Genomic DNA, 57,671 nt, shown 5'->3' with positions numbered 1-57,671 from the left:
GTTTTAAAGGAAAGAAAGGAGCATATTATGACAATAAGACAAATGGTAAAGCCGGTAATTATAGGCATATCCGGTCCTGAATTAACCGATGCTGAAAGAGACTTATTTAAAGAGCATAATCCTTTAGGTGTAATTTTATTCCGTCGTAATATTAGAAAGAATGATAACGGCGAGCAGGATAAAGAAACTCTTATTAAGCTTATTACAGATATAAAAGAAGTATTAGGAGAAAATACTATCATCTCTATAGATCAAGAGGGCGGTAGGGTAAAAAGGCTCATAGCACCGACTTTTTATGATGCTCCGGCTGCCCAAACTTTCGTTGATGTGCAAGAGTGCAAACAAAACTATAGCAATATAGGCAAAGAGCTAAGAGAAGTAGGTATTAATCTAGATTTTGCTCCGGTAGCGGATTTGATTCACGAAAGAGCAGACAAGATAGTCGGAGATAGAAGTTTTGGTTCAGAGCTAGAAATAGTCGTGCCTTTATGTTTAGCTGCTATAGATGGATTACAAGAAGAGAAAGTCGGGGCTTGCATCAAGCACATTCCAGGGCATGGTAGAGCTACGGTGGATAGTCATATAGGGTTACCTATTATTGATACTAGCTTAAAAGAACTAGAGGATACAGATTTTAAAGTATTTAAGGAGCTAGCGAAGCACGATAATATTAAGCTTGCTATGACGGCACATATAATTTACAAAGCTCTTGATTCTGAGAATCCTGCCACCCTATCAAAAAAAGTTATAGACTATATTAAAAATAATATCGGCTTTAAAGGGCTTATTATTTCCGATGCAATAGATATGAAAGCTTTAAGCGGTAGTATGGCAGATATTACCAAAGGAGTTTTAGATGCAGGCGTAGATATAGTACTTGAATGTACCGGAGAATTTAACGAAATGTCTGAAGTTCTACGTAGTGTTTCGGAAAATTCTATAGATAAATTTTCTGACCTGTTAATTGTTTAATGCTATTCGTCATTGCGAGCGACTGAAAGCATCGTTGCATGGCTCGGTTTATACGTCATTGCGAGAAGAATTACATAGTAATTCGACAAAGCAATCTCAGGAATTTGTTATTATTTCATGAGATTGCCACGCGGTCATCGACCGCTCGCAAAGACGGAAAACAGATCTATCCAATTAATCTAAGTTAAAATTAATTAAACAATTTTATTGAAAAAATTTATTTTTACTATTAATCTGTTTTTTAATTTTTAGTTAAAGAATTAATTTTATAAATTACTTGAATAGTATTATGAACAGTCTTGGGGATTTAAGTTCTAAAAACTATAGGTAATATTTACTAAGAATAGAGATATATAGAATTTTAGGTAGCAGGAGGGGATTTGATTTGTGATATTATTAATCTGCTTAAAGAAGATTTAAATAAAGCAGATATAGAAAATGAGATATATATGCGTCTTAAAGAACCTTATTCTGTTTTTAAAAAGATGAAAAGGAAAGAAGTGCCGATTGATGCGTTGAAAGATTTAATTGCATGTAGGATTATAGTTAAATCTAAAGCTCTATGCTATAATGCTTTGGACGTAGTTAAGAGTTCTCCACATTTAGATTGGTTATACACCAAAGATTATATCAATAGACCAAAAAGCAACGGCTATCAGTCTCTTCATAATATAATGCAGCTTTTACATTCTAAACGTAATTTTGAAATACAGATAAGAAGTGAAGATATGCATAAAGATGCTGAGCTTGGTAGAGCAGCTCATTTAAATTACAAAGAAGAACAAGACCGTCATTTGAAAAAAGTTTTTGACGTTAGTAATGACACGATACTTTCTAAAGCACGTCAAATGGTGAAACAATTTGAAGGATTAGAAGAACAAATTGTAGAATATGAAAAAGAAATTATGCGTATTTGGGATACTAAATACGACGAAATGCTAAAATGGGAAAATACTGCTGAAGTGCTAATATTTAATGAAGAGTAGTTTTTCCGTCATTGCGAGGAGTCATTGTTGCGGGGACCAGTAAAACCTACTGTGTCACCCCGTGGCTTGACCACGGGGTCCAGTTCTTGGTGTCATTCCCACGCTCCTCTATGTCATTCCCGCGTAGGCGGGAATCCAGCAAAGTAAAGCTTTTTTTAAAAGCTTTACTTTACAAAAACTATGTAATAAAAAATCTTTAATTTTAAAGATTTTTTAGTCTGGATCCCCGTTTTTGCGGGGATGACATCGAGATCTTTAAAAAAATGTCCGGTACTATTCACGGTATGACACTGATAAGGCATAACACCAATGTGATAAAAATATAACATTTATTAAAACTTTATAAAAAAACTATAGCGATGCTTGTAATTATATACAATATATAGTATGCTCAGCCCGTAGTTTAGAAACTATTGAAACAAAATATTAGGTTATTTCCTTATCAAATGCGGGATATATTGACTTGCGTTTGATAAGTTTGTTTTAATACTAGGTACTAAATTTTAACTTAAATATAGGAAAAAAATTATGGCTCAAAAACCAAATTTTCTAAAAAAATTAATTTCCGCAGGATTGGTAACTGCTTCTACAGCTACCATAGTAGCCGGCTTCGCAGGCTCAGCTATGGGTGCTGCTACACAGCAGAATAGAACAACAGCTGGAGCTGCTACAACTGTTGACGGTGCGGGATTTGATCAAACTACTGCTCATGCGAATCTTGCAGTTGCTCCAAATGCAGTTATTACGGCTAATGCTAATAATGGTATTAATTTTAATACTCCACCAGGTAGTTTTAACGGTTTGTTTTTAGATACTGCAAACAATTTAGCAGTGACAGTTAGTGAAGATACTACTTTAGGATTTATCACTAATGCTGCTAATAATGCTAACTTCTTTAATTTTACTCTTGATGCCGGTAAAACTCTTACCATAACAGGACAAGGTATTACTGCTGCACAAGCTGCTGCTACAAAAAATGCTCAAAATGTTGTTGCACAAGTTAATGGTGGTAATGCTATTGCCAATAATGATCTTAGCGGTGTAGGAATAATAGATTTTGATGCTGCGGCTTCTACATTAGTATTTAATTTAACAAACCCTACAACTCAAAAAGCTCCTCTTATACTTGGAGATGATGCTGTAATAGCTAATGGTGCTAACGGTACATTAAATGTTACTAATGGATTTATTCAAGTTTCAGATAAAACTTTTGCTACTATTAAGACAATTAATATCGGTGACGGCCAAGGTTTCATTTTTAATACTGATGCTACTAACGGTAATGCTTTAAATTTACAAGTAGGCGGTGCTACTATTAATTTTAACGGAACAGATGGTACCGGTAGATTAGTATTATTAAGTAATGCTGCTGATGGCGGTGCTACTGACTTTAATGTTACAGGAAGTTTAGGCGGTAATCTAAAAGGTATTATCGAATTTAATACTACTGCAGTAGCCGGTCAACTTATAGCTAATGCAGGTCCTGCTAATGCAGTAATAGGTACTAATAATGGAGCAGGTAGAGCTGCAGGATTTGTTGTTAGCGTAGCTAACGGTAATGCAGCAACAGTCGCTGGACAAGTGTATGCTAAAGACATGGTTATACAAAGTACTAATGCAGGCGGACAAGTAAATTTTGGACACATAGTTGATGTTGGTACGGACGGTACTACTGCATTTAAAACAGCAGCTACTACAGTTGCAATAACCCAGAACTCGAACTTTGGTGCCGTTGATTTCGGTAATACTGCATCACAAATTACAGTTCCTGATACTAAGGTTCTTACAGGTGACTTCAAAGGTGATGCTAGCAATAACGGTAATACTGCGGGTGTGATAACTTTTGCTGCTAACGGTACTTTAGCAAGCGGTAATGCTGATGCAAATGTTGCTGTAACAAATAAAATTACAGCAATCGAAGCAGCAGGGGTCGGAGTTGTCCAATTATCAGGAACACATACTGCTGAATTACGTTTAGGAAACGCTGATTCTCAGTTTAAGCTTGCTGATGGTACAATTATCAATGGTAACGTTAACCAAACTGTTCTTGTCGGTAATGCTGCTCTTGCAAATGGTGCTATTCAGTTAGATGGAAGTGCTACAATTACCGGTGATATAGGTAACGGTGGTGGTAATGCTGCGTTACAAGGTATTACTTTAGCTGACGATGCTTCAAAAACATTAACACTTGGCGGAGCAAATATTATCGGTGCTAATGCCGGTGGAACAATTGATTTCCAAGCGAATGGCGGTACTGTTAAGTTAACAAGTACTCAAAATAATATTTTAGTTGGTTTTGATTTATTTATAAATGCAGATCAAAAAGGTGTTGTTGATGCGAGTAGCTTAACAAATGCTCAAACTTTAACTATTAGCGGTAATATTGGTACTATTGCAGCTAATAATAAAACTCTTGGACAATTTAATATCGGCTCAAGTAAAACAGCTTTAAATAGTGGTGATGTTGCTATTAATGAGTTAGTTATTGGAAATAACGGTTCAGTACAATTCGCTCACAATACTTACTTAATAACAAAAACTACCAATGCTGCCGGTCAAGGTAAAATAATATTTAATCCTGTTGTAAATGATAATACGACTCTTGCAGCCGGTACAAATTTAGGTAGTGCTGCAAACCCACTTGCAGAGATTAATTTTGGAGCTCCAGCTGGGGCAGCTGTAGACACAACATTAAATGTCGGTAAAGGTGTTAATTTATATGCTACTAATATTACTACTGCTACTCCTAACGTTGGTACGTTCAGCTTTACTGCTGGTGGAACAAATATAGTAAGTGGTACAGTCGGTGGACAGCAAGGTAATAAGTTTAATACTGTAGAATTAGACATCGGTACTACTGCTAAGTTCTTAGGTAATGCAATATTTAACGGTGAAACTACAATTGAAAATAACTCTATCTTACAAATCGGCGGTAACTATACTGCGGACTTTGTCGCATCTGTTGACGGTAGCGGTATAGTAGAATTTGTTAACACCACTCCTATTACCGTAACATTAAACAAACAAGCTAGACCTGTTACTGATTTAAAACAAATAACAGTTTCCGGTCGCGGTAACGTAGTGATTAATGAGATAGGTAATGCAGGTAATGACCATGGTGTGGTGGCTGATACAATTTCTTTTGAAAATGCAAGTTTAGGTGCAGCTTTATTCTTACCTGGCGGTATCCCATTAGACGGTTTAGAAATTAAAAGTACAGTAGGTAATGAAACAGCTACAGGTGGTTTTGATGTTCCTAAAGTAATTGTTTCAGGTGTTGATAGCGTAATCGCTGACGGTCAAGTAATCGGTGAACAGGATAATATCGTAGGTCTTGGACTTGCAAGTGATAACAGTATTACTGTTAATGCTACTACATTATACGCAGGTATCGGTAGTGTAAACAATAATCAAGGTACTGTCACACTTAGCGGTGGTATTCCTAACACCCCTGGTACAATTTATGGCTTAGGTATAGAGAATGGTAGTCCGAAGTTAAAGCAAGTAACGTTTACTACAGACTATAACAACTTAGGTAGTATTATCGCAACTAACGCAACAATTAATGATGGTGTAACTGTTACTACAGGTGGTGTAGCCGGAACAGATTTCGACGGTAAAATTACCCTTGGAAGTGTTAACGGTAACGCTAATGTAAGATTTGTTGACGGTACATTTTCTGATTCTACAAGTATGATTGTTACTACTAAAGCTAATAACGGTACTGTAACTTACTTAGGTAGTGCATTAGTCGGTAATATAGGTAGTTCAGATACTCCTGTAGCTTCTGTTAAATTTACAGGTAGTGATGATGGTGCAGGATTACAAGGAAATATTTATTCACAAGTCACAGACTTTGGTACTTATGGCTTAGGTGTTTTAAATTCTAACGTAATTTTAGGCGGCGGTACTACTGCTATTAACGGTGAAATCGATCTTCTTACAAATACCTTAACATTTGCAAGCGGTACTTCAACATGGGGAAGCAATACTTCTATTGAAACTACTTTAACAGTAGCAAACGGTAATATAGGTCACATCGTTATTGCAGAAAATGCTCAAGTTAATGCAACAACTACGGGAACAACAACTATTAATGTACAAGATAATGCCAATGCAAATTTCAGCGGTACACAAACTTATACTTTAATCCAAGGTGGTGCTAGATTTAACGGTACTTTAGGAGGTCCTAACTTTGCTGTAACCGGAAGTAATCGTTTCGTAAATTACGGTTTAATACGTGCTGCTAACCAAGATTATGTAATAACACGTACTAACGATGCAGCAAAAGTAGTTACTAATGATATCGCAAATAGCCCATTTGCAAGTGCACCGGGTGTAGGTCAGAACGTTACGACATTCGTAAATTCAACTAATACTGCGGCGTATAATAATCTTCTTTTAGCTAAAAATAGTGCTGATTCTGCTAACTTTGTCGGAGCTATTACTACCGATACAAGTGCAGCCGTAACTAATGCACAATTAGATGTAGCAAAAGACATCCAAGCTCAACTTGGTAACAGATTAGGTGCTCTTAGATATTTAGGTACTCCTGAAACTACTGAAATGGCTGGGCCTGAAGCTGGAGCAATACCGGCTGCGGTTGCTGCAGGTGACGAAGCTGTTGACAATGTAGCTTACGGTATATGGGCAAAACCTTTCTATACTGATGCACATCAAAGTAAGAAAGGCGATTTAGCTGGTTATAAAGCTAAAACCATCGGTGTCGTAATAGGTTTAGATACGCTAGCTAACGATAACTTAATGATCGGTGCTGCTATCGGTATTACTAAAACCGATATAAAACACCAGGATTATAAGAAAGGTGATAAAACCGACGTTAACGGTTTCTCATTCTCTCTATATGGTGCCCAGCAGCTTGTTGAGAACTTCTTTGCTCAAGGTAGTGCAATATTTAGCTTAAACCAAGTGAAGAACAAAAGTCAGCGTTACTTCTTCGATGCTAATGGTAAGATGAATAAGCAAATTGCTACCGGTAATTACGATAACATGACATTCGGTGGTAACTTAATGGTCGGTTATGATTACAACGCAATGCAAGGTGTGTTAGTAACTCCAATGGCAGGACTTAGCTACTTAAAGTCTTCTGACGAAAACTACAAAGAAACCGGTACAACAGTTGCAAACAAGCAAGTTAACAGCAAGTTTAGCGATAGAACCGATTTAATAGTAGGTGCTAAAGTAGCCGGTGGTACTATGAATATAACTGATCTTGCGGTATATCCGGAAGCTCACGCTTTTGTAGTTCACAAAGTAAATGGTAGATTATCTAAAACTCAGTCTCAGTTAGATGGACAAGTTACTCCGTTCATCAGCCAGCCTGACAGAACTGCTAAAACATCTTACAATGTAGGTTTAAGTGCAAGCATAAGACCTGATGCTAAGATGGAATACGGAATCGGTTATGATTTCAATGCTGCAAGTAAGTATACTGCACATCAAGGTACTTTAAAAGTACGTGTAAACTTCTAATCGCTCCCGATTAGTAAGTTTATAACTTTCTAAAGAAAAAAGCTCTCTTTGAAAAAAGGGGGCTTTTTTTTATTCTTTCTTCCTGCCTACAGGTCTTGTTGCATGAATACTGAGTCGTCATTGCGAGGAGCGAAGCATTGTTGCAATCTCGAAAATAATTAAAAAAATTCTGTAAATCAGAATTTTTAACTGGATTGCTTCGTCAATTACTACGTAATTTCCTCGCAATGACGGAAAAGCAGGTCCACGCAACAATGTCACGCGAAATGACATAGAATAAAAATTGTCCGGTACTATAGGTCAAGCCACGGGATGACAGTGGTGAAATCGAGCCATGCAACAATGCTACGCGAGAATGACATCACCTAATTTTTCACCCAGTGCAATATCTTCATTAACATCAAATTTTTATTGACTTTTAGTCGAAAAGATATAAAGCTTTACAGCTAGAAATTTAAAATTAATAAATATTATGAAAAAATATATATTAGGGATTATTGTGCTTCTAATAAGCGGAACTATATTTGCTCAAAGTCAAATATCTAATTTAGTTGTACCGGTTAGCTATTTTATAAATCATGTATTGCAATTGGAAAAGCTAAAAGAAAATCTTAATAAATACAAGCAATCTAGTGTAGTAGGGGTAAGCGGTATGGGTAAAACCCAGCTTGCTAGGATGTACGCTTATGAAAATAAAGATAACTATAACATAATTTGGTTTATTGATTGTAATCTAAATATAGAGCAGCAATTACTCAAATTATCTAAAGCTATTAATATTGAGGTAAAATCACCGGTGATTTCAGAAGATATGGCAGTGATGAGGAAAGATTTAATAGCTTATCTAGCAAGTAAAGATAAATGGTTGTTGGTATTTGATAATTTAAAAATAGGCGAGAATAAGAAAATAGAAGATTTTATTAATTGGGAATATAACGGTAATATTATAGTTTGTTCTCAAGATGATGAATTATTATCTAATATAATCAAAGCAAATGCTTTCACTAAGTCGGAAACTGCATTACTTGCAAAAAATATATTGGAAAATAAAAATCCGGAATTAATAAATTTTTTGACTCAAGAAGTTGGAGGATATCCGATTCTCGTAGTTCAAGGAGTACAAATATTAAATCAAGTACAAGGTTTGAACTTAGAGGAATATAAGAAAAAGATAAAAGCCTCTAAGGATAAAATTGAGCTAAATATAAAACTTGTTAGCAATGAATTAAATCCTAGTGCCAAAAGATTACTAGATGAGATAGCACTGCTTAATAATCAAAGTTTTTCAAAAGAATTATTAAATTCTATTACTGAAGATAAGAATAGTCTAGATGATGATATTTATCAGCTTTCTAAATTTGGGTCATGCCTCCATATTGCAGTTACGCCTATTAAAAAGCTATACGTTCAATAAGAGTACCAATAACCTTATCATGAATATCCAATGACTTGGAAAAGCAGATTGTCTTACGTGCAAGCCTCTTGCATCTCGTTCTAAGGTTCAAGTTACTTCGTTCTATCCGTTGAGTGTATTTTTTACTGATAATATGCTTTTTAGGGTCTAATAACCTAGCATAACTCCCCCATCCATCTGTATAGTAAAAAGTCACCTTGAAATTCTCTAGTTTTTTCAGTAATGATTCTAATGTGCTATCACATCTTGTACCAAACGTATAAGCAACTACTTTTAACGAAATCTTATCCAAGGCATACCAAAGCCATCGTTGTCTGGATTTATTCTGTACATAAGACCATTGTTCATCTATCTCAGGAGCAATAATTACTTCTGTTGTACTGATAGAATGATTTATTGTTTTTAATACTAGATTTTTTTAAAACACGGATAACTGTATTGATACCCACTTTTAATACTCTTACTGTATCTCTAACTCCAGAGCCGTTGATTGACATTTCTACTATTTGCTCCTTAACTCCAGGCTTAGATGCATTATTAATATACTCCAATTGAAAATATCGATTACACCGCTTGCATTGATATCTCTGTTGTTTTGAAATTGAATATCCTGACTTTATTACTTCTTCTGTGTTGTTACAATATCTACACTTAACATCTATTTTTGCCATAACTCCTTAACTATAATTCTCTCTTATTACTGTTTGAGGATTATAGACTATTTACTCTAAACTGCAATACGGAGGCACGACCCTATATATTATGCAAAATCTAAATTGTTTAATATTCAAGGTAAAAATTATGAAGCATTAAGAAGAATTGACGATACTATAAATGCTTGTATTGAAAACGGCATGAAACCTCAAGATTTATTTCTTACCGGTTCATATCTCATTAAAGTAGATGTTTAAATAATCTTAAGAAACATCATGAAGCTCTTTCTTTATTAGAACAAGTATATGATATGAATAAATCGAGTAAAAAAGAGGAAAATCAAGTATTTGGACGAATTTTTACCCAAAAGTCAAGAGCAAAGCTAGGACTCGGTGATGTTACCGAAGCTCTAGAATATGCCAAAAAAGCTAAAGCAATTTTCTTTAATGATCCAACTAGACCTAATAAAGAGATTATTATATCACCGGATATAGATTTAGCAAAAACGTTCGTTGCTGAAGGGGATGCACTAGTGTTACTTAATCAAAATGAGGAGGCGGTAGATGCTTATGCTGCTGCTGAAAATATATATTGGAATAACTATAAAGAAAATATGAAAAATGTGTATGAAATAAGTAATATGTATCTTGCAGCCGCTAAAGCTAGTTGTGCTTTACCTAAGAAATTTTGGTATGAAAAATTTCGTAATAATCAGATAGAAAAATTCGGAGCTGATCATCCGAATAGTATTAAAATTTTAAACCTTAAATGTGATGGTTCAAATTAGCTAGAATTTTTTCTGATTAGTGCAATAAAAAAGCCGAAAGCGGTAAGAATAATTCCAAGCCAAATAAAGCTCATCATTGGCTTATAATATATTTTAGCATGAATTATATCGCCGTCTATATTACTTAAAACTGCATAAAGATCATATGATAAGTAAGAATATATATCACTTTCTTGCGATAAGCTCTTCTCAACTATATAAAGCCTATTTTCCGGCTTTAATATAGTTATATTACGGCTATTATCCTCCAGCCAAAATTCAGCGATTTGTCTATAATAATTTTTACCTTGAGCGAACTTAATATTTTGCAATGTTATTTTAAATTCGTTAAATGTTTTGCTTGCCCCTATTTTACCAGTAAAATCCATTTCACTTTGTAATAGTGCATTCATAGTAATACTGAAAGCAATTAGTGCAAAACCAAAATGCCCTAAGGTCATACTAGCAGTACTTGCTTTAAGCCTATTTCTAAAATAATTAGTTTTAATCAAAAGATAATAAACATTATGAAGCATCAAAAATATAGATGCGATTATAGTTAAAATCGATATAACACTAAATGTTACTTTTAACGAGATAAAATAAGTAATTATTAGAGATAATATTAGAATTATAATATGTTTTTTAATAGAGCTTTTAGTAGTAAATAATCCTATAGTACAAAGAATAGGGATAACGAATATAATAAAATTATTAACAAAAAATGTTTCACCGATAATAATAGGTTTATCGTCAAATAAAGAATAAATTGGCGGGTAAAGTGTGGCAGCTATTAGCACAATAAGGCTAAGGAGGAAGAAGATGTTGCCGAGGGTTATACCAGTCATTGTGAAGCCACGAAAGTGGCTGTGGCAATCTCGGTCAGTTTCCTGAGATTGCTTCGTCGATGCTGATGCACCTCCTCGCAATGACGTGGTAGTATACAACGAAGTACTACCAATCCCCATAATCAAAAATATCCCAAGTAAGTATATTCCTCTCTCAGGTGAGAATGCAAAAGAGTGAATTGAGGTAATAAAACCGGAACGTACTAAAAAAGTGCTGAATACGACTAACAGAAAAGTAGTAAGTGATAAAACCATAGTCCAGCTTTGCATACGTCCGGTTTTTGTTGTTACAATTATAGAATGATGTAGCATAATTCCGGATAACCAAGGAAATAGTGAAATATTTTCTACCGGATCGAAAAACCAAAATCCACCCCAGCCGAGTTCTCTATAGGCCCACCAAGAACCTAGGCTAATGCCGATAGTAGTAAATAAGATACCGATATTGGAAAATGTTTTGAGAAAGCGTATGTCATTAATGGATTCCTGCTTTCGCAGGAATGACATAGAAGAGGAATGGAATAACATAGCGGCACAAACAATAGTAAAAGGCACTACATAGCTGACATAGCCTAAATAAAGCAGAGGAGGATGGATGCTCAAAGCAATATCTTGGAGCATCGGGTTTAGTCCAAGCCCCTCTTTAGGAGCGAAAGAAAACACGTTAAAAGGATTGGAGGTAAAGTAAATAAAACTACTAAAAAATAGTTGTATGGCTGATAGAATAATAATAGATGAAAATTTAAGCCGGTTATCTTTAAGTAAAAATATATAACAGCAACTAACGATTTGTAATAAACAAAACCATAATAACATTGAGCCTTCGTGGCTCGACCAACTACCGGCTATTTTATATATTAACGGCTTTAAGGTGCTAGAATTTAAGAAAACATTTTGTAGTGAAAAGTCAGAAGTGATAAAAGCATATATTAGGGTAAAGAAAGCGAGTACGGGGCATAAGGCACTTGCATAGAAAGAAAAATTGATAATATTGTCATTGCGAGGAGGCACGAAGTGTCGACGCGGCAATCTCAGGAGTTTTTGTATTACTTCATGAGATTGCCACGCTCCTTTTAGTCGCTTGCAATGACGCGTTAATAAGCCAAAAACAATCGACATCCCGCTTAAGCACATCGTTGTTAGCAGTAAAAAATTACCGATTTCACTCACTGCTTATTGTTTCCTCGGTAGTAGGTAATACGGTAATTTTTACGCTATCAATCTTATTGGCAATTTTCTTTAAAATTATTATTTTAAAGTTAAATATTTCAATTACTTCTCCTTGATTTGGAATTCTAGCAATTTTATGGATTATTAACCCCGCTATAGTATTTGCATCCTCATCCGATAAATTCCAATCAAGTTCTCGGTTAATATCTCTAATAGTCGTAGTGCCTTTTATAATGAACTCGGTATTAGACTTCTTGATAATTTCATTATTAAGCCTATCATGTTCATCGGTAATAGGTCCTACGATTTCTTCTATAACATCTTCAAGAGTAATAATTCCCTGTAAATCGCCATATTCATCTACAACACAAGCAAAATGATTATTACGCTCTCTAAAGGCATGTAACTGATCTACTACAAGTGCGTTCTCAGGGATAAACCAAGGTGGAGTTAGAAGTTTATTAATATCAACTTTTTTTGCATCATTATTATTTTCGTATAATGCTTTAAGCAAATCTTTTAGATTGAGAATCCCTATTATATTATCTCTATTATCTTGCCACAAAGGTATACGTGTATGAGCCCCCGATAATAAAGTTTTAATTATCACTTCATGAGGTAGGTCGATATTAAGGGCTATAATACTACTTCTGTGAGTCATAATTTCCGATACCGTCATATTACGTATATCTAATATTCCGCCGAGCATATTACGATCGGATTTATAAACTCCGCCTTCTTGATGGTAATGCTCAATCACGCCTCTTACTTCTTCCGTTCCTGATATTTGAGGATTTAAATTAATACGAAATATGAAGCAAAATATTTTTGTAATGTAATCAAGAGCAATATTAATAGGTTTGAAAAGCTTTAAAAATATTACGATAGTTGAAGCCATTTTTAATGCTAATTGTTCAGGCTTAGCAACGGCTATTGCTTTCGGTACTACTTCGGCAAAAACAATAATTATAAAAGCCATAACGCCGGAAGCGACTATTGGTCCGTTATCACCGAGAAAGCTAATAAAGAGAGTAGTAGCAATAGTGGTACAAACCGTATTGATTAAACTATTACCTATTAATAAAGTTCCTATGACTTTTTCTTTTTTCTTAAGAACCTCTAAAACTGTTTTAGCACGCTTATTACCGGCGATTTTAAGCTTATGAATTTTCCCCGGCGAGGAGGCGGTAATAGCAGTTTCGGTAGCAGCAAATAAAGCTGATAAGGCGATCATTATTATAATAACGATCACAAGTATGGTAGTCATTCTTGTTAAATATAAATTAACTATAAATAATTATATTAGGAATTAGAAATTTTGCCTAATGTTTTTTTGTGTACTCAGGTAGAATTTCAAAAATTGGCTACGTCGTTCTACAAGAGCTGTGGTACTCACATATTAAGTATATGCTCCGCTCCGAGGACTTTGAACCGATTACTCTTTTTAAAGTTGTATCAAGTATACTACTTATTCTTATAAGAGTATATTAGAGTCGTCTAGAGTGATCAGTTGTTTTTTGATTCTTCACTAATTCTTGAAATTTATTACTTGATTGCTGTACAGAATTTGTTTTTAACGGTCTCACGATTTCTTGTGCTTGCTGTTGCATTAATAGTGTATTAGCTTGAGCCTTTCTTAAATTTATACCTTGTCCTTTAGATTCTTCAGTAGTTAGAATTTTTTGACCTTTAGAAAATTTTATTGCACTATCGCATACGAAAACTCCGCAATCATAAGCGTTTTCTTGTTGTTTGGTGTTTAGATCTATTATTTTTGCACCGGGATAAACTTCGTTAATATATTCTGTTACTTTTGGACGAGATTTCAATGGCTCACCATAGGGGTCATTATAAATAAAGTTTATATTACCTTTATCATCTTTACTAGCCGTTAAGAGTAACCAATGTTTATGTCCTGTATTTAGTGGTATAATTGCAGATTTGTTATCTAATAGTAACCCCTCTCCTGTAGCATTAAGAGTATCTTTTAGTATTTCTGGCTCTTCTAAAGAGGCGTGATGAAATATAGAGAATTTATTCTTATCTATATTTGCTTCCAGTATATTTTTTATATCATCTTCAGTGTATAAATACTCAGGTTGTTTTATATTTTCTGTATTATAAATACCGGCTTGAGCTTCAGTATCTTCAGTATTTATAACCGGTGATGATTTTTTTTCAGGTATTTTTGGCTCTATTAGCGATTTAATTAATTGTTTTTCTGCTTGCAGAGATGCTTCATACATTTTTTGTGTAATTCCTAGTTCTTCCCATGGTTTTGTATTACTCACAGAAGCTTGTTGCTCCGGTTGAGTTATAGAAGGGACAGCAACTACTTGCTGTTCTTGCGTCATTGCTTCCGTAGTTGGAGTTGTTGATTCTTGAGTTTTAGGTTCTTCTTTTTTGCCGAATATTTTTTCTTTAAAACTAGTTACTATATCTTTAAAATAGTTAAAAACTCTTCTAAAAAAACCTTGCTGTTGTGGTTGGTTTTCTTGTAGAGGTTCATATGGTGTTGTTTGTTCTTTTTGTATATCCTCAGCTCTATCTTTCATAACTTTCTTTGTATTAAAATTAAAGTAAATAGGGTTTACCTCAGCTTTACCTAAATCTTTTTGAAATTGCCTAGATATTTGTGATACATATTTTTTAAAGTTTTCAGCAGCATTATTTGGATCTTTTAAGATTTCATTAATTTCAAGTTTCAATCCGTAAATTTGAGCTTCAGAGCTAATACCGAATTTAGCAGTGATAAGATTTGTTGCTTCGTCTGCAGAAAGAGGCCAAGTTTCTATAATTACTCTACCACCTTGATTTTTAGCTGTTTTTATTAGTTTATCTAATTTTGCTTTGTCAGGTATCGTACCGGAGAGCAACTGGTCAATTTCACGATCATATACAAGATTGTTAAAAACAGATGTTACTAAACTTATATCCGTAATTGTAGTGGTTTTATCTTTTTGTACTATACCATCGGCTATAGCTAAATTTTGATCTGTTTCATTTGTGAAAAAAACATGATCAACTTTTTCCATAATTTGCTTCCAATAAGCTTCCAGCTCAGGATTTTGGGTTAATGAATTATATTGATCAAAAGTAATAGTAGTTTTTATATTTAAATTTTGCGAATTAATTAAATCTTGTACCCGAAAAATTGGTTTTACATCATTATTGTTAAGTTGAATGTTAAAAATCGGTGTTTTGCCCTCTTTGTGGGATTTTTCTAAGATTTCCGAAAAAATACGTTCTTTATCGGATATATGTGATTCTTTATTAACTTGAAGCGGGATAATAGGTAGTTTATTTTGAGCTTCCTGATTGTTTATTCTTTCTAATATCTGATCTTTATTGCCAAGTAAAAGAGTAAATATAATAGGCTCAGCCATTACTAACCTTTATTAAATAAATAGCATTAATATAATTTAATTATCAGAATTTTTGGGCTTCAAATCAAGCTATATTTAATAATCCGTGCTTTAGCTTATATAATTTATCCATTTTATGTGCTAACTCATGGTTATGTGTTACCATAATAACTGCGGTGTTTTGTTCTCTTGCTACTTTTAAAAATAAATTAAATACTTCATTTGTAGTTTTGGGATCTAAATTACCTGTCGGCTCATCTGCTAAAATAATTTTTGGCTTATTAATTAAGCTCCGAGCTATAGCGATCCGTTGTTGTTCTCCGCCCGATAATTCTCCGGGCATATTATAGAGTTTTTTTCCAAGTCCTAAATCATCTAATATTTTGCTCGCATCTTCTATTGCTTCTTTTTGATCAAGACCGCTAATAAGTCTTGGCATAATAACATTTTCAAGAGCGGTAAAATCTTTAAGTAAGTGATGTTGTTGATAGATAAAACCTAAATAATGAAGACGAATGAGATGATATTTTTGATACTTGCTATTTGGTATGATGACTTGACCATTTGTAGGTTTATCAAGCAAGCCGGCAATATGCAGTAAAGTTGATTTGCCGCTACCTGAAGAACCTATTATAGCGATTAATTCACCCTCATTAACCGTTAAATTAAGATCATCAAGTACCCTAACAATAGTTTTGCCTTGGCTGTAATGTTTTGAGATATTTTTTAGAATGAGGACTGTATTATTCATATCTTAGGGCATCCACGGGATTTAATTTTGAGGCTCTATAAGAAGGATAAATTGTCGCAAGAAAACACAATATTATAGATAAAGAGGTAATTAAAATAATATCCTCAGCTCTTACTTTTGAAGGTAAACTATAAAGAAAATAAATAGCTGCCTCGAAAATTTTAGTACCGGTTATACGCTCCAAATAATTCTTGATAGTTTGAATATTATAAGAGAAAGTAACACCAAGGATTACACCTAGCGTTGTGCCAAGTAATCCTATAAACATTCCGTTATAGATAAAAATAAGCATTATTTGCTTAGTGCTTGCTCCCATAGTTCTAAGAATTGCAATATCTGAAGTTTTATCTTTAACAAGCATAAATAAGCTTGAAATAATATTAAATGCAGCAACCGTAATAATTAAAGATAGAATAGTAAACATAGCCGTACGCTCGACAGCAAGGGCACTTAAAAACTGTGAATTTAAGGTTTGCCAATTAAATACGTATAGGTTTGGACCTAATAATGATTGTATTTTATATGAATATGCAAGAGCTTTATCGGGGTCTAGACTGTTAATTTCGATTAAATTAATATTGTCGCCGAGAGATAAGAAATTTTGTGCTGCGGTAAGCGGCATTAATATCGTTGTCAAATCATAATCATACATACCGCTATTGAAAATTGCGATAATTTTAAATTCTTTTGATCTTGGCATACTGCCAAAGGCGGTAGAAACTGAATTTGGTGAAATTAATCTAATCTTATCCCCAATTGTTACGCCTAAATTACTTGCTAATTGTTCTCCGAGTGCTATTACGTTTTTGCCGTGAAAATCATCAAAACTACCGAAATTTACATTTTTAAAAATTTCATTTCTTAAACTTAGATCCTTTAATTTCATACCTTTAACAAGCACGCCGCTATTATTACTTTTACCAAGAGCCAAAGCTTGACCGTGAGCGATGAATGTTACATGCTTTACATAATCTTGTTTTAGGAGTTTAGCTTTAATTTCTTCATAGTTATCAATACTACCGCCTTGCCGATTTATTACTATATCCCCATTTAAGCCGATAATATTTTTAGTAAGCTCTATATGAAAACCGTTCATAACAGACATAACTACTATCAATGCTGCAACGCCGATCATTACGCCTACTAAAGAAAAGGCAGAAATAATAGAAACAAATTTTTCGTTTTTCTTAGCTCTAAAATATCTGAAAGCTATCTTGAAAATAAAATTGTTATTGATCATTTTTTTATTTGTTCTTATATCTATATCGTCATTGCGAGGAGCGAAGCATTGTTGCAATCTAGTTTTTATTTCGGTCATGCCTCCATATTGCAGTTACGCCTATTAAAAAGCTATACGTTCAATAAGAGTACCAATAACCTTATCATGAATATCCAATGACTTGGAAAAGCAGATTGTCTTACGTGCAAGCCTCTTGCATCTCGTTCTAAGGTTCAAGTTACTTCGTTCTATCCGTTGAGTGTATTTTTTACTGATAATATGCTTTTTAGGGTCTAATAACCTAGCATAACTCCCCCATCCATCTGTATAGTAAAAAGTCACCTTGAAATTCTCTAGTTTTTTCAGTAATGATTCTAATGTGCTATCACATCTTGTACCAAACGTATAAGCAACTACTTTTAACGAAATCTTATCCAAGGCATACCAAAGCCATCGTTGTCTGGATTTATTCTGTACATAAGACCATTGTTCATCTATCTCAGGAGCAATAATTACTTTTGTTGTACTGATAGAATGATTTATTGTTTTTAATACTAGATTTTTTTAAAACACGGATAACTGTATTGATACCCACTTTTAATACTCTTACTGTATCTCTAACTCCAGAGCCGTTGATTGACATTTCTACTATTTGCTCCTTAACTCCAGGCTTAGATGCATTATTAATATACTCCAATTGAAAATATCGATTACACCGCTTGCATTGATATCTCTGTTGTTTTGAAATTGAATATCCTGACTTTATTACTTCTTCTGTGTTGTTACAATATCTACACTTAACATCTATTTTTGCCATAACTCCTTAACTATAATTCTCTCTTATTACTGTTTGAGGATTATAGACTATTTACTCTAAACTGCAATACGGAGGCACGACCTTTATTTCCTGAGATTGCCACGCTCCTTGCAGTCGCTCGCAATGACGAAACAAAGACCTCTACACTCTATCAGAAATCTCAAAGACTTTATCGTACTTAAATAATTTAGGTAATGTTATTAACCCAAATAGCGTAACAATGGATATAGTAATGCCAAGAGGGGTAAAAGTACCGTTATATAAAAAACCTACTAATTGCAGCCCAAATGCCGTTAAAATCAATCTAGCCGCAGTAAACATAGCCGTCATACGAGCTTTACCGTCCGGAATAGCTTCTAAAAGCAACGGCCATAATATGTTAATCGGATATATCACGCCAAGAGATAATAATAAAGTAACTATTGTTATAGTTAAAGGATTATTAATATTATATATAACTAATATACTATTTCCTAGTAGGAATAGTATTATAAACATAACTCCAAAATAGAAGCAATTTCTAATGCCGAATTTTTTAAAGCAATAACCGCTTGAAAAGCTCATAATTGAGAATAGAGCCGCCATTGCTCCTTGATAAAGTCCGAAATATTCTAAAGTTACACCTAAATCTTGCATATATAAAATAGGAGCAATCCCAATAAATATCCAATATCCTTGTGCAAGAAATATCATTGTAAGTATATAATATATAGCTTTTGGCGATTTGAAGATAGGTATATATTCTTTTAAGGTAATACGTATTTTTTTATTAACTTTTCTTTTCGGAATAAATAATATACCAAGAATTAGACTAATCAAACCTACTATAAGCAATAAAACAAAATTACCACGCCAGCCCCAAAATAAATTGACGTAGCTACCTATAACCGGTGCTATTGCCATAGAAAGGGCAATAGTGCCGTTTAAAATGCCCATTAATCTTTGCTGCTCTTGTACTGAATAAATATCGGCAAGAACAACATATACTAGCACTGCAACCGATGATATCCCGCATCCTTGCAAAAATCTTCCAAATAATATAGCTTCATAATTATTTGCAAATACACAAAATAAACTACCAAGATTAAAAATCAGTAAACCGAGTATAATAATCGGTCTGCGTCCGTACCTATCTCCTAAATTACCGACTATAAGCGAAGTAATACAATAAGCGGTTAGATTTACACCGAGTAGTAGTTCCGTCATAAAAGTTGAAAGGTTGAATGTATCTTGTATTTCAGGGAAGCTTGGAACGAATAAATCTATTTCCGCTCCAGCGAGTATTTCCATGATGATTACAGTAATAAGTAATTTCATAAGTAATTGTTAGTTTTAGGTTACGTTGACGATGTCATTCCTGCAAAAGCGTATAGGTGTCATCCCTGCGAAAGCAGGGATCCATGCTAAAAATCTTTAATTTTAAAGATTTTTTATTATATTTTTTAAAAAGCGAAGGTAATCTCGCTTTATGCTGGATTCCCGCCTATGCGGGAATGACATAGAGCCTTAAGTTGCCCCCATGTGCTTTTGAGAGGATGACACAGTATTATTTTACTAAAGAAAGAATAAATGAATATTTATACTCGTCTAGCAATTTTTATTTATCAATGAGTATATACATGACACGATAACAGGAAGACTGAAAGGAAGTGAAAGCAGAAACTTTTAGTGATATATGTTAAGAATAATTATTCCTAACATATGGGACTATTAACAAAATAAATTTTAAAGCTAATTAAGTTTACTTTTGCTTAAATTATAAAACTTTTTTGAAATAGTATTAACTATTCTTTCAAAAATCTTATTAATTTTCGCTAAAAATTCTTTTTAATTATCAATTAGAATTATTTTGTTAACAGGCCCCTATCGATTTTAAAAATCAATTAAAATATTACTGATTAATTCCTAAAGCTTGTTTTTGAGCATCGGTAGTATTTTCCATTACCCACTTTTGGACATCAGGACTTAGCATATTATACTGATCTGCTGTTAAACTAGCAACCCAAGCTTGTTGATCGTCAGTACTCATAGCTTGTATTTGGGTTGTTGTAACTGAAGCTGGGTCAGGCATTTGCATTGATGAAGCAAATACTGGGCTTGCGAAAGCTAGAATTAATAAAATCTTTAATAAATTTTTCATTTTGTAAACCTTTTTTGTTTTGTAATTACGATTATAACAAAGCCACGGCAGCTTTCAAGCTAAATTATATTTAATATTTAAATTTTTTTATACTACGGAGCTTTTATTGTAACAAATATATCAATTATCTACTTTATTGTCATTCTTGTGAGGTATTGTTGAGTAGACCAGTTTATCCGTCATTGCGAGCGACTGAAAGGAGCGTGGCAATCTCATGAAGTAATAACAAACTCCTGAGATTGCTTCGTCGAATTACCTTGTAATTCTTCTCGCAATGACGGGGTGGTACCCACGCAGGCAATGACATCCCCCCTTTATACTGTTAACTGCTCTCTGCAAATATTACGATAGATTTCTGAGTTTTTAGATAAATCATTATGTGATCCGCTAGCCGCTACTTCTCCTTTATCTATCACTAAAATATAATCAGCTGATTCTATACTACTAATCCGATGGGCAATTGATATAATAATTTTCCCTTTCATTATTTCTTTTATAGATTCTAGTAATTTCTGCTCGCTCATAGTATCTAAAGCACTCATTGCTTCGTCAAGAAGCAAAATTTGTGGCTTGCGAAGTAATGCTCTAGCAATCGCTATCCTTTGTTTTTGTCCTCCTGATAATCTAACTCCTCTCTCACCGATTTTAGCATTGATACCGTCATGAAGTTTAGCAGCAAATTCTTCTATTCCCGTAATTTTTATTATCTCATTTATTTCGTAGTCGCTTGCTTGCGTATTACCGAATATAATATTGGACCTTACAGTGCCGGAAAAAATGTTAGCTTCTTGGGGAACATAGGCAATTAATTTACGAATTTCAGCAGGATTTGAAAGAGTTATATCTTGATTGTTAATAAGGATAGTGCCGCTTTCTTGCCGGTAAAAACGCAGCAGTAACTGCATCAAGGTACTTTTGCCTCCGCCTGATCTGCCTACAATACCGATAAATTTATCGGCATTTATCTTCAAAGACATATTATTAATAATCCTTAAATTAGGTCTTGAATGATAGGTAAAATCGACATTTTTAAATTCTATCGAGATTGGATCGGAATTATTTAATTCTAAATAACTATTATGTGTTATAGGAGTCTTATCTATAATTGTAATTATTCGCTCTAGTGCGGCGAGTGGTAGATTTATTTCACTTAATAGTTAAAAAATACCGCCGCTACTAAAGCCGGCAATAATAGCATAATAAATAAACGAGATAATTTGACCGGCAGATAAATTCCCTTTAACTATATCCGAAGCTCCAATCCAAACAACTAAAGTAATTGCAAGAAATATAATTGCTATTGAAATCGCAAAGAATAAAGCACGAATTTTTAAACGGGTTTTGCAGTATGTTAAATAGTTTTGTAGTTTAGTATCAAAATCGGTAATTTTATTTGTTTGATTGTTAAAAGCATAAATAGCTCTAATATTATTAAAAGTTTCATCAATATCCGATGCTAAAAGTGATTTAGATTCTAGAGCTTTTTTAGATAAAGCCTTAACATGTTTGCCAAATTTAATTAAAGGAATTAATAAAATAGGAATTGTAATAATTACTATAGAAGCGAGTTTAAAGCTTTCAAAAAACATTAAAGTAACGCCGCCAATTAGCATCACCGAATTGCGAATGAAAAAAGATAAGAAATTAACTATGAGAGTAGATATTTGATCTATATCATTTGTTAGGCGCGAAATTATATCGCCGATTTTTAGTTCTTCAAACTCTTCAATTTCATAATTAATTAAATTACTATAAGCTTCTTTTCTTATTTGATTAACTGCCTTTTCAGCAACATTATTGATAAAATATGAACGGAAAAAACTAGCAATACTTAAGATGATAATTAATAAACAAATATATAATATAGATTTATCAACCGATAAAATATGGTCTTGGCTTAAGCCGTTATCAACTAAATTTCTAAAAACACTACCGATTAGTAATAATGAAGCTGATACGCTAAGTAAAGAAATCATAACGATGATCAAGTCTTTTTTATAGAACTTTAGATACTTAATCAGTCTATATAAAAGTTTGATATCCATAAGAAAAAAATGTTATGAGCTATGCGACAGTAGGCGTTGTTGGATATCAAATCATCATTGCGAGGAGCGAAGCGACGTGGCAATCTAGAAAAATAATAAAAAAGTACTAACTTTAGTATTTTTTTACTGGATTGCTTCGTCAAATTACTATGTAATTTTCCTCGCAATGACGATTTGGTAACCACATAACAATCCCAAAATATGGGGCGAGTGACGGGATTCGAACCCGCGACCCTCAGAACCACAACCTGATGCTCTAACCAACTGAGCTACACCCGCCATAAATTAACAACGTAAATTTAGATTATCAGAAGGATTTAGTCAAGAATAATTAGGAGTAATAAGATTTATTTTCGGAAAATACGTTTTATATCGGTTTACATCTCTTGTTAACAAATCTATCTTCAATATACTCGCATGAGCACCAATAAAAAAATCCGGTAACATTGAATTTTTAATACCACCGTTCAATTTATATTTTTGAAAGGCTTTGCCTGCTAAAAACAATGCTTCTGTAGACAGGGGGGTAAGTTTAAAAAAGTTTTCAGTTATTGTAGCTTCTAACTCTTCTATTCTTTTGAACCCAATTGATATTTCAGTATAAATAATATCATTAATTATAAGTTCATGAAATTGCGAAAGTAATTTAATTTTATTTGAAGACCACTCATACCAATTATTATCAAAAGTTATAATATCTAGTATTATATTGCTATCGACTAAAATCATGATCTAGTTAATTTCATTATTTCATCGGTAGACATATTTGATGTACTCTTACCTGATAATTGTTGTATTAATTTTATACCTTTTGGATTAGAGTTTGTTTCTTTTTTAATTAGAACACCGTCTTTGTTTTTAGTAGTAGCTTGTTCTTTAGGTAATATTTTCATAGTCATAAAAATTTCTGTATAATTTCTATTTAATTATATTATAATTACTTTTATAACTAATTAATATATGTAAATGAAAAAAGCAGTTATTCTAGTTAGCGGCGGGGCAGACTCTGCTACGGTTCTTGCAATAGCAAGAGAAATGGGTTATGAAATTCATGCTATGAGTTTTAATTACGGACAACGTAATAATGCAGAACTTCGGAAAGTTAAGGAGCTTATAAAAGAATATAACGTCAAGCAGCATAAGATTGTTGATATAGATTTGCGGGCTTTCGGTGGTTCTGCTTTAACCGATAATAATATAGATGTTCCGCATTATCACGATGTAAACGAACTACCTGAAGATGTGCCGGTTACTTACGTGCCTACTCGTAATACGATATTTTTAAGTTATGCACTAGGGTATGCAGAAGTAATAGGAGCAAAAGACATTTTTATAGGTGTGCATACAAGCGATTCGGCAAATTATCCTGATTGTCGCCTTCAATATATTAAATCTTTTGAAGAAATGGCGAATTTGGCAACCAATATAGGAAACAGAATTACCATTCATACTCCTTTAATTGATATGACAAAAGAGCAAATAATTAAAACAGGGCTGGAGCTTGGAGTAGATTATAAAAATACAATTTCATGTTACGACCCTACGGAGGATGATTTATCTTGTGGTAATTGCCTTGCTTGCATGATAAGACTCGATGCTTTTAAAAAGAATAATGTACAAGACCCGATTAATTATGTATGATAAATAGAGGATATTTACATGCTCCTTTTCCTGTACTTGATTTAGAAAATATAGTACTAAGGGAATTAGCGGAAAGTGATGCACAAGATTATTTTAATTATATGAGTAAGTCGGAAATGGCTATTTATATAACTGATAGTAATAGACCTAAAGACTTAGAAGAAGCTAGAGAAGAAATACGTTATTGGTCTAGTTTATATAAAAATCATAGAAGCTTTTATTGGGGAATTGCCCTTAAAGACGATAATAAATTGATAGGTACAGCAGGGTTTAATATAATAAATCTAGAGCATCATAGAGCAGAAATAAGCTATGATCTAGATCCTAATTTTTGGGGTCAAGGTATGATGTTAAAATCTATAAAAAATATATTAAAATTTGCTGATTATATTGGTATTATAAGAATACAGGCAACAGTAATTACTGATAATTTTCGTTCAATTAATCTTCTTGAGAGATGTGGTTTTGCTAGGGAGGGAATCCTTAAAAAATACGAAATAGTTGCAAATGAGCATAAAGATTATTATATGTATGGTAGGGTTGTATAAGGTGTTGTCGGATGGCTCGTTTATGTCATTCCCGCGTAGGCGGGAATCTAGGGTAAAGCGAGATAAATCGAGCTTTTCAAATAAAGCTTTAAAGTACTGGATTCCCGCCTATGCGGGAATGACATCGAGTAGGTTTTTCGTTTCATGCAACAACACAGGACAAACTACGTGATGACAACAAATATAAACATAAAAAAGAAAGTTAATGGTAGTAGAAGCTGATAAAAAAGAATTGATGTGTTCGTTTTGTAGTAAAAAACAACATGAAGTAAAAAAACTGATAGCAGGTCCTGCTGTATTTATTTGTGATGAATGTATAGATTTATGTACGGATATTATGAAAGAAGAAAGTAAAGTTGCGTTAAAGCAAATTACTTCTTCAATTCCAACACCGCAAAAAATATGTGCAATTCTAAACGATTACGTAGTTGGTCAAGACCAAGCTAAAAAGATTTTAGCAGTAGCGGTTTATAACCATTATAAGAGACTTGAATATGTACAATCCGGCAATAATGACGTTGAACTTAATAAGTCGAATATTTTATTGATTGGTCCTACCGGTTCAGGAAAAACTTTACTTGCTCAAACGCTTGCTAAAATTCTAGACGTACCTTTTACTATGGCAGATGCTACTTCTTTAACGGAAGCCGGTTATGTCGGTGAAGATGTTGAGAATATATTACTACGTTTATTGATAGCAGCTGAGTTTAATATAGCGAAAGCACAAAAAGGCATAATTTATATTGATGAAGTTGATAAAATTGCCCGTAAATCGGAAAATCCTTCTATTACTAGGGATGTGTCAGGAGAAGGCGTACAACAGGCACTACTTAAAATTATGGAAGGAACAGTTGCTTCCGTGCCTCCTCAAGGCGGTAGGAAACACCCGCAACAAGATTTCGTACAGCTAGATACTTCAAATATCTTATTTATTTGCGGTGGTGCTTTTATGGGGATTGATAGCATTATAACCGCAAGAACTAATCATAGTTCTATAGGTTTTGCGGCTAACGTAAATATTGATAAAGAGAAAAATAATAGTGAGATTCTTAAATCTCTAGAAATTGAAGATTTAACTAAATTCGGTTTAATTCCGGAGTTTATCGGTAGGTTACCTATCGTTATGACTTTAGACGAGTTAGATAAAGATGCTTTAATTACAATTCTAACTAAGCCTAAAAACGCTATAGTAAAGCAGTATCAGAAACAATTTGAGCTTGATGATGCTGAGCTTGTAATTGAGAATTCTGCACTAGAAGCTATTGCTGAAAAAGCTTTAGCCAAAAAGACTGGAGCAAGAGGGCTTCGTTCAATACTTGAGCATCTTTTGCTTGATAGTATGTATAAAGTTGCTGAGCTAAAGAAACAACGCGTTACTATTACAAAAGAGGTAGTTAACGGCTTAGTAGAACCGATAATGACCTCTCTCATTTCTACAAAATCAAACAAAAAACAACCGATTATTGAAGATATACCGGCGTAAATATTGTTTACTCTCTATGTAATTCTTACGGGCTTGCCTGCGTGTATCGAAAAACGCATTCGGTGTCATCACGTGGCTTGACCGGCGTTGTTGCATGGCTCGGTTTTCCCGTCATTGCGAGAAGAATTACATAGTAATTCGACGAAGCAATCCAGTAAAAAATTGCGTAAATCAGAATTTTTTTATTATTTTTCCTGGATTGCCGCGTCGCTTCGCTCCTCGCAATGACGGTTTTGATATCTACACAACAATGCCACGCGGGAATGACATAAACGAGCCATGCAACAACACCGGCTTGACCATAGGACAACACTAATTTAGGATAAAATTTATCCTAAACTAGTATTATAACGGTTTAAATACCATTAAGAAAAAAATAATAATCAAACTGATAAATGCTGGCCAGCCTAGGTAGAACCATAATTTAAATAATTTATAATATTTTTCCGGTAGGGGAGTTCGCTGTTTTAATGCTTCAAATGCCATATTTCGTAGTTGAATTTGAATCCATACCACCGGAAGCCAACAACTACCGGCGATTATGTATCCGATATAAGTTAAGATAAGCCATAAATCAGAATAATTATAGCCAAGCATATTTACTAATATTATGCCGCTAATCGGTTGAATTATCACAGTTTGAGTAGTAAAAAGAAGATCAGCTATAACTGTAGTGCGAGCTGCGTATGCCTTTGCATTCAAGTCGCTGGTTTTATTTGCCCACCACATAAAAAAGGCAGTACCGATTCCAGTACCAAATAAAATGGTAGAGCTAATAATATGAATAGTTTTTATAAAAAGATAATCCATTATTTATCTCGTTCTATAGCCATTAATACTAAAGTAAGTAATATTATTGGAATATTTTTAAATATCGGACCAAGCGGATCTAGCCATAATATTGGCTTAAGATATGTTAATAGTAGAGTATAAGCTAGTATTAATAAAATTTGTAAACTACATATCCTACTTATTTTATTTTTGATAATTAGTAGAATTCCAAGAATAATATCTGTAAAGCAGCTTCCGTATAATATATAAGGTGCTATTTGTTTATCAAATCCTAGTGATATTATAATTTGCATACTAGCATCATAAGCAAAAATGCTTGAAATAATTCCTGTCATTATCCAAAATAGCCCTAAGACAATTTTTATCACAGGTTTTAGAAAATAAAGCCTAGCGTGCCATATGGATTGTACGGTTAAAGGTTCGGTTGCAAAACCTTGTTGCAAATTTCTAGGGATTATAGAAGTAAAATCGATAAAATCTTTTTTATCAGCAATATTAGGTTGAAGTAACATATTATACGCAGTAGAATTAATAGGTCCTATTTTTAGAAAATCCCCTAATTTAGCTGCTATTTTAATGAATATTAGAGGAATTTTAGTTAGTCTTCCAGGATTAACTCCAAGCCATTTTCTAAATCCAAGCAAGATATCCTTCATGGTAACTATGTCTGGTCCAACTATTTTTAATAATTTGTGGATTTTTCCTTCCCTTTCTATACAGTGAATAATTACTTTCGTTAAATCATCAATATGAATAGGTTGAAATTGTTGTAAACCATCGCCTATTAAAGGAATAAAATACGGTAATGTTGCAAGAGCCCTAAATAGTGAGGTACCACCGTAACAACCGCTTGCGTAAACAAGAGATGGCTGTAAAATTACCCAGTCTATATTTTCTAATTTTTGTAAATATGCTTCAGCTGCTTTTTTAGTTAACGCATAAGCAGTGTTTTCTTCATTATCTATTCCAAGAGCTGAAATATGAATAATTCTTTTTACATTAGTAATGGTGCAAGCCTTAAATAGAGCCTTTGGACCATTGACATGAACATTTTCAATATTATTAGCGACTAGACGTTAATACACCTGATACATTAATAACTATATCTATGTTATTTAATCTATTTATCCAGCTTTGTGGTGTTAGGTCTATATTAAAATCACAATATATAACTTCTGCAGTAGGGAATTTTTTCTTGGTAGATTCAACATCTCTAACACAGCATATTACTTCATAATTATTCTTTAATAATTCAGCTGTAATATATGAGCCAATAAAGCCGTTAGCTCCTGTTATTAGTATTCTCATTATAATATACTCCGAGTAAATGAAAAGTTGGTATACGAAGCTCAATTTGGAAAAGAGCAAGGAGTCTGTAAGCCGAGGAGCGGAGCGTATAATAATAATACGTGAGCATCCGAGGTCTTACAAAGACGACGTAGCCAATTTTTCAAATTCAGCGAGTATATAGACGATTTAGATATTGATATTTTTTATATCATTAATCAGATTCTGTTGCAAATAGAAGATAAAAAAGGATATATTATGTCCACAACTATTGTTTTTTGGTTAAAAACTTTTGTACCCCAATACTCTTCTCTCTTATCAGAAACCGGCGTTGCCCGTGTGTGACTTTAATGTTATCTCATAATAAAATAATTAAAGATTATAAATAATTACATATAAAAGATTTGAATAAATATTAAGAGATTTTTATATTTTTTATTTTAACTTTAATATTTATTTACTTGAAATTATGAGTAATAAACTAGAAGTAATAATAAAATATTATAATGATATATCAAATTTAGGCGTAAGATTATGGAAAACTACTACAGCACTTGCTAGTTTTAATTTAGGTGAGGTATTGAAAATATGGTTCTGTGATAAAAATTTTAAAGATTTAACGATACTAGATCAAAGTTTTATTTATACTCAATATTTAGAAACAATGTTAAGTAAAGTAGCTGCTACCGGAAAGTATCAAGATGAGAATATCGGTCATTCTCACTGGAGCAATTGTTTTGGAGAGATAAATAATCAAGATCATTTTTTAGATACAAAGCTACAGAAGTTAATAGGAGTAGAAAACAAGAATATCATTGATTCTATGCTAGATAATATAGGGGATATAAATTCACTAGAGTTTAGTACCCTTGTTACTAAAGCCCAAGGATTTTTAAAAAATAATTTAGATCAATCTGAAAGCTTGATTAAAGCAGCCAAAGAAATCGATGCTATGGCATATCCTCTGACGAGAGAGTATTTTTTATATCGCTATATAGCTAAAGCAATATTACTTACAAATACTTTAAATGTATCTTCCTCTTATGAAGCCGAGTTTAATATAGTAAAAAAAGCTCATTTAAATTTTGCAAATTATCTTAATTCATTAGAGCAAAGTCTTACTAGAATAGAAAAAGCTACGGATAAATATAATGAAGATCATAAAATTGCTTCTTGGTTAACTGAAAAATCAGATTTAGTTAGCAACCATTCAGGTAAAATAGCAGCTACTTATGCTGCTCTTATAGCCGGTGTAATTGCTTTACGTTCGTATGTAATTGATGAAGATGATCCTTGGTATGAATTATGTGCTTTACCGACCACTAGCCTTGCGATGCTACAAATTTTATTATCTTTTCCAGGTACGGTCTTATCAAATAGACAAACTAAAGAGATTAATAATAATATGTTTCAAGCATTAGAAAATAACAATGACAATGCTGAAGATATTAAATTTTTATTTGATTGCACTCCAAGCTTTGCTAATGATGCCGTAAATACAACTGCGATTTGTTTTAGATATGCTGCTAATTTAGGGTTACAGCCTATCGATTTATTAAATAATGATATTATTAATCGTATAATTGTATATACGGCTTTGCGATGGTCTGCAGCTGCAGGAGTAGTAGAAGAACAAAGTAAAGTTACAAATTTTATGCAAAATAAATTAATTAAATTTTTGCATGATAAAATTGTACCGGCTTTAATTGAGGATAAGAAATTTACAGCTGAAGAAATTAAACCATATTTTCAGTTACTATATAAACATTCCGAAAAAGATAAGAATACGCAAATAAAACTTCAGGCAATATATAATAAACTTACCAATCAAGATATAGATTTTAACAATATTGAACCAGACATTAGTAACTATCATGGAGGGTTTAGGACTGCTATGTGTTCGGCAATAGCCACACTGATTTTAGATTATATCTGTTTTTATTTTCGTAATCCAGAATTAGAATTTTATGAAGATCCAATGTTTTATGCCTCCACTTCTGTTAAATTAATGCGTCTTGCTTCTTTATTGGTATCAACATATTGTGGTAATAAAGTTATAGAAAATATCACCGGCGAAAAATTAACTAATGATGTGTTTTTTCAAAAGTTTTACTACAATGATGCGGCAAGATTGACTGTAGCGATAGTACCTTTAATAATGTTTGAGTCTATTAAAGATTTAAAATTCTTAAGTCTTGCAACTTTAATAGATGTTTTAACAACTGCTATATCGGATTTAAATGTTGGTAAGGCAATTAGTAGTGCAGGTAAAAATATTGCTGAGAAAACCGCTACTACCCTTACTTGGCTTAATAAAATTGCCTCAGGCACAAACGATGATACAGTTATTGATATTGATGCTACAGAAGAAGTACCATTTCTAGGTTCTGTGGATATTTGATTAATTATGATTATTCTATTAAAAGTAGACAGAATCTAGTATAAAAAATTATAATATTACTAAGAGCCTGTCGGTAAATAAATATTAACCGGTAATTTAGTTCTTTTTTGCTGCAAATTATAAGATTTTTTTGAAATATGAATAACTATTCCTGCAAAAATCTCATTAATTTTCGCTAAAAAAGCTCTTTAATTACTAATTAATATTTATTTACCGACAGGCTCTAACTTCTTTTTTTAGAGTATTTATGCGTATTAAAAATAAATCGAAACTTGTGTTAATTTTTCCATTTATATTATTAGCAGTAATTTTACCAATATATTTGTTATTAGAAATTTATGATCTAGGAAAAAATGGTATATATCGCAAGGATCTATATCAGGGGCTTTATTATAATTTTTCGTCCCTTTCATTACAGAAACAGTTAGAAAAGTACAATTATACCGTACAGCTTCCTAAAAATCCAAATGTTCCTTACAGAATTGCAATACTATGCAGACATGATCGTTTGGCCTGTATGAGAGTGCAGCAAGCAGCGAGTAATCTTGGGTGGGAATCATTATTTATTTCAATAAGCACTAATATGCATCCGATAGATATTTTTAGAATGTATAGTATAGTTAGACAATTTAATCCTGATTTTACTATATCCGCAGCTGATTTTGGTAAGGTTGGGGATATTAGACACTATTTTATTTTACATTTTCCTTGTCTGAGAAATAATGCTAAATATTTGATAGACATTGCTTTGGTTCCCTATTATTGTCCTAAACCTATTAAATCTGATGGATTGCTTGCTGTTACGGATTTTAAAAAAATTAATCAATATTATGAAGATATTTCCATACCTATAATTGATTTCAAGTTTTCACGACCTAAAACAGAGTTTATTAAAATTAATTATTCGAGGTTATTTATGTGTGGTTATAATTGGGATAATACTCGCTCTGGTCTCAAATATAAAAAGTTATATAAACTACTTGATAAACGTAAGGATGTAGACATGTATGGTCCTAGATCAGGTTGGTTACTGCTTAATTCCTATAGAGGATTTATACCTTATAACGATCAGTTATTTGTTGATACAATAAGAAAAAGCGGTATCGGTTTAGCATTGCATTCGGAAGAACATATTATGGAAAACTTTCCTTCCGGACGAGTTTTAGAACTTGTTAGTTCTTCAGCATTGGTAATTGTTGATGAAATGCCGTGGGCAAAAGAAACTTTTGGTGATAATATACTATATATAGAAACTTTAAACAAATCTCCTGAGGAAATATACTCTCAAATAAATCAACATTTAGAATGGATTAAGTCTCATCCTGAAGAAGCTTATGAAAAGGCAAAAAAAGCTCATCAGATTTATCTCGATAAATTTACTATGGAACAAATCCTTACAAACATAGCTAATATGCATAATAATATTGTAAGCCGGGAGAATTAGGGGGGCAGAGAGTGTATAAAGTTATACTTATAATTTTTATGATTATTTGGGGAACAATAAATGTGTACGACTCTTCATTTATCCGTTTTTTTTATTATAAATTTTTACCTGTAGAAAAAATTACTAAACTGGATGTTATTAGTGATGAAAACCTGCAGACCGGTAAGTTGGAGATGAGTAAACATAAGGTTGTTTTTGCCGGCATTACAAGGAGTAATGCACCTCATTTACCAAACGCAATGCGTCATATAGAATATATAGGACAGTTTTTTTCAGATTACAGAATAATAATTTTTGAAAATGATTCTACCGATTCTACAAAATTAATGCTAAACTTGTGGCAGTTAATAAATCATAAAGTAAAAATTATATCACAGGACTTTTTTAACCAAAAAAGACCTTCTATAAAGTTCCTAGCGGATATTAGGAATAAATATCTAGAAATTTTAAATACAAGTGAATTTGATGAGTTTGATATAGTAATTATTCTTGATATGGATATAGGTTACGGTATTGATATTAGGGGAATATTAGACAGTTTTAGCAAAATTGATCGTTGGGATGTTGTATGCTCAAATGGAATATTTAACTCCAAAGGACAAATGTATGATGCTTTTGCCTTTCGTAATGAAGAATTTTCCTATACACCGTATGAGTATAACCTAAAAACCGGCAAGAGTTATTTTGATACGGAAAACCTTGCTTTAATGCAGAAAATATATCCTCCGGATTCAGATTTACTACCGGTAAATTCGTGTTTTAATAGTCTTGCCATATATAAAAGAAAATTTTTTGAAAACTGCTTTTACGATTCCATAAAAGAAGATTGCGAACACGTATACCTGCATGAGTGTATGCGTTCTAAGCATAATGCACGAATATTTATGAATCCAGCACAAATTATCCGTTATGAGCATTATAGGTAAGGTTATAGTATACCTCTATAATTTTTCTTCTATTTGTGGTGGATTTTCTGCTTCTACTTCGATAATCTCAGATTTAGAAGAAACGATTTGATAACGCTCTAATGCTGCTGGCATGGCTTTATTTCCTGAATCAATGCCGAGTTTGTGAATGTTCTTAACTCTCGACATAAAATTACGATTAAACGAGGCAGCAAATTTATCATAATTAGTAACCATATTATGCAGGTTATTACCGATTTTTTGAGAATAATCAGCCATAGTACCGATAGAGCTTAGTAATTTTCTTACTTCTTCAATAATTACCTTATAATTTTCCGAACGACGATGATCGGTGATTTGAAATTTTGCAAATGATAGCATATTCATAAGCCCGGCAGGTCCTACGGGAAAGATATTACAGCTCCAAGCTTTTTGTAAAAATTCAGGGTCGGCTGCAATGACTTTCTCGACCGCTTGTTCAGTGGGTAAAAACATTAAAGTAATAACATTGTTAAAGCTCTGATCCTTTTTGTTTAGATTAGTTAAAATATTTTCGGCATAGTCTTTATTAGCCAAAGATTTTAAATGATAATTCATAGTTTTACTAAGACTCATGTTATTATCCTGCTCGTCTACAAGAAATTTAGAAGCTTTGGAATCAATGACCATTAAATTACCGGAAGGAAGAAAAATGAGGGCATCCGGTCTTAACTTTCCGCTGTCTAGCGTAGTTAAGCCATATTGCATAATGAAGTCTAAATTAGGACGTAAGCCCGATGATTTTAAGATATTCTCAAGCGTAATTTCAGCAAGTAACCCCGCACCGATCGGAGAAAGCAGCGACTGCTTAATCAAATCAACCGTACCTTTTGATTGCACTATATCTTTATTTAAAGCTCCTACCATTGTAATTAACCGCTCAAACTCGCTATTAAATTTTCCCGAAGCAGTAGCGATATTTTTCTCGGCTAGCTCTCTTGCCGCATTGTTTTCCATTTTATGAATTTCGATTAATTGCTTGGATAAATCTTTGCCTAAATCAAATAACGCAGCTTTAGCCGATGAAAATGACTCCTCTCTTATTTTTTCCGAATCTTTAATAGTCTGCTCTTGATATTCTACTTTGCACTTCAATTGCTCAATTTTCTGTAAACACCCTATTTTCTCTTGGTTCAATAATTGGTTATTATTGCTAATTTCTAGATTCTGCTCCGATAAGAATTGTAGCTGCGTTTTTAAGGTTTTAGTTTTTACATAAAACCAAATGATTAAAGCGAGTAAAATAAGTAGCGTAACTGCGGTAATCGGTAATAAATAAGGCATAGAATAAGCTTAAGTTTTGGGGGTGCTAACTAAAGAGAGATGTCATACCGTGGCTTGTCCAGCTTTGTTGCATGGATCGTTTTATGTCATTCCTGCGAAAGCAGGAATCCAGTAACTTCTAATGTCATCCCGCGACTTGATCGCGGGTTCCAGTCTTTTTTTATGTTTTTCTGGATGCCGTGGTCAAGCCATGGTATGACACCGAAAAGGATTGGATTCCCGCTTCTGCGGGAATGACATCGATCCTTAAGTGGACACTCATGCACTTTCGCAGGAATGACATAAAACAAGCTATCCAGGCAACACCTAGCTTGTCCGCTGTATGATATCTCTCTTTATAGTTAGCAAGGTTTAATATTTAATTTCTAATACTAAATAATACTAAAGTACCTTATACTTTGCACTGATTATTTTTAATATTTTAACTAAATATTAAAAAATTAATATATCTATTGCAAGAACTTAAAATTTAATTAAATTTTTATTAAAAAATTAACTTAAAAAATTTAAAGCTAGGTGTTTTATGAAAAAAATTATGTTGCAAGGACCAGACATAGATGTGGATATAAACAATGAAGATATTGAAATACTAAACAATGAAAAAAGTTTTGATGATTTTCTTAATCCTACAGAAGATAAAAGAGCAGGAGCTGAAATATTTCTTTATGCTCATGGTACTACAGAATTCACAGAATTAGAAGGAGATATATTAAATTTATATTCATCAGATCGTAGTAACGATAATAAAGCTAACAATATAATTGCAAGAATTGCTTATAATACTGAACCTGAAGAGGTTAATATTATTCATGTGCTTGCCTGTCACTCTGGTGATATACATAATCATATAAAGTGGATAGAAGGTAATATAGTACTACTGACCTATAGTCGTTCTGATGATGTAGCATGGAGCAGTGATTGTGAACATTTTTATAATTCTAGGGTCAATAATAACGAATGTATTATTGACTATATTGCTAATAATTTTATCTCATTAGTACGCACAAATACTACGATAAGCTTTAAGTTTGATAATAATATATATACTCATGATTTGAGAGAATATACTAACGTTTTTAAAAGACATGAATTAAACTCAAGCGATTTTAACAAAACACTCGAATCACTATTTCAAAAGCTACAGAATTTTTATTCTGATTTATATAATAATTATCATGACAAATATCCAGAGTTATTACCTTTATATCAAGGAGAACAAACTCTCAATTATACTGAAGAAATGTTAGATAGTGAGATCCAAAAGTACTTAAAAACAAGATTTTTGAAGACAGTATTAGATGATAATATTGGTCTGATGTCTTACTTTTTCTTAACGGAGTGGGTAGCTTATCCTAACCTAAAACAAGAAAAATTACCTTTGGTTATTATTGAAAAACAGTTAACACATATGCTAAAAAAATGCTTTCTACTTCTTCATTTATTGTTAATAGTAATCACTTTGTAAAAGCTATTGAAACTAACAATCCTGAAATTATTAATTTAATGTTCAATCAGCGTTCACAAGATGCTATAAGCGATAATCCTGCACAAATTCTTAACATGGCTATTGAGTACAACAACAAAGATGTCATTGAGTTTTTAGTATCAAATGTAGAAGATGAAACATCAAAAATGCAGCTAGAACAAACTTTAAAGAATAATTTTATATCATCACTTAAATATAATCTTGTAGATAGAGTAAAATTGTTATTGCCTTTCACATCAAAACTATCCTTCGCATCACAAGATTTAATAAATAGTGGTATTGATATTAGAAAAATCGCTGAAAATTATAATGAAGAAATAGTAAAAATGATATTTGAATCTCCAAATATAATATCCCTACATGGATATTATGTTAACTTAGAAATGCAAAATGGTGATTGGAAAAACTCTGTATATTTAAAAAAAGCTGCCAAATATACTCAAGGATTCAGTACCCTAGTACAAGAAGGATTAATAAGAGCATGGGATCTACAAAATAAATTTACTGGAATGAGTGTAAGTGAAGTTGCTAAATTTGGCTCATCGGAATTAATGAGGTTAATATTTAAAAATTTAAGTTCTGAGCAAACTCAAGATACTCTTAGTAAAGCTGTAACAAAATCTATTCAATTTAATAAAGATACTGCTGAACTTAAGGAGCTACTACAATATCCAGGTATTAAAATAACTTCAGAAAATCTTTATGAAGCGATACTCACGGGAAATAAAGAATCAGTAGCATTAGTAGTTAATCATCCTTCTGCTAAAATAGATTATTGGTCTTTTATAGAAACAATCTTAAGAGTAAAAAATCCGGAAATCATAGATCTGATATGTTCTCATCCGTCTTCAGCAGAATTAGTAAGAAATTATTATTACAAAAATGAAAGACATCCGGATAAAATTGCTAAGATTTCACATTATGTTCAAGAAATTCATGAAGATACTATCAATATTTTAGGGAATGAAGAATTTTAGCATAACTACTAGCTAGACTATTTCGTTGCTGATGTCGGAATAGTCTTGACCATTTCGACATTTAATTATAAGCCATATCCTTGCACATACCAATAAATGTAGCTGAATTGACTATATTCACTTTATCTTCTAGAGGTCCGAGTGGCTGAGCCGGTTTTAACAATTCCTGCGTTAGTATAAATTTGGTTTTTTTCTCGATATTCGATAAAAAAGGTAAATGTAAGCTGTGGGAATTATGTATTATTGCGTATTTATTCCATTCCAAATATAGCCTATCTAAATTTGCTTTAGGATTAGCCGGACCATAAACTTCTATACTACCGAATTTATATTTTTGCAAAGGATATAATTCATAATCGTAAAAAAAGTCGTTTGGATATTTATTGCGAGTAGTTAAGTTGGTATGAATAAATTTATTTTGCTCCTTGTGAAAAACAAAAATATCCAAGCAAACTTTTTTGCATATATTGTAAGATCTCTTAAAAGAAACAGTATAACCGAGTTGCTCAAATTGCGGTAATATTTGCTGCAAGTGTATTTCTTCTTCGTGCATTATCCCTATATCTAAATCATCGTCAAAAGGAATTATACCTTGATGTCTAACAGCTCCAAGCAGAGTGCCGCCTTCTATCCAATAATTAATATTATTCTTCCCAAGTAGCTCATGAGTGTCTTTCATTAACTGATAAAGGGCAATAGCTTTTTCCTCGCTAATTCTATATTTTTTTACTTGTTCATCACTTAAGGTTACATATCGCCAGTCATGTTCTAATATATAAGCATAAAAAAATATACCGGCAAATATAATTAATATTAAGCCTGTAATATTTTTAAAGGATAACATCGACTTTAATTTCATCATCTTTCATCTCAAATTGTATTTCTTCTGCCGATGTGACGTTTTTTAAATCTTCTGTTAATTCTGCAGATAATTCTATGCCGCTAACTTTAAGTAATTTTATAGGAGCTTTTATAGATAGATTTTTCTCAGCTTTGAATTTTCTGACGATATCTAAAATTTCAAGCAGCCCTTCTGCTCCTTTTGCGTCTATATTATAGTTTAAGTCACTGTAATTAATCAAGCTGCCCTTAACGTGAACAGAATTTTCACTATATAATAGCTGATATAATTCTTCGGTAATATGCGGCATGAACGGTGCAAATAACTTTAATAGCGTTTGCATCACATGATATAAAGTTAATATGCTGCTATATTGTCCTTGCGGGTTTTTATTTTCTTCGTCATAAGCTCGATTTTTACTTATCTCTAAATAATTATCACAAAATATTGACCAAAAAAACCGCTCCACCAAATACATAGCACTTGCATACTCGTAATTTTTAAATTCGATAGTAGCAAGATTCACTAGTTCTACTAGCTTATTGATTATCCACTGATCAAACTCGTTAGTGATTTTTTCTTTAACGTCTAAAAGCTTTGCTTGTTTATCTTCATCTTTTAATTTCTCAAAATGTATAGAAACAAATTTAGCGGCATTCCATAGCTTGTTAACAAGCCTTTTGCCATTTTTCATAACGTCTTCAGAATAGGCGGTATCGCTACCCAGTTTTGAATTTGCCGACCAATAACGTATGACATCGGAACCGTATTGCTCTAGCAGTTTTTCAGGTACTAAAACATTGCCCTTAGATTTTGACATTTTACTTCGATCTTCAGCTAAGCACCAACCGCTTACCATGATGTTTTTCCACGGCAAAGTATTTTGGTGTAAATGAGCTTTAAAGATAGTATAGAACGCCCAAGTTCTTATAATTTCATGTGCTTGAGGTCTTAAATCCATCGGAAATAATTTATCGTGCCTAGCTTTATTAACGGCAAAATCGTCAGAAATGCCATGAGTTGAAAGTTGCGGCGAAATGGAACTTGTTGCCCAAGTATCCATTACGTCAAAATCAGGTTCTACTTCCTCCTTACTATAACCTATAGGTAAATCTTTTAGGGGGTCAACAGGTAGTTGCGAGACATCAGCATATAAAATCTTACCTTCCTCACCTATTCTTTGAGAGTACCAAACAGGGAAAGGTACGCCGAAATAACGCTGCCTACTTATGCACCAATCCCAGCTAATAGCATTAATCCAATTCTCTAAACGAATCTTCATATTTTTAGGATGCCAATTTAACTCACTTGCTCTTTTAAGTAGAGCTTCTTTATGTGATATAGTTTTAACGAACCATTGCGGTACGGTTAGTATCTCAAGAGGAGCCCCTGACCTCTCAGCACATTTAACGGTATGAGTTATCTCTTCTTGTTTAGTAAGTAAATTCTGCTCTTTTAAAATATCTATTATTTTTGTCCTAGCTTCTTTAATTTTTAATCCGTCTATAGCAATATCATGAGGGAAATCTATCGTACCTTTCTTAGTGACAATAGTTTTTAAAGGCAAATTATGTGTTTTCCACCAAGTAATATCCGTTTGATCACCAAATGTACAGCACATAACTAAACCTGTACCTTTATCTTGTTGTACTAAAGGATCGGCAAGCAGCGGAACTTTAACATTAAACAGTGGAGTAACGGCAAATTTGCCTGCTAGATGATTATAACGCTTGTCATCAGGGTGATAAAATACGGCGACGCAAGCTGGTAATAACTCAGGTCTTGTAGTTGCAATAGTAAGTGGGTCATTCGCTTCAGTTTTAAACGTAACATAATTCATGAAAGAGGTTTTTTCCTTGTCCTCAATATCAGCTTGAGCAAGAGCGGTGCCGTCTACCGGATCCCATAATATTGGCTGATCATTGCGATAAACTTCGCCTTTTTTAACTAAATCAAGAAAAGACATTTGAGATATTTTTTGAGATAAAGGACTGATAGTTTGGTACTCTAAACTCCAATCAACCGATAATGCTATTTGGTTAAATAGACTTCTAAACTTCTCTTCTTCATTTGCTACTACCTCTTCACAAATTTTTATAAACTCAGATCGAGACATATTATAAGCTTTGATCTGCTTCTGTTTTTCAACAAGTCTCTCGGTTGGTAGACCATTATCGTCAAAACCCATAGGATAAAAAATATTTTTACCCATCATACGCTGAAAACGTACGATAAAGTCAGTTTGCGTATAGCTGTAAACATGCCCGATATGTAACTGCCCTGAAACAGTTGGCGGTGGAGTATCGACTACATAGGTTTCGTCTTTTGAAAGATTTGGATCATAAGCATAAATTTGTTTTTCTTGCCAAATTTGCTGCCACTTTTTTTCATTTTCAGTAAAATTATAATTTTTTGGAAATTCTTTCATATGCTTTATTTGTGTTTAAGAATATTATTATAAAGATTATATGTGATTATGACAATAGATGCTTTTCTTTAGGAAGATATGGATATTTAGAATTTGTGCAAGTGGTGCTTGCACGATTAATGACTTTTTACAACTGAGCGAACAAAAGTTTCTTGAAGACCTGTAACCTTGGCAATAACAGGAATTTTAAAGCCCTGAGTGAACATTTCCTTTGCTATTATTATCGCCTTATTATGTTCGCCCTCAGCTTTTCCTATCTCTATACCTTGTACCACACCTTCTTGTCTTCCTTCATCTCTATATGTGTCAGCTATAGTTTTCATAATGCTCTCCTTATCTTTAGATGATAAATGCTTAGTAAATACTTGTACTAATTCCGGTTGTTTTTGTTTTGATAGTTTCGTATCAGTATACCATAAGAACGAACTTAGGTAAATATAACCTTTTTCTTTATCCAATATTATAATATGTTTAAACTCTGTTAAAAACTTTTCCCATAGTTTTATCATATCTCGCATATGGATATGCTTTATCAGGTTGCGCCTCCGTATTGCAGTTTAGAGTAAATAGTCTATAATCCTCAAACAGTAATAAGAAATTATAGTTAAGGAGTTATGGCAAAAATAGATGTTAAGTGTAGATATTGTAACAACACAGAAGAAGTAATAAAGTCAGGATATTCAATTTCAAAACAACAGAGATATCAATGCAAGCGGTGTAATCGATATTTTTCAATTGGAGTATATTAATAATGCATCTAAGCCTGGAGTTAAGGAGCAAATAGTAGAAATGTCAATCAACGGCTCTGGAGTTAGAGATACAGTAAGAGTAATACAAAAGCGGGTATCAATACAGTTATCCGTGTTTAAAAAAAATCATATTAAAAACAATAAATCATTCTATCAGTACAACAGAAGTAATTATTGCTCCTGAGATAGATGGTCAATGGTCTTATGTACAGAATAAATCCAGACAACGATGGCTTTGGTATGCCTTGGATAAGATTTCGTTAAAAGTAGTTGCTTATACGTTTGGTACAAGATGTGATAGCACATTAGAATCATTACTGAAAAAACTAGAGAATTTCGAGTGACTTTTTACTATACTGGATGGGGGAGTTATACTGAGTTATTAGACCTAAAAAAGCATATTATCAGTAAAAAATACACTCAACGGATAGAACGAAGTAACTTGAACCTTAGAACGAGATGCAAGAGGCTTGCACATATTAAGACAATCTACTTTTCCAAGTCATTGGATATTCATGATAAGGTTATTGGTACTCTTATTGAACGTATAGCTTTTTAATAGGCGTAACTGCAATATGGAGGCATGACCCAGTAATGATTCTAATGTGCTATCACATCTTGTACCAAACGTATAAGCAACTACTTTTAACGAAATCTTATCCAAGGCATACCAAAGCCATCGTTGTCTGGATTTATTCTGTACATAAGACCATTGTTCATCTATCTCAGGAGCAATAATTACTTTTGTTGTACTGATAGAATGATTTATTGTTTTTAATACTAGATTTTTTAAAACACGGATAACTGTATTGATACCCACTTTTAGCTTCCTCTTACTGTATCTCTAACTCCAGAGCCGTTGATTGACATTTCTACTATTTGCTCCTTAACTCCAGGCTTAGATGCATTATTAATATGCTCAATTGAAAATATCGATTACACCGCTTGCATTGATATCTCTGTTGTTTTGAAATTGAATATCCTGACTTTATTACTTCTTCTGTGTTGTTACAATATCTACACTTAACATCTATTTTTGCCATAACTCATAACTATAATTCTCTCTTATTACTGTTTGAGGATTATAGACTATTTACTCTAAACTGCAATACGGAGGCACGACCCTTCAGTCATTAATTTCTTTGACATTACACTATCGGTAAATAAACTCCACAAATTTCTTGGAGCATTATAAATTTCTTTACCGTTGTAAATAACTAAATTATAAACTAGCGGCAATTTATCCTTTCCTTTCTTATGTCTTTCACATAATAATAGTGTATATTTCCATAGACGCAAAGCTGCCCAATAATCAATTGTTGATTGAGCCTCTACTAATACATAAACAAACGCTTCTTCTTTATTATTGGTGCTAATTTTATATATTATATCACTATATTTCTTATTTAAAGATTCTTCAATGTAGCTTTCTTGTTCTACCGTTATTTTTGATAAATCTACTAAACTCTTAAAATCATCAGGTAAGTAATATTCTAGAAATTCTTGTGCTGCTACCGGATCGTTCATTATTATTTTTACTAATGAATCATGTTTTAATTTTTGACCATAAAAATTTTAGTAGCTTTATTTTATGGCATATTTTATCTTAATTCATATAGTATCTACCTCTATTTAAATTTAAAGCTTAATATTAATAATGATAAACAAACTTTTACTTACTTTAAAATTAATGCGTGTAGATAAACCGGTACCTTATATATTAGTTTTTTTCCTGCTTTATTTGGATTGCTGCTTGCAAACCCTTCTAACACGGAATTAGCTTATTTATTACCGTTATTTATTTTTAGGTAGTATAACGACAAGGAGTAGCGGGTGTATTATTAACGATATATTTGATCGGGAATTTGATAAAAATGTTACAAGGACTAAAGACCGACCTTTAGCAAGCGGTGCTGTGTCTGTTCCTTATGCTATTTTTATACTCTTTATTCTTAGTATTATCTCGCTTTGTATCTTGCTACTTTTAAACAAAATAGCCATATACAGGTTTTTGCGGTAATAATGATTAGCCTATATCCGCTAACGAAACGTATTACCTACTTCCCGCAAATATTTATGGGCTTTACTTTTAAGTTCGGGGCATTAATAGCGTATGCGGCAGTTCAGAATAAACTTGATGCGGCGGCAATTATTATGTATTTAGCATGCTGTTTTTTGGGCAACCGGCTATGATACGATTTACGGATATATGGATATAAAAGACGATAAGAAAATAGGTGAAATCTTTAAGCATATATTTAGAGAACAAGCATCCTAAATTTTGGCTTTATGTATGTTATATAGGTTTTATATTATTATTTACCCTAGCAACAAAGATGGCTAACCGTAATATCGACTATTTACCTATTTTAGCTGCTTTAATTTTACTGATATTGCAAGTAGCGACTCTTGATACGAAATCAGCTGATTGTATGACAAGATTCAGAGCTAATAATTATGTCGGGGGTACTGTTAAGTTTAGTATTTTATTAAAAAATAGTTTATTTTTAACTTTTTATTAGTATAATTACTCTAAATAATAATAAAAAGGATATGAACCATGGGTCGTGCCTCCATATTGCAGTTTAGAGTAAATAGTCTATAATCCTCAAACAGTAATAAAGAATTATAGTTAAGGGTATGGCAAAAATAGATGTTAAGTGTAGATATTGTAACAACACAGGAAAAGTAATAAAGTCAGGATATTCAATTTCAAAACAACAGAGATATCAATGCAAGCGGTGTAATCGATATTTTCAATTGGAGTATATTAATAATACATCTAAGCCTGGAGTTAGAGGCAAATAGTAAATGTCAATCAACGGCTCTGGAGTTAGAATACAGTAAGAGTATTAAAAGCAGGTATCAATACAGTTATCCGTGTTTTAAAAAAATCTAGTATTAAAAACAATAAATCATTCTATCAGTACAACAGAAGTAATTATTGCTCCTGAGATAGATGAACAATGGTCTTATGTACAGAATAAATCCAGACAACGATGGCTTTGGTATGCCTTGGATAAGATTTCGTTAAAAGTAGTTGCTTATACGTTTGGTACAAGATGTGATAGCACATTAGAATCATTACTGAAAAAACTAGAAAATTTCAAGGTGTCTTTTTACTATACAGATGGATGGGGGAGTTATGCAAGGTTATTAGACCCTAAAAAGCATATTATCAGTAAAAAATACACTCAACGGATAGAACGAAGTAACTTGAACCTTAGAACGAGATGCAAGAGGCTTGCACGTAAGACAATCTGCTTTTCCAAGTCATTGGATATTCATGATAAGGTTATTGGTACTCTTATTGAACGCCCATAGCTTTTTAATAGGCGTAACTGCAATATGGAGGCATGACCAATAGTCAGAAAGTTTATAATCGTGAAGATGTAAATAGCATGATATTTGATAAAGTAGCAGAAAAATACGGCACTAAAGATAAATCTGCATTTAAAGAATATATACATATTATCCGTAATAATTATATGGATATCGAGTACGCCGGACACATTAGAGCAGGTTGTGAATCTTATAAAGTACCTAAGTTTTGTAGACTTGTAAATGATGATTGCTATAAAGAACTAACAGACATTATAGGAGTAACTCCTGATGCTTACTTAGAAGCGGTATCTCATTAACGTCCCGCTCTAACAGCCCAGAAGGTTACCATCGATATTGCGGTTATGTAAACCGCAATTGATAAAGAGCTACCCGTTACATGCCAAAGCATTAGGCAGATTGACGGGGTAAGGCGTCCGATTAATGAAGCACCTATACTACTGCCGATACCTACTAACATATATTTATCGGCAGTTTTGAATAAATTATTTAGCCAGCAATTTAAAGGTGCTAAGAAGCCGAGGCCCAGTATTATAATCCAAATACGCACGAAATTAACATACCATATAGAGGAATTATTCAAGAATAACCATAAAGGAATTATACTTAAACTCATTATAATAAGAGTACCCTTTAATATTTTAAGGTAATGAAATTTTTTTGTCAGATGACCTATTATCGGAATCATAACCATATCAAAAATCAGAAATTCCGTATTAAATTTCATCATTGTTTCAATTGATATATCAGTGATAAGCGGAATAAAACTATTCATAAAAACGAAAGGCACTATATAGGTCATATATGAGAAACCTACGGCAAAACTAATGCGTAAGATACTTAGTTTGCTGTTCCAAATTGTGTTTAAGTCAAGTAATAGTGAAGATACTACGTCATTGCGAGGAAAAACCGTAGGTTTTGACGAAGCAATCTTAGGCAAAATTCCTGAGATTGCCACGCCCCTTTCAGTCGCTCGCAATGACGTGTAATCCTCGCTCTTCCTTAAAAAATAACCTATAAGAGCCGTAAGCCCGCCAAATATGAAACATAACCGCCAATATTCATTATACTCTACATTTAAAACTATCGTGCTGATAAATGAAGCAAGAATAATACCAAGCATTGTAGAGGTTTGATAAAGATAAGAAGCTTTAAATGCTTTTTTTTCTTCTTTATTCTCTAAAATAAATAATTTAGCAATAGCACATTCCCCCTCGGAATATACTCCCTGCAACGTCCTAAGCACAACTAATAATAGAGGTGCAAGCCAGCCTATTTGTGTATGAGAGGGGATTAGACCGATTAGGCTAGTTGTTAAAGCAACGCCGATCAAAGAGTGAGATAAAGCAAAAACCCCACCGTATTTTTTAGCAATTACGCCAAAAAAATAAGAGCCTATGGGACGTGTAAATAAAGATGTAGCAAGAACACTATAGGTAAGTATTAGGCTAACTACTTTATCATGATTCGGGAAGAAAACAGCAGCAAGTAGAGGAACAAGAAATCCGTAAAGTGCAGTATCAAAATGATCCATCGCATTACCGATTAGAATCGAAAAATCCCTTTTGCTTAACGAATTGCTCATATATTAATAATTTAAATTTATAATGTATACTCGCTGAATCCCTCAAAATTGGCTACGTTGTTTTTTGCTTTTAATCCTCACGTACTAGTATGTACGCTGCGGTTAAAAGCTTCAAAACGCCTAGCTCTTTTCCAAATTGAGCTTCGTATAACTGTTCTTCATTTTGTAGGAGTATATAAGTATGTAATCTTCCTTGTAAATATTTTTTTAAGAGATATGATTATAAAGTTATAGCTTAAAGTAATTGTAATTAATGAATAATTTGAAACAAGGAAAGTTTATTACGTTTGAGGGCGGGGAGGGGATTGGCAAATCTACTCAATCTCAAATGCTCTATGAATATTTAAAATCTCAAAATACTCCCATTATTTTAACTCGTGAAGTTGGCGGTACTGCCGTCGCCGAAAAAATGCGTGAAATCCTAGTACATGAAGAATTGTTACCCATGTCCGAGCTGTTACAAGCTATGGCAGCACGTTATGATCATATGGTACGGAAGATTATACCCGCTCTACAAGATGGACATATAGTAATATGTGATAGGTTTATTGACTCAACTGCCTGTTATCAAGGATTAGAGCTAGAAAACGGCATAGATTTAGTATATAATCTGCACAAAACTTTAATGCCTTCTCTTATGCCGGATATTACGTTTTTTATTGATGTAGAGCCGGATACTGCTATTGAGAGAGTAAATTTACGAAATATGAGCAATAAATTTGACGTAAGAGGTATAGATTTTTATAAAAAAAACTATGATTGCTTTAAAGAATTAAGTAATAGATTTCCTGAGAGAATAAAAACAATTAAAGCTTCAGATTTAAATCCGCTTGAAGTACATGAGTTAATAAAAAAGCATCTATATACTCGGTGAATTTCAAAAATTGGCTACGTCGTTCTACAAGATCTACGGTGCTCACGTATTAAGTATACGCTCCGCTCCTCGTCTTGAGAACTCCTGGCTCTTTTTGAAATTGACCTTCGTCTACCAACTCTTTATTTATTAGAATTATACTATGAATAACACTTACTATATCACGACCCCTATATATTACGTTAACGATGTTCCCCATATCGGTCATGCTTATACTAGCGTTGCAAGTGACATTATTGCTCGTTTTATGCGGCTTCGAGGTTTCGACGTAATGTTTTTAACAGGTACTGACGAGCATGGACAGAAAGTAGAAAAAGCAGCTATTAACAAAAATATTGATCCTCAAAAATTTACTGATCAGACATCGCAAAGTTTTCGTGACCTTATGGTTGCTATGAATATTTCCAATGATGATTTTATTAGAACAACGGAAGATAGGCATAAAGAAGCCGTAGCTGTTTTTTGGCAGAAATTACTAGATAACGGTACTATTTATGAAGGTTTTTATGAAGGATGGTATGCAGTGCGAGATGAGGCTTTTTTTGATGAGTCGGAACTTACGAGTGACGGTTTAGCACCGACGGGTGCACCAGTTGAATGGGTTAAAGAGCCAAGCTATTTCTTTAACCTTTCAAAATGGCAGAATAAATTGCTTGAGTTTTATGAAGCAAATCCTGATTTTATTAGACCTATATCAAGGCGTAACGAAGTAATTAGCTTTGTTAAATCAGGTCTAAAAGATTTATCAGTATCGCGTACTACTTTTAACTGGGGAATAAAAGTTCCAAATAACGAAAAACATGTAATTTATGTTTGGCTTGATGCACTTGCTAATTATATTTCGGCACTCGGTTATCCCGACGCACAAAGTAATTACGGTAAATTTTGGCCGGCTGATTTGCATGTAGTTGGTAAAGATATCTTACGTTTTCATGCGGTTTATTGGCCGGCTTTCTTAATGGCTGCCGAAATTCCGCTGCCGAAAACTGTTATGGCTCATGGTTGGTGGACGAATGAGGGGCAGAAAATTTCTAAATCTCTTGGTAATACCATTGATCCGATTAAATTAATCGATGAGTTCGGCGTTGATCAGGTTAGGTATTTTCTGATGCGTGAGGTAACTTTTGGGGCAGACGGTAATTTTGCTCGCAGTAATTTAATTACCCGTATTAATAGTGAGCTATCAAACAAAATAGGTAATTTATTGCAGCGTACTACATCTTTTGTTTATAAAAATAATGACGGCAAAGTGCCGTTAATTGAGCAAAATATCATTGATAAAATATATGAGCTACCGCTTTTAAAAACCGCAAGTAAATTTGCCGAGCAGAATATTTTATTGATGGACAAAACAGAGATTAATAAAATTCTTGAAAATATTATTAATTTAGCCGAAGAGGCAAATATCTATATTGATAGTGAAGCACCTTGGAATTTGAAAAAAACCGATCCGGATAAAATGTTAGAGGTGTTATATACTTTACTAGAGGTGTTGCGTTATATTGCGATAATGCTTCTGCCTTTTATACCGAGTTCGGCGAATAAAATGCTAGATCAGTTAGGGGTAAATAAAGAAGAACGTTTATTTAAGCATTTAATACGTGATTATGCTTTAAGGGCGGGTAGCGATATTTTAGAACCTACCATAATATTTCCAAGATTTGAGGGGGATGTTGTATGAATAAATTTTTATCGTCATTGCGAGAAGAAACTGTAAGTTTCGACGAAGCAATCTCAGGAGTTTATTTCATGAGATTGCAACAAAGCTTCGCTCCTCTCAATGACGGTTCTAGTATCCATGCAACAACGCCTGAAAGCAGGAATAACATCGGTGTTATAGCATGCTAATAGATTCGCATTGTCATCTTAATTTACTTACCAAAGATACGGATTTAGATTCTGTCATTCAAAGAGCATTAGAAAATAATGTACAGTATATGCAAACTATCTGCACTAAAATTGAAGATTTACCAATTGTTTTAGAAATAGCTGAAAAATATGAAAATGTTTTTGCTTCTGTTGGGGTACATCCGTGCGAGGTGAATTCTTCTATTAGTCATTGCGAGGCACTGCAAGTGCTGTGGCAATCTCAGGAAGCTTGGACAAGATTGCCACGTCAAGACTACGTCTCTCCTCGCAATGACGCTGAGGTAATTATTAAGCTTACCAAGCATCCGAAAATTATTGGAATCGGTGAAACGGGGCTTGATTATTATCATCAGCCTTACGATAAAAAATTACAGCAAGATTCATTTGTAGCACATATACATGCGGCATCCGCTACTAATTTACCTATTATTGTTCATACAAGAGAAGCAGACGAAGACACTATTGACATTTTAACCTCGGAAATGCGTAATAGTAAATTTCCCGGGCTAATCCATTGTTTTACCTCATCAAAAAATCTAGCAACAAAAATGTTAGATATCGGTTTATATATTTCAATGTCCGGTATTATTACTTTCAAGAATGCAACCGATTTGCAGGAAATAGTTAAATATGTGCCGCTTGATAGATTATTGATTGAAACCGACTCACCTTATTTAGCACCTACGCCTATGCGAGGCAAACAAAACGAACCGGCTTTCGTTAGATATGTTGCCGAGAAAGTAGCCGAACTCAAAAATATCACCTCAAAAGAAGTAGCAAATATTACTACTCGTAACTTTAAAACATTATTTTCTAAATTTGACAAGCATACTCGTTTAATTTGAAAAATTGGCGACAAAGTCTTTTGCTGATAATCTTCACGTACTAGTTGTACGCTGCGGTCATCAGCTTCAAGAAGCCTTGCTCTTTTCCAAATTAAACTTCGTCTACCTACTTTTCATTTACTCATAGTATAAATAAATAATACTTTATAAAATCATAAAGATTGATAATTTAAAGTTGAAATTTATAAAATAACATGTATATTTTATAGTATTTCAATTATTAGTATATTTAATATGGAATTTGATCGCAAAAATGCTATTATTAGTTTTTTAAAAGAAAATGAAGATCAAAAATTTACCTCTTATGGAATAGCTGAATGGCTTGTAGAAAATTACATTGAAGAAGCAAGACTCAAAGCTAATGCAAGTACAAATAAGAGATTGTTAGAAGCAAAGACTCAAGAAGAAAAAGATAAAGAGATTATAGGAATTTATGCAGGGGAAATTAGTAGTAGTAAGCTTTCTGCTGAACGAAGACAAGAACCTAATATTAGAATAGAGCTAAAACCTAAGCTAAAGTTTTATTATTCACAAAACCCTGATTACTATGTCAATAATGAACAAGCCACAGAACCTAAAATAAATACAAATAAAGAAGATAAAATAACCGAAGTACAAGTATGTGATGCACTCGCATTATATCTTCAAAACAAATTGAAGATTCATAATATGCCTATTAAGCATAATTTTTCTTCAAATAAACAAGGGGCTAAAGGTAATAAGTGGTTACATCCAGATTGGGTAGGTATGGAGGTTCTTAATGAAAAATGGGGATTACTAATTAAAGATTGTGCTAAATATTATGCAGGAAAACAAGCACGACTTTGGTCTTTTGAAGCAAAAACAAAAATCAACCGTAGTAATTTACGAGAATATTTTTTTCAGGCTTTATCAAATTCCTCATGGGCACATTATGGCTATTTAGTTGCTGCTGATTTAATTGAAAGTAGACAAAATGATACCAGGCATGAACTTGAAATGCTATGTACTAGGCACGGTATAGGTTTTATTTTAGTAGATATAGAAAGTCCTGAAGATAGTAAGATATTAATTCCTGCTAGAGAAAGACCAGAAATAGATTGGAATATGGCTAATAGATTAGCAGAAGAGAACAAAGATTTTGAAAATTATATAAATAATATTGATACATTCTATAAAAAACAGAAAGTAAATGATAGTATTTGGTTTAATATTAATGACCACGTAAATAGAATTCCTAAGCAAAACAAGAAGAAAAAATAAATATTATTTATATTAAAGCTATTTTGTTAACAGTCTCATAGACCATTATTATCACGCATTTATAAAAATTTAAGTTGTGAACCCTAAAATTAATGTTACTAAAGAAATTTTTGATGTTAAACTAAATGATTATATTAATTATTTTTAGATTTAGGGATAAATTATGATGAACTGTGATTTAAGTACTAATTATACATATTATATGTTAGAGGGGCTTAGAGCACAAATTGCTCCAATACATTTAGGTATAAAAATCCTGAAAGAGGCGTATGAACATGAGTCTCTAGAGGATAATGGGTTTGCAAGAATTATGCATTCTTATTTAACGCTTTGTGAACGCATGACTAGAAAATATGAAAAACCCGAATTTAATATTCTTGAAACAATTATTGATGATAAAACCTATAACATGAATGAAAAAGTTATACTAAAAAAGTCTTTTTGTGAACTAAGGCATTTTCAGAAAATAGGTTTTAAAAAAGAATTACCTAAATTATTAATAGTAGCACCTATGGCAGGGCATCACGCTACTTTACTTAGAACAACCGTACAAGAATTATTACCGTATACCGATATTTATATTACAGATTGGACGGAAGCAAGTTTCGTGCCGCTTGAAGCAGGGCATTTTGATATGGATGATTATATTGATTACCTAATGGAGTTTATCAATTTTATAGGACCTAATGTTCACACTATGGCAGTTTGCCAACCTACTGTTCCACTGCTTGCCGCCATTAGCTTAATGTCGGAGAGTAATAGCCCGAATGTGCCGAGTTCGATGATTTTGATGGGCGGACCTATTGATGCTAGAAAAAACCCTACAGCAGTTAATGAATTTGCTCAAAGTAAAAGTTTAGAATGGTTCTGTAAAATGGTTACAATGCAGGTGCCGCCAAACTATCCAGGTCATGGAAGAAAAGTATATCCTGGCTTCCTCCAGCTTGCCGGCTTTATGAGTTTAAACTTATTCCGTCATATAGATTCACATTTAGAATTATGGCAAAGTTTATTAAATTCTGATTATAAAAAAGCCGATCATACTATTAAATTTTATGATGAGTATTTAGCAGGTATGGATATGCCGGCAGAGTTTTACTTACAAACTATAGATGAAGTATTCCAACAATTTTCGTTAGCAAGAGGTAAATTAGTTTCTGAGAAGCGTCCGATTGATTTAAAACATATTACTAAATGTGCTTTACTTGGTATTGAAGGGGAATTAGATGATATTGCAGCGGTAGGGCAAACAAAAGCTGCTTTAAAACTTTGTTCAAATATACCTGAATCAATGAAAAGATACCATTTACAAAAAGGGGCAGGGCATTACGGTGTATTTAGCGGAAGTAAATTTAAACAGTTTATAGTACCTATTATCAAAGATTTTATCTATGATTTTGATAAAACTAATTTCAGGCAATCTAAACTTAAGGCAGTATAAAAACAAGACCATAATTAAAGGAGAAGTGTGGTAATCTAATATTCAACTTTTATTAGTTTTTTGAATTTCTTGTTGTTGCTGTTGTTTGTATTCTTCCGCTTTTTCTTCTATGTAATTAAAAAAGAAATAAGTAAAAGTTAAAAAACCGGTCAAAATAATACCAAATGTTATTAATATTGCTTTAAGTTGCTTTCGCGAATCTTCTGCTTTTAATCTTTTCTCTTCTTCATCTATCTCTTCATCATTTTTGAATTCAGATATTATTATTTGTTCTTCTGTAGTATTTTCCATGTTGTAACTCAACTAAAATGAACTTCTTTATTACTAAGTTGTTCCTATAACTTACAGATTTTTGAAGTTTATAAGATTAGCTATATTTATAGTAAAAGAAGTTGAATTATGTTCAATAGACCTCTTCGGAAACTCTACTTCTAGGGGTAATTTGTACGTCAATCCAGTACTCGAATCCTCACATACGCTTTTGTACGCTGCGGTGGCAAGCACTTCCGTGTCTCGTTCAAATTCCTCCCTAAACCCTTGTTTCCGAAGAGATCTAATTTATCCATTATCTTTTAATTTTTTAAAAACATACCTCATATCGTAAATGGGTTAGCTATTTGTCGGTATTCGCTATATTCTTAAAAAAATAAAATATTTCTTATAAATTGGATATAATTCAACATCTATTACTATAATGATGAGGTTTAAGCCTCGTAAAAATAGGATATATAAGCAATAATACTATGTCAATAGTCTTGAATATTAGTAGTAAATTATGTAACAATATGTGTTCAACCATGGTTATACATATTATTATAATTTGGGTCTCCTAAAATTGGAGTATTTAAAGTATCGGAGTAAGCAGCTGACAATATAGCATCCTCAAAAGTGATATCAGAGCGTCCTATATAATTTTGAATAAAATTGTTAGCAGTAGGTTCAAGAATTGTATATTTTGTAGGACATGAATAAACAAGCTGCTTATACTCTACATTTCCAAGTTTGCTTCCAATCAATGTTAATAATACAGCGTTATATTCATCTTTTTGGACATAAAAACCAACTTTATAAGCTTCAGCTAGAATATGATAAGCTTTATTATCACCACTCAAAATCTCTAGCTTTAATTTTTCTAATCTTGCTTTATAAATACTTTCTTTTTCAGCAGCTGAAGCTTCAGGTAAAAAAGCACTTTCATAAATTTCATAATCCAGTGATGATTCTAGTTTTGCCTTAATAAGAGCTATGCACAAAATATCCGATATCATTCTAACTTTCTCCTATTTTCATTACTAATTCTTTGATTTCATTCATTTTTGACTTATCGGCGACCAAAAGACCGTTCATAGTATCGATAATTATGACATTGTCAAGACCTACTACGGTAGTTAATTTATTATTAGAACTAATGAAAGAGTTTGTAGTATTGCTTGTTACTACGTTCCCCTCACAATAATTATCATTTATATTTTGATGTTTTACCTGTAATAAGGAATGCCAAGTACCAAGATCGTTCTAAACAAAATCAGCTTTTATCATGACCATTCCCGAAATATATTCCATTATAGCATTGTCTATAGAAATTGCTTCGATCTCATTATAAGCTTCATCGTCTATTGCCAAACTTTTCTCATTTTTTATAGCAGTATTAAATGCTTTTTCTGCAATACAAAATAAATCAGGTTGAAGGTTCATTGCTAAGTTTAAGAAGAAGTTAATATCGTATACAAAAATTCCTGAATTCCAAAAATATTCATTACTTTGAAAATGTTTTTTTGCTTGCTCTAATATAGGTTTTTCAATGAAATGATCAACTAGATAAACATTTTCTGCAATTGATAATCCTGCGTTTATATAGCCATACTCGGCACTTATAAAATTTATAGGAATGCCTATAGTGCAGATACCGAATTCATTAACATAATGTAAAGCTTTATTTATAGTATTAAGATAATTTAGATTATCCGCTATATGATGGTCCGAAGGTAGTAACACTACGATATCAAACCCTTGTGCTTTAGCTGATAATGCCGTAATAATGGCACAAACGGCAGTATTTTTTTGTAAAGGCTCGGTAATTAATTCTATTTCTACTGCTTGTTCTTTAGTGATTGATTCATATTTTTTGGAAGTAATAATAGTAGGTTGTCCTAGAAATTTATTTCGGTTTAATGTTTGCTGAAGTAAAGTTAGATCACTCAATATTTTTTTAAATTGTTTCGGTTTATCCTTAGATGATAAGGGCCATAGTCTTTTACCGCTACCCCCTGCTATAATCACCGGCTTTATTCTCATATATTTTACAACTATTAATTGAATAAACAATAGAGAGCTTTATAAATAGTTTTAAAAAATATGTCAAGTAAATTCACTATATTGACAGGTTTTACAATAAAAAGTACTCCTGCCTGAATGTTTTGTCTTGATAATAGTGCTAGAGCAGTGTAAACAACTCTGTCCTTCTCTACCGTAAACCGTAAGTTGCTGAGTAAAATAACCAGGTTTGTTATCACCGTTTACAAAATCTTTAAGGGTAGTGCCGCCGGCAGTTATAGCTTTAGCTAATACTTCTCTAATCGATTTAATTAAACTTTCTATTTCATCATCCCTTAAATTGCTACCTAATTTATCCGGATGAATTCTAGCTAAATAAAGACTTTCTGAAGCGTAAATATTGCCGACTCCGACTATAATTCTATTATCCATAATTAAATTTTTTATCGGTATTTTTCTAGTAATTAATTTGCTTTTTAAATATTCCAGTGTCAATGAATCAGAAAGCGGCTCTACCCCTAAATTATTAAATAACTCTTTTTCTAGGAAGTTAGTTTTAAAATTATAAATCATTCCAAAGCGTCTAGTATCGTTAAAAATTAACTTTTCACCGTTACTTAAATCAAAAAATACATGATCGTGTTTTTTAGTTTCATAGTTAGAAGGTTGCAGAGTAAATCTACCGCTCATACCTAGATGAACTATTAAAGAATAATCATTATTAAAATCTATAATTAAATATTTTGCACGACGCCTAACATCCAGTATATTAGTATTTGAGATTTCTGTAGCTAAAAGCGGGGATAGTTTATAACGTAAATTATCTCTTTTTAACTCTACATTTTCTATAATAAGCCCAATTAGCTTATCTTTTAGAGAGTTTTTAAGAGTTTCTACTTCAGGAAGTTCCGGCATTTGATACTAATATTTATAATAAAAAACTATGAACCAAACAAATTTTGGCTTTAAAAAAGTAGACTACACAAAAAAACAAGGGTTAGTAAATAGCGTTTTTTCTAATGTCGCTGATAAGTATGATTTAATGAATGACTTAATGAGTTTTGGACTACATCGTTTGTGGAAAGATGAATTTATTAGGCAAATTCCAAATCTTAACTCTCATATATTAGATGTCGCTAGCGGTAGCGGTGATATCGCTTTAAAGCTTGCTAAAAAAGCAAGAGATAGAGGCAATAATATTGCTTTAACTTTAAGCGATATAAATGAAGAGATGCTAAAGAATGCTAAGAAAAAAGCAATTGATCTTAATTTATTTCAGAACCTTAATTTTACTGTAGCAAGTGCAGAAGAATTGCCTTTTTCAGATAATAGTTTTGATTATTATACTATAGCATTTGGTATTAGAAACGTACCTGACATTAATAAAGCTTTAAAAGAAGCTTATAGAGTTCTAAAACCGATGGGTAAGTTTATATGCCTTGAGTTTTCAAAGGTAAAAGAAAGTTATTTTAAAGATTTTTATAAATTTTATTCATTTAGTATTATACCTACCATCGGTCAGGCAATCACCGGTAATAAAGAGGCATATGAATATTTGGTCGAAAGTATCGAGTTATTTCCCTCGCAAGACGAGTTTAGAATAATGCTTAAAGAAGCAGGATTTGAAGAAGTTAGTTATAAAAATTTGAGCGGCGGAATAGTTGCTATGCACAGTGCGTATACTCGATGAACTTCAAAAATTGGCTACGTCGTCTTATAAGTTCTGCGGTGCTCACGTATTAAGTATACGCTCTGCTCCTTGACTTATAGACTCCTTGCTCTTTTTGAAGTTGATCTTCGTCTACCATTATTCATTTTCTTAAAGTATACAAATGATAAGTAATTTTTTTAATTTAATACGTATTTTTCGTATCATCAGTAAAAAACGAATCCTAATTGATTCAAGAAGCCCTAAATATTTCAGGTTTATCGGTTATATATTAGCTTTATTTTCTGCTCCGTTATCATTATTTAAAAAACCGCATGAAGATTACGGCAAACGCTTAATAGATTGTTTAAGTGAACTTGGACCTATTTATATAAAATTCGGACAAACTCTTTCGACAAGACCCGATTTAGTAGGAGCAGAGATAGCAGGTTATTTAAGGTTATTACAGGATAAGCTACCTCCGTTTGATGGTGGGGTGGCGAGGAAATTGATAACGTCATTGCGAGGAGACATTTATGTCGACGAAGCAATCTCAGCAAGTAAGCAAAAGATTGCCATGCATTCTACGAATGCTCGCAATGACGCCCTCCCTTTCCTACATTTCGACGACAAGCCAGTCGCAGCCGCATCAATCTCGCAAGTACACAAAGCACAACTCGCAACCGGTGAATATGTTGCGGTGAAAATTCTGCGTCCCGGTATTCATAAAAAATATAACAGAGATATTAAGCTGCTATATTTTCTTGCAAAAATTATCTCAAAATTTTCTAAAGCAAAAAGGCTAAAACCAATTAAAGTAGTTGATAAATTTCATGAAACTATGAGATTTGAGCTTGATTTAAGGCTAGAAGCGGCAGCTTCTTCTGAGCTTATGGATAATATGCGAAATGATATTAATGTGATAATCCCTAAAATATATTGGGATTTAACGTCGGAAAATATACTAACTACCGAGTGGTTAGAAGGAACTTCTATATATGATACTTCACTGCTAAAAGAAATGGGATTAGAGCCTACAAAAATAGCTCAGAATTTCGCCGTAATGTTTTTCAATCAAGCCTATAGAGACGGTTTTTTTCATGCTGATTTACATGCAGGCAATATTTTAGTGAATAAGCAAGGTAAGATAATTTTACTTGATTTCGGTATTATGGGCAGACTTAAAGAAAAAGATCGTTTAGCCGTTGCAGAAAGTCTATTCGGTTTTTTAAACCGTGATTATAAATTAGTTGCTAAAGTACATTTAAGAGCCGGCTACATCCCATCAAATACCGATTTAGATTTATTTGCTCAAAGTTGTAGAGCAGTTACTGAGCCTATAGTAGGGACACCCACAAAAAATATTTCCATAGGTAAGCTGCTTGCACATTTATTTAAAATCACTGAAGATTTCGGCATGGAAGTACAACCGGAATTATTGTTATTGCAAAAGACTTTGATAATGGTTGAAGGGATAGGCAGACAGCTAGACTGTAATGTTAATATGTGGCAACTCGCCGAACCTTGGATTAAAAAATGGGCAGTGAAAAACTTAAGTCCTGAAGCGAAGTTGCTACGACTGGTAAAGCATTACCTAGATAGCCTA

General features: G+C 32.8%; 50 protein-coding genes, 1 tRNA gene and 8 pseudogenes (1 of these 59 only partly in view). 27 read left to right on the top strand and 32 right to left on the bottom strand.

What is annotated here, in order from left to right; genetic code table 11:
* The first annotated feature begins 27 nt into the window (after positions 1-27).
* The 4 genes from ACNFN7_RS02030 (at position 28) to ACNFN7_RS02015 (ending at position 8,865) form a co-directional block, all read left to right on the top strand.
* On the top strand, positions 28-972 hold the full coding sequence (locus tag ACNFN7_RS02030; protein WP_485440624.1) for a glycoside hydrolase family 3 N-terminal domain-containing protein: 945 nt from the start codon (positions 28-30) through the stop codon (positions 970-972).
* A 380-nt stretch (positions 973-1,352) separates the two neighbouring features.
* Entirely contained in the window at positions 1,353-1,958 is a 606-nt protein-coding gene (locus ACNFN7_RS02025; RefSeq protein WP_485440623.1) for a bifunctional (p)ppGpp synthetase/guanosine-3',5'-bis(diphosphate) 3'-pyrophosphohydrolase, read from the top strand.
* Between the two features lie 528 nt (positions 1,959-2,486).
* Complete coding sequence (gene ompB, locus ACNFN7_RS02020; RefSeq protein WP_485440622.1) at positions 2,487-7,451, top strand: outer membrane protein OmpB; 4,965 nt, start codon at positions 2,487-2,489, stop codon at positions 7,449-7,451.
* 472 nt (positions 7,452-7,923) lie between these two features.
* On the top strand, positions 7,924-8,865 hold the full coding sequence (locus ACNFN7_RS02015; protein ID WP_485440621.1) for a hypothetical protein: 942 nt from the start codon (positions 7,924-7,926) through the stop codon (positions 8,863-8,865).
* Here ACNFN7_RS02015 and ACNFN7_RS02010 read toward each other — a convergent pair.
* A protein-coding gene (locus ACNFN7_RS02010) for an IS1 family transposase (RefSeq protein WP_485440620.1) occupies positions 8,843-9,536 on the bottom strand; the annotation gives its coding sequence in 2 pieces (ribosomal slippage) (positions 8,843-9,277 and positions 9,279-9,536; 693 coding nt in all). The two genes, ACNFN7_RS02015 and ACNFN7_RS02010, sit on opposite strands and share 23 nt — an antisense overlap.
* A gap of 105 nt (positions 9,537-9,641) precedes the next feature.
* Here ACNFN7_RS02010 and ACNFN7_RS02005 point away from each other — a divergent pair.
* A complete protein-coding gene (locus ACNFN7_RS02005; RefSeq protein WP_485440619.1) occupies positions 9,642-9,776 on the top strand; it encodes a hypothetical protein in 135 nt (44 codons plus the stop codon).
* A gap of 53 nt (positions 9,777-9,829) precedes the next feature.
* Complete coding sequence (locus ACNFN7_RS02000; protein WP_485440618.1) at positions 9,830-10,306, top strand: hypothetical protein; 477 nt, start codon at positions 9,830-9,832, stop codon at positions 10,304-10,306.
* Here ACNFN7_RS02000 and ACNFN7_RS01995 read toward each other — a convergent pair.
* From ACNFN7_RS01995 to ACNFN7_RS01940, 12 genes and pseudogenes are all read right to left on the bottom strand, one after another.
* On the bottom strand, positions 10,303-12,144 hold the full coding sequence (locus ACNFN7_RS01995; RefSeq protein ID WP_485440871.1) for a heme lyase CcmF/NrfE family subunit: 1,842 nt from the start codon (positions 12,142-12,144) through the stop codon (positions 10,303-10,305). The two genes, ACNFN7_RS02000 and ACNFN7_RS01995, sit on opposite strands and share 4 nt — an antisense overlap.
* A 151-nt stretch (positions 12,145-12,295) precedes the next feature.
* A complete protein-coding gene (locus ACNFN7_RS01990; RefSeq protein WP_011270560.1) occupies positions 12,296-13,570 on the bottom strand; it encodes an HlyC/CorC family transporter in 1,275 nt (424 codons plus the stop codon).
* 220 nt (positions 13,571-13,790) lie between these two features.
* Positions 13,791-15,689 (bottom strand): Ulp1 family isopeptidase, encoded by a 1,899-nt coding sequence (locus ACNFN7_RS01985; RefSeq protein ID WP_485440617.1) that lies wholly within the window; start codon positions 15,687-15,689, stop codon positions 13,791-13,793.
* 64 nt (positions 15,690-15,753) lie between these two features.
* Complete coding sequence (locus tag ACNFN7_RS01980; protein ID WP_485440616.1) at positions 15,754-16,419, bottom strand: ABC transporter ATP-binding protein; 666 nt, start codon at positions 16,417-16,419, stop codon at positions 15,754-15,756.
* Entirely contained in the window at positions 16,412-17,659 is a 1,248-nt protein-coding gene (locus ACNFN7_RS01975; RefSeq protein WP_485440870.1) for a lipoprotein-releasing ABC transporter permease subunit, read from the bottom strand. Before ACNFN7_RS01975 ends, ACNFN7_RS01980 begins: the two co-directional genes overlap by 8 nt.
* Positions 17,660-17,761: 102 nt before the next feature.
* Positions 17,762-18,455, bottom strand: a protein-coding gene (locus ACNFN7_RS01970; protein WP_485440526.1) for an IS1 family transposase whose coding sequence is annotated in 2 segments (ribosomal slippage) — positions 17,762-18,170 and positions 18,169-18,455 — 696 coding nt in all. Because the reading frame shifts where the segments join, the coding sequence is not laid out codon by codon here.
* A 141-nt stretch (positions 18,456-18,596) separates the two neighbouring features.
* Positions 18,597-19,772: a multidrug effflux MFS transporter gene (locus tag ACNFN7_RS01965; protein WP_485440615.1), complete on the bottom strand. Its 1,176-nt coding sequence runs from the start codon at positions 19,770-19,772 to the stop codon at positions 18,597-18,599.
* Between the two features lie 574 nt (positions 19,773-20,346).
* Positions 20,347-20,595: a DUF2673 domain-containing protein gene (locus ACNFN7_RS01960; RefSeq protein WP_011270565.1), complete on the bottom strand. Its 249-nt coding sequence runs from the start codon at positions 20,593-20,595 to the stop codon at positions 20,347-20,349.
* A gap of 314 nt (positions 20,596-20,909) precedes the next feature.
* A pseudogene (locus ACNFN7_RS01955) lies at positions 20,910-22,640 on the bottom strand (ABC transporter ATP-binding protein).
* A 202-nt stretch (positions 22,641-22,842) separates the two neighbouring features.
* Positions 22,843-22,919, bottom strand: a tRNA-His gene (locus ACNFN7_RS01950).
* A 42-nt stretch (positions 22,920-22,961) separates the two neighbouring features.
* A complete protein-coding gene (locus ACNFN7_RS01945; protein ID WP_485440614.1) occupies positions 22,962-23,369 on the bottom strand; it encodes a type II toxin-antitoxin system VapC family toxin in 408 nt (135 codons plus the stop codon).
* Positions 23,366-23,533: a hypothetical protein gene (locus ACNFN7_RS01940; RefSeq protein ID WP_485440613.1), complete on the bottom strand. Its 168-nt coding sequence runs from the start codon at positions 23,531-23,533 to the stop codon at positions 23,366-23,368. Before ACNFN7_RS01940 ends, ACNFN7_RS01945 begins: the two co-directional genes overlap by 4 nt.
* 73 nt (positions 23,534-23,606) lie before the next feature.
* On the opposite strand from ACNFN7_RS01940, the gene queC reads away from it, so the two are divergent.
* The 3 genes from queC (at position 23,607) to clpX (ending at position 26,312) form a co-directional block, all read left to right on the top strand.
* Entirely contained in the window at positions 23,607-24,281 is a 675-nt protein-coding gene (gene queC / locus ACNFN7_RS01935; RefSeq protein ID WP_485440612.1) for a 7-cyano-7-deazaguanine synthase QueC, read from the top strand.
* On the top strand, positions 24,278-24,829 hold the full coding sequence (locus tag ACNFN7_RS01930; RefSeq protein ID WP_485440611.1) for a GNAT family N-acetyltransferase: 552 nt from the start codon (positions 24,278-24,280) through the stop codon (positions 24,827-24,829). Before queC ends, ACNFN7_RS01930 begins: the two co-directional genes overlap by 4 nt.
* Positions 24,830-25,034: 205 nt before the next feature.
* On the top strand, positions 25,035-26,312 hold the full coding sequence (clpX, locus tag ACNFN7_RS01925) for an ATP-dependent Clp protease ATP-binding subunit ClpX (RefSeq protein WP_485440610.1): 1,278 nt from the start codon (positions 25,035-25,037) through the stop codon (positions 26,310-26,312).
* A gap of 345 nt (positions 26,313-26,657) precedes the next feature.
* On the opposite strand, the gene ACNFN7_RS01920 is transcribed toward clpX, so the two are convergent.
* The 4 genes and pseudogenes from ACNFN7_RS01920 to ACNFN7_RS01905 all read right to left on the bottom strand — a co-directional run bounded on the left by ACNFN7_RS01920 (position 26,658) and on the right by ACNFN7_RS01905 (position 28,412).
* Positions 26,658-27,122 (bottom strand): DUF2269 family protein, encoded by a 465-nt coding sequence (locus ACNFN7_RS01920; protein WP_485440609.1) that lies wholly within the window; start codon positions 27,120-27,122, stop codon positions 26,658-26,660.
* Positions 27,122-27,760 (bottom strand): DoxX-like family protein, encoded by a 639-nt coding sequence (locus ACNFN7_RS01915; RefSeq protein WP_485440608.1) that lies wholly within the window; start codon positions 27,758-27,760, stop codon positions 27,122-27,124. The genes ACNFN7_RS01920 and ACNFN7_RS01915 overlap by 1 nt, the downstream gene beginning before the upstream one ends.
* Positions 27,761-27,871: 111 nt before the next feature.
* Positions 27,872-28,111 (bottom strand): annotated as a pseudogene (locus tag ACNFN7_RS01910) (NAD-dependent epimerase/dehydratase family protein); the annotation flags it as partial.
* 55 nt (positions 28,112-28,166) lie between these two features.
* Positions 28,167-28,412: an NAD-dependent epimerase/dehydratase family protein gene (locus tag ACNFN7_RS01905; RefSeq protein ID WP_485440607.1), complete on the bottom strand. Its 246-nt coding sequence runs from the start codon at positions 28,410-28,412 to the stop codon at positions 28,167-28,169.
* A gap of 448 nt (positions 28,413-28,860) precedes the next feature.
* On the opposite strand from ACNFN7_RS01905, the gene ACNFN7_RS01900 reads away from it, so the two are divergent.
* The 3 genes from ACNFN7_RS01900 (at position 28,861) to ACNFN7_RS01890 (ending at position 33,162) form a co-directional block, all read left to right on the top strand.
* The gene (locus ACNFN7_RS01900; protein ID WP_485440606.1) at positions 28,861-30,792 is read left to right on the top strand and encodes a hypothetical protein; all 1,932 of its coding nucleotides are present in this window, start codon (positions 28,861-28,863) and stop codon (positions 30,790-30,792) included.
* A 274-nt stretch (positions 30,793-31,066) separates the two neighbouring features.
* Positions 31,067-32,236 (top strand): glycosyltransferase family protein, encoded by a 1,170-nt coding sequence (locus ACNFN7_RS01895; RefSeq protein ID WP_485440605.1) that lies wholly within the window; start codon positions 31,067-31,069, stop codon positions 32,234-32,236.
* 11 nt (positions 32,237-32,247) lie between these two features.
* Positions 32,248-33,162 (top strand): hypothetical protein, encoded by a 915-nt coding sequence (locus tag ACNFN7_RS01890; RefSeq protein ID WP_485440604.1) that lies wholly within the window; start codon positions 32,248-32,250, stop codon positions 33,160-33,162.
* 15 nt (positions 33,163-33,177) lie between these two features.
* On the opposite strand, the gene ACNFN7_RS01885 is transcribed toward ACNFN7_RS01890, so the two are convergent.
* A complete protein-coding gene (locus ACNFN7_RS01885; protein WP_485440603.1) occupies positions 33,178-34,464 on the bottom strand; it encodes a DNA recombination protein RmuC in 1,287 nt (428 codons plus the stop codon).
* Positions 34,465-34,987: 523 nt separating this feature from the next.
* On the opposite strand from ACNFN7_RS01885, the gene ACNFN7_RS01880 reads away from it, so the two are divergent.
* Both ACNFN7_RS01880 and ACNFN7_RS01875 read left to right on the top strand, forming a co-directional pair.
* Positions 34,988-35,929, top strand: coding sequence for a hypothetical protein (locus tag ACNFN7_RS01880; RefSeq protein ID WP_485440602.1), 942 nt, complete (start codon positions 34,988-34,990; stop codon positions 35,927-35,929).
* Positions 35,884-36,927, top strand: coding sequence for a hypothetical protein (locus ACNFN7_RS01875; RefSeq protein WP_485440601.1), 1,044 nt, complete (start codon positions 35,884-35,886; stop codon positions 36,925-36,927). Before ACNFN7_RS01880 ends, ACNFN7_RS01875 begins: the two co-directional genes overlap by 46 nt.
* Positions 36,928-36,988: 61 nt before the next feature.
* Here the strand turns inward: ACNFN7_RS01875 and ACNFN7_RS01870 are convergent, their stop codons facing one another.
* Both ACNFN7_RS01870 and ACNFN7_RS01865 read right to left on the bottom strand, forming a co-directional pair.
* Positions 36,989-37,789: a LicD family protein gene (locus tag ACNFN7_RS01870; RefSeq protein WP_485440600.1), complete on the bottom strand. Its 801-nt coding sequence runs from the start codon at positions 37,787-37,789 to the stop codon at positions 36,989-36,991.
* A complete protein-coding gene (locus tag ACNFN7_RS01865; protein WP_485440599.1) occupies positions 37,758-40,196 on the bottom strand; it encodes a valine--tRNA ligase in 2,439 nt (812 codons plus the stop codon). The genes ACNFN7_RS01870 and ACNFN7_RS01865 overlap by 32 nt, the downstream gene beginning before the upstream one ends.
* Between ACNFN7_RS01865 and ACNFN7_RS01860 the strand changes: the two genes are divergently transcribed.
* On the top strand, positions 40,181-40,333 hold the full coding sequence (locus tag ACNFN7_RS01860; RefSeq protein WP_485440598.1) for a hypothetical protein: 153 nt from the start codon (positions 40,181-40,183) through the stop codon (positions 40,331-40,333). The genes ACNFN7_RS01865 and ACNFN7_RS01860 overlap by 16 nt on opposite strands.
* Here ACNFN7_RS01860 and ACNFN7_RS01855 read toward each other — a convergent pair.
* Entirely contained in the window at positions 40,313-40,654 is a 342-nt protein-coding gene (locus ACNFN7_RS01855; protein ID WP_485440597.1) for a hypothetical protein, read from the bottom strand. The genes ACNFN7_RS01860 and ACNFN7_RS01855 overlap by 21 nt on opposite strands.
* Before the next feature lie 156 nt (positions 40,655-40,810).
* Here ACNFN7_RS01855 and ACNFN7_RS01850 point away from each other — a divergent pair.
* Positions 40,811-41,504: pseudogene (locus ACNFN7_RS01850) on the top strand (IS1 family transposase).
* On the opposite strand, the gene ACNFN7_RS01845 reads toward ACNFN7_RS01850, so the two are convergent.
* From ACNFN7_RS01845 to ACNFN7_RS01830, 4 genes and pseudogenes are all read right to left on the bottom strand, one after another.
* Positions 41,448-41,765, bottom strand: coding sequence for an IS1 family transposase (locus ACNFN7_RS01845; RefSeq protein ID WP_485440596.1), 318 nt, complete (start codon positions 41,763-41,765; stop codon positions 41,448-41,450). The pseudogene ACNFN7_RS01850 and the gene ACNFN7_RS01845 sit on opposite strands and share 57 nt — an antisense overlap.
* A gap of 2 nt (positions 41,766-41,767) precedes the next feature.
* On the bottom strand, positions 41,768-41,824 hold the full coding sequence (locus tag ACNFN7_RS01840) for a hypothetical protein (RefSeq protein WP_485440869.1): 57 nt from the start codon (positions 41,822-41,824) through the stop codon (positions 41,768-41,770).
* Complete coding sequence (locus ACNFN7_RS01835; RefSeq protein ID WP_485440595.1) at positions 41,821-41,988, bottom strand: IS1 family transposase; 168 nt, start codon at positions 41,986-41,988, stop codon at positions 41,821-41,823. Before ACNFN7_RS01835 ends, ACNFN7_RS01840 begins: the two co-directional genes overlap by 4 nt.
* Positions 41,989-42,070: 82 nt before the next feature.
* A pseudogene (locus ACNFN7_RS01830) lies at positions 42,071-42,508 on the bottom strand (Rpn family recombination-promoting nuclease/putative transposase); the annotation flags it as partial.
* A gap of 94 nt (positions 42,509-42,602) precedes the next feature.
* Here ACNFN7_RS01830 and ubiA point away from each other — a divergent pair.
* The 3 genes and pseudogenes from ubiA to ACNFN7_RS01815 all read left to right on the top strand — a co-directional run bounded on the left by ubiA (position 42,603) and on the right by ACNFN7_RS01815 (position 44,586).
* A pseudogene (ubiA, locus tag ACNFN7_RS01825) lies at positions 42,603-43,438 on the top strand (4-hydroxybenzoate octaprenyltransferase).
* Positions 43,439-43,585: 147 nt separating this feature from the next.
* Positions 43,586-44,269: pseudogene (locus ACNFN7_RS01820) on the top strand (IS1 family transposase).
* 32 nt (positions 44,270-44,301) lie between these two features.
* The gene (locus ACNFN7_RS01815; protein WP_485440594.1) at positions 44,302-44,586 is read left to right on the top strand and encodes a hypothetical protein; all 285 of its coding nucleotides are present in this window, start codon (positions 44,302-44,304) and stop codon (positions 44,584-44,586) included.
* Here the strand turns inward: ACNFN7_RS01815 and ACNFN7_RS01810 are convergent.
* The gene (locus ACNFN7_RS01810; RefSeq protein WP_485440593.1) at positions 44,583-45,872 is read right to left on the bottom strand and encodes an MFS transporter; all 1,290 of its coding nucleotides are present in this window, start codon (positions 45,870-45,872) and stop codon (positions 44,583-44,585) included. The two genes, ACNFN7_RS01815 and ACNFN7_RS01810, sit on opposite strands and share 4 nt — an antisense overlap.
* A 253-nt stretch (positions 45,873-46,125) precedes the next feature.
* Between ACNFN7_RS01810 and tmk the strand changes: the two genes are divergently transcribed.
* From tmk to ACNFN7_RS01780, 6 genes are all read left to right on the top strand, one after another.
* Positions 46,126-46,746, top strand: a complete 621-nt coding sequence (gene tmk / locus ACNFN7_RS01805) for a dTMP kinase (protein WP_485440592.1) — start codon at positions 46,126-46,128, stop codon at positions 46,744-46,746.
* Positions 46,747-46,888: 142 nt separating this feature from the next.
* Entirely contained in the window at positions 46,889-48,427 is a 1,539-nt protein-coding gene (gene metG / locus ACNFN7_RS01800; protein ID WP_485440591.1) for a methionine--tRNA ligase, read from the top strand.
* The gene (locus tag ACNFN7_RS01795) at positions 48,424-48,594 is read left to right on the top strand and encodes a hypothetical protein (protein WP_485440590.1); all 171 of its coding nucleotides are present in this window, start codon (positions 48,424-48,426) and stop codon (positions 48,592-48,594) included. The genes metG and ACNFN7_RS01795 overlap by 4 nt, the downstream gene beginning before the upstream one ends.
* Positions 48,588-49,460, top strand: coding sequence for a TatD family hydrolase (locus ACNFN7_RS01790; protein ID WP_485440589.1), 873 nt, complete (start codon positions 48,588-48,590; stop codon positions 49,458-49,460). Before ACNFN7_RS01795 ends, ACNFN7_RS01790 begins: the two co-directional genes overlap by 7 nt.
* A gap of 234 nt (positions 49,461-49,694) precedes the next feature.
* Positions 49,695-50,702 carry a hypothetical protein gene (locus ACNFN7_RS01785; protein ID WP_485440890.1) on the top strand — a complete coding sequence of 336 codons (1,008 nt, stop codon included), beginning with the start codon at positions 49,695-49,697 and terminating at the stop codon, positions 50,700-50,702.
* 163 nt (positions 50,703-50,865) lie between these two features.
* On the top strand, positions 50,866-52,143 hold the full coding sequence (locus ACNFN7_RS01780; RefSeq protein ID WP_485440588.1) for a polyhydroxyalkanoate depolymerase: 1,278 nt from the start codon (positions 50,866-50,868) through the stop codon (positions 52,141-52,143).
* Between the two features lie 42 nt (positions 52,144-52,185).
* On the opposite strand, the gene ACNFN7_RS01775 is transcribed toward ACNFN7_RS01780, so the two are convergent.
* The 6 genes and pseudogenes from ACNFN7_RS01775 to mutM all read right to left on the bottom strand — a co-directional run bounded on the left by ACNFN7_RS01775 (position 52,186) and on the right by mutM (position 55,332).
* The gene (locus ACNFN7_RS01775; protein WP_202068999.1) at positions 52,186-52,434 is read right to left on the bottom strand and encodes an RP671a family tick cell line-upregulated protein; all 249 of its coding nucleotides are present in this window, start codon (positions 52,432-52,434) and stop codon (positions 52,186-52,188) included.
* Between the two features lie 117 nt (positions 52,435-52,551).
* Positions 52,552-52,701: pseudogene (locus tag ACNFN7_RS01770) on the bottom strand (palindromic element RPE1 domain-containing protein); the annotation flags it as partial.
* A gap of 233 nt (positions 52,702-52,934) precedes the next feature.
* The gene (locus tag ACNFN7_RS01765) at positions 52,935-53,411 is read right to left on the bottom strand and encodes a hypothetical protein (protein WP_485440587.1); all 477 of its coding nucleotides are present in this window, start codon (positions 53,409-53,411) and stop codon (positions 52,935-52,937) included.
* Between the two features lies 1 nt (position 53,412).
* Positions 53,413-53,610: a hypothetical protein gene (locus tag ACNFN7_RS01760; RefSeq protein WP_485440868.1), complete on the bottom strand. Its 198-nt coding sequence runs from the start codon at positions 53,608-53,610 to the stop codon at positions 53,413-53,415.
* A gap of 48 nt (positions 53,611-53,658) precedes the next feature.
* Positions 53,659-54,432: pseudogene (locus tag ACNFN7_RS01755) on the bottom strand (mannose-1-phosphate guanylyltransferase); the annotation flags it as partial.
* Positions 54,433-54,501: 69 nt separating this feature from the next.
* A complete protein-coding gene (gene mutM / locus ACNFN7_RS01750) occupies positions 54,502-55,332 on the bottom strand; it encodes a bifunctional DNA-formamidopyrimidine glycosylase/DNA-(apurinic or apyrimidinic site) lyase (protein ID WP_485440586.1) in 831 nt (276 codons plus the stop codon).
* 28 nt (positions 55,333-55,360) lie between these two features.
* Between mutM and ubiE the strand changes: the two genes are divergently transcribed.
* Together ubiE and ubiB are read left to right on the top strand one after the other, a co-directional pair.
* Positions 55,361-56,107, top strand: coding sequence for a bifunctional demethylmenaquinone methyltransferase/2-methoxy-6-polyprenyl-1,4-benzoquinol methylase UbiE (gene ubiE / locus ACNFN7_RS01745; RefSeq protein WP_485440585.1), 747 nt, complete (start codon positions 55,361-55,363; stop codon positions 56,105-56,107).
* 142 nt (positions 56,108-56,249) lie between these two features.
* On the top strand, positions 56,250-57,671 hold the 5' portion of the coding sequence (gene ubiB, locus ACNFN7_RS01740; protein ID WP_485440584.1) for a 2-polyprenylphenol 6-hydroxylase. 15 nt of this gene lie beyond the right edge of the window; only the first 1,422 of its 1,437 coding nucleotides appear in the window; its start codon is at positions 56,250-56,252; its stop codon lies off the right edge, out of view.

The organism is Rickettsia sp. MAE-05, assembly GCF_057319745.1.
Note: the sequence above shows the minus strand (reverse complement) of the source record. Positions and strands in the feature narration are given on the sequence as shown.

Coding starts and splice junctions, on each gene's coding strand:
- ACNFN7_RS02030 (WP_485440624.1), top strand. CDS start 28: ATGACAATAAGACAAATGGTAAAGCCGGTAATTATAGGCATATCCGGT.
- ompB (WP_485440622.1), top strand. CDS start 2,487: ATGGCTCAAAAACCAAATTTTCTAAAAAAATTAATTTCCGCAGGATTG.
- ACNFN7_RS02015 (WP_485440621.1), top strand. CDS start 7,924: ATGAAAAAATATATATTAGGGATTATTGTGCTTCTAATAAGCGGAACT.
- ACNFN7_RS02000 (WP_485440618.1), top strand. CDS start 9,830: ATGAATAAATCGAGTAAAAAAGAGGAAAATCAAGTATTTGGACGAATT.
- ACNFN7_RS01990 (WP_011270560.1), bottom strand. CDS start 13,570: ATGACTACCATACTTGTGATCGTTATTATAATAATGATCGCCTTATCA.
- ACNFN7_RS01985 (WP_485440617.1), bottom strand. CDS start 15,689: ATGGCTGAGCCTATTATATTTACTCTTTTACTTGGCAATAAAGATCAG.
- ACNFN7_RS01980 (WP_485440616.1), bottom strand. CDS start 16,419: ATGAATAATACAGTCCTCATTCTAAAAAATATCTCAAAACATTACAGC.
- ACNFN7_RS01975 (WP_485440870.1), bottom strand. CDS start 17,659: ATGATCAATAACAATTTTATTTTCAAGATAGCTTTCAGATATTTTAGA.
- ACNFN7_RS01965 (WP_485440615.1), bottom strand. CDS start 19,772: ATGAAATTACTTATTACTGTAATCATCATGGAAATACTCGCTGGAGCG.
- ACNFN7_RS01960 (WP_011270565.1), bottom strand. CDS start 20,595: ATGAAAAATTTATTAAAGATTTTATTAATTCTAGCTTTCGCAAGCCCA.
- ACNFN7_RS01945 (WP_485440614.1), bottom strand. CDS start 23,369: ATGATTTTAGTCGATAGCAATATAATACTAGATATTATAACTTTTGAT.
- ACNFN7_RS01940 (WP_485440613.1), bottom strand. CDS start 23,533: ATGAAAATATTACCTAAAGAACAAGCTACTACTAAAAACAAAGACGGT.
- queC (WP_485440612.1), top strand. CDS start 23,607: ATGAAAAAAGCAGTTATTCTAGTTAGCGGCGGGGCAGACTCTGCTACG.
- ACNFN7_RS01930 (WP_485440611.1), top strand. CDS start 24,278: ATGATAAATAGAGGATATTTACATGCTCCTTTTCCTGTACTTGATTTA.
- clpX (WP_485440610.1), top strand. CDS start 25,035: ATGGTAGTAGAAGCTGATAAAAAAGAATTGATGTGTTCGTTTTGTAGT.
- ACNFN7_RS01920 (WP_485440609.1), bottom strand. CDS start 27,122: ATGGATTATCTTTTTATAAAAACTATTCATATTATTAGCTCTACCATT.
- ACNFN7_RS01915 (WP_485440608.1), bottom strand. CDS start 27,760: ATGAAGGATATCTTGCTTGGATTTAGAAAATGGCTTGGAGTTAATCCT.
- ACNFN7_RS01905 (WP_485440607.1), bottom strand. CDS start 28,412: ATGAGAATACTAATAACAGGAGCTAACGGCTTTATTGGCTCATATATT.
- ACNFN7_RS01900 (WP_485440606.1), top strand. CDS start 28,861: ATGAGTAATAAACTAGAAGTAATAATAAAATATTATAATGATATATCA.
- ACNFN7_RS01885 (WP_485440603.1), bottom strand. CDS start 34,464: ATGCCTTATTTATTACCGATTACCGCAGTTACGCTACTTATTTTACTC.
- ACNFN7_RS01880 (WP_485440602.1), top strand. CDS start 34,988: ATGAAAAAAATTATGTTGCAAGGACCAGACATAGATGTGGATATAAAC.
- ACNFN7_RS01875 (WP_485440601.1), top strand. CDS start 35,884: ATGCTTTCTACTTCTTCATTTATTGTTAATAGTAATCACTTTGTAAAA.
- ACNFN7_RS01870 (WP_485440600.1), bottom strand. CDS start 37,789: ATGATGAAATTAAAGTCGATGTTATCCTTTAAAAATATTACAGGCTTA.
- ACNFN7_RS01865 (WP_485440599.1), bottom strand. CDS start 40,196: ATGAAAGAATTTCCAAAAAATTATAATTTTACTGAAAATGAAAAAAAG.
- ACNFN7_RS01835 (WP_485440595.1), bottom strand. CDS start 41,988: ATGGCAAAAATAGATGTTAAGTGTAGATATTGTAACAACACAGAAGAA.
- ACNFN7_RS01815 (WP_485440594.1), top strand. CDS start 44,302: ATGACCAATAGTCAGAAAGTTTATAATCGTGAAGATGTAAATAGCATG.
- ACNFN7_RS01810 (WP_485440593.1), bottom strand. CDS start 45,872: ATGAGCAATTCGTTAAGCAAAAGGGATTTTTCGATTCTAATCGGTAAT.
- tmk (WP_485440592.1), top strand. CDS start 46,126: ATGAATAATTTGAAACAAGGAAAGTTTATTACGTTTGAGGGCGGGGAG.
- metG (WP_485440591.1), top strand. CDS start 46,889: ATGAATAACACTTACTATATCACGACCCCTATATATTACGTTAACGAT.
- ACNFN7_RS01795 (WP_485440590.1), top strand. CDS start 48,424: ATGAATAAATTTTTATCGTCATTGCGAGAAGAAACTGTAAGTTTCGAC.
- ACNFN7_RS01790 (WP_485440589.1), top strand. CDS start 48,588: ATGCTAATAGATTCGCATTGTCATCTTAATTTACTTACCAAAGATACG.
- ACNFN7_RS01785 (WP_485440890.1), top strand. CDS start 49,695: ATGGAATTTGATCGCAAAAATGCTATTATTAGTTTTTTAAAAGAAAAT.
- ACNFN7_RS01780 (WP_485440588.1), top strand. CDS start 50,866: ATGATGAACTGTGATTTAAGTACTAATTATACATATTATATGTTAGAG.
- ACNFN7_RS01775 (WP_202068999.1), bottom strand. CDS start 52,434: ATGGAAAATACTACAGAAGAACAAATAATAATATCTGAATTCAAAAAT.
- ACNFN7_RS01765 (WP_485440587.1), bottom strand. CDS start 53,411: ATGATATCGGATATTTTGTGCATAGCTCTTATTAAGGCAAAACTAGAA.
- mutM (WP_485440586.1), bottom strand. CDS start 55,332: ATGCCGGAACTTCCTGAAGTAGAAACTCTTAAAAACTCTCTAAAAGAT.
- ubiE (WP_485440585.1), top strand. CDS start 55,361: ATGAACCAAACAAATTTTGGCTTTAAAAAAGTAGACTACACAAAAAAA.